General features: G+C 68.9%; 47 protein-coding genes, 1 tRNA gene and 2 pseudogenes (1 of these 50 running past the window's edge). 20 read left to right on the top strand and 30 right to left on the bottom strand.

Annotated elements, in window-relative coordinates; all coding sequences use genetic code 11:
- Positions 1-782 (bottom strand): annotated as a pseudogene (locus DFR74_RS26495) (NAD-glutamate dehydrogenase domain-containing protein) (its annotated part extends 2,560 nt beyond the left edge of the window); the annotation flags it as partial.
- 202 nt (positions 783-984) lie between these two features.
- Here DFR74_RS26495 and hutU point away from each other — a divergent pair.
- Complete coding sequence (gene hutU, locus DFR74_RS26490; RefSeq protein ID WP_067508530.1) at positions 985-2,649, top strand: urocanate hydratase; 1,665 nt, start codon at positions 985-987, stop codon at positions 2,647-2,649.
- Positions 2,637-2,939: a type II toxin-antitoxin system Phd/YefM family antitoxin gene (locus DFR74_RS26485; protein ID WP_147265940.1), complete on the top strand. Its 303-nt coding sequence runs from the start codon at positions 2,637-2,639 to the stop codon at positions 2,937-2,939. The genes hutU and DFR74_RS26485 overlap by 13 nt, the downstream gene beginning before the upstream one ends.
- A gap of 82 nt (positions 2,940-3,021) precedes the next feature.
- On the opposite strand, the gene hutH is transcribed toward DFR74_RS26485, so the two are convergent.
- Both hutH and DFR74_RS26475 read right to left on the bottom strand, forming a co-directional pair.
- Positions 3,022-4,590, bottom strand: coding sequence for a histidine ammonia-lyase (gene hutH, locus DFR74_RS26480; RefSeq protein WP_067508764.1), 1,569 nt, complete (start codon positions 4,588-4,590; stop codon positions 3,022-3,024).
- Between the two features lie 403 nt (positions 4,591-4,993).
- Positions 4,994-6,325 (bottom strand): annotated as a pseudogene (locus tag DFR74_RS26475) (amino acid permease); the annotation flags it as partial.
- 574 nt (positions 6,326-6,899) lie between these two features.
- On the opposite strand from DFR74_RS26475, the gene hutI reads away from it, so the two are divergent.
- Positions 6,900-8,075: an imidazolonepropionase gene (gene hutI, locus DFR74_RS26470; protein WP_067508528.1), complete on the top strand. Its 1,176-nt coding sequence runs from the start codon at positions 6,900-6,902 to the stop codon at positions 8,073-8,075.
- Between the two features lie 6 nt (positions 8,076-8,081).
- Positions 8,082-9,005 (top strand): formimidoylglutamase, encoded by a 924-nt coding sequence (hutG, locus tag DFR74_RS26465; RefSeq protein ID WP_067508527.1) that lies wholly within the window; start codon positions 8,082-8,084, stop codon positions 9,003-9,005.
- A gap of 337 nt (positions 9,006-9,342) precedes the next feature.
- On the opposite strand, the gene DFR74_RS26460 is transcribed toward hutG, so the two are convergent.
- Both DFR74_RS26460 and DFR74_RS26455 read right to left on the bottom strand, forming a co-directional pair.
- Positions 9,343-10,389, bottom strand: a complete 1,047-nt coding sequence (locus DFR74_RS26460) for an FAD-dependent monooxygenase (RefSeq protein WP_067508526.1) — start codon at positions 10,387-10,389, stop codon at positions 9,343-9,345.
- 250 nt (positions 10,390-10,639) lie between these two features.
- On the bottom strand, positions 10,640-11,578 hold the full coding sequence (locus tag DFR74_RS26455; protein ID WP_067508522.1) for an SDR family oxidoreductase: 939 nt from the start codon (positions 11,576-11,578) through the stop codon (positions 10,640-10,642).
- Between the two features lie 161 nt (positions 11,579-11,739).
- Here DFR74_RS26455 and DFR74_RS26450 point away from each other — a divergent pair, with 161 nt between their 5' ends.
- Positions 11,740-12,579 (top strand): helix-turn-helix transcriptional regulator, encoded by an 840-nt coding sequence (locus DFR74_RS26450; protein WP_067508521.1) that lies wholly within the window; start codon positions 11,740-11,742, stop codon positions 12,577-12,579.
- A gap of 991 nt (positions 12,580-13,570) precedes the next feature.
- Positions 13,571-13,652 (top strand) — tRNA-Leu (locus DFR74_RS26445).
- Positions 13,653-14,247: 595 nt separating this feature from the next.
- Here the strand turns inward: DFR74_RS26445 and DFR74_RS26440 are convergent.
- The gene (locus DFR74_RS26440) at positions 14,248-14,919 is read right to left on the bottom strand and encodes a TetR/AcrR family transcriptional regulator (protein ID WP_067508520.1); all 672 of its coding nucleotides are present in this window, start codon (positions 14,917-14,919) and stop codon (positions 14,248-14,250) included.
- 153 nt (positions 14,920-15,072) lie between these two features.
- On the opposite strand from DFR74_RS26440, the gene DFR74_RS26435 reads away from it, so the two are divergent.
- The 4 genes from DFR74_RS26435 to aat all read left to right on the top strand — a co-directional run bounded on the left by DFR74_RS26435 (position 15,073) and on the right by aat (position 19,665).
- Positions 15,073-16,209 (top strand): VOC family protein, encoded by a 1,137-nt coding sequence (locus DFR74_RS26435; RefSeq protein WP_067508518.1) that lies wholly within the window; start codon positions 15,073-15,075, stop codon positions 16,207-16,209.
- Complete coding sequence (locus DFR74_RS26430) at positions 16,206-17,144, top strand: fumarylacetoacetate hydrolase family protein (RefSeq protein WP_067508517.1); 939 nt, start codon at positions 16,206-16,208, stop codon at positions 17,142-17,144. Before DFR74_RS26435 ends, DFR74_RS26430 begins: the two co-directional genes overlap by 4 nt.
- Positions 17,134-18,699 (top strand): bifunctional 3-(3-hydroxy-phenyl)propionate/3-hydroxycinnamic acid hydroxylase MhpA, encoded by a 1,566-nt coding sequence (mhpA, locus tag DFR74_RS26425; protein ID WP_067508513.1) that lies wholly within the window; start codon positions 17,134-17,136, stop codon positions 18,697-18,699. The genes DFR74_RS26430 and mhpA overlap by 11 nt, the downstream gene beginning before the upstream one ends.
- A 228-nt stretch (positions 18,700-18,927) precedes the next feature.
- Positions 18,928-19,665, top strand: a complete 738-nt coding sequence (aat, locus tag DFR74_RS26420; protein ID WP_232331727.1) for a leucyl/phenylalanyl-tRNA--protein transferase — start codon at positions 18,928-18,930, stop codon at positions 19,663-19,665.
- 728 nt (positions 19,666-20,393) lie between these two features.
- Here aat and DFR74_RS26415 read toward each other — a convergent pair.
- Positions 20,394-20,693: a hypothetical protein gene (locus DFR74_RS26415; RefSeq protein WP_067508511.1), complete on the bottom strand. Its 300-nt coding sequence runs from the start codon at positions 20,691-20,693 to the stop codon at positions 20,394-20,396.
- A 225-nt stretch (positions 20,694-20,918) separates the two neighbouring features.
- Positions 20,919-21,287 carry a hypothetical protein gene (locus DFR74_RS35600; protein ID WP_147265938.1) on the bottom strand — a complete coding sequence of 123 codons (369 nt, stop codon included), beginning with the start codon at positions 21,285-21,287 and terminating at the stop codon, positions 20,919-20,921.
- Between the two features lie 255 nt (positions 21,288-21,542).
- Here DFR74_RS35600 and DFR74_RS26405 point away from each other — a divergent pair, with 255 nt between their 5' ends.
- Both DFR74_RS26405 and acpS read left to right on the top strand, forming a co-directional pair.
- Positions 21,543-30,875, top strand: coding sequence for a fatty acid synthase subunit beta domain-containing protein (locus DFR74_RS26405; RefSeq protein WP_411720116.1), 9,333 nt, complete (start codon positions 21,543-21,545; stop codon positions 30,873-30,875).
- 127 nt (positions 30,876-31,002) lie between these two features.
- A complete protein-coding gene (acpS, locus tag DFR74_RS26400; RefSeq protein ID WP_067514116.1) occupies positions 31,003-31,434 on the top strand; it encodes a holo-ACP synthase AcpS in 432 nt (143 codons plus the stop codon).
- Between the two features lie 6 nt (positions 31,435-31,440).
- On the opposite strand, the gene DFR74_RS26395 is transcribed toward acpS, so the two are convergent.
- Entirely contained in the window at positions 31,441-32,064 is a 624-nt protein-coding gene (locus tag DFR74_RS26395; protein ID WP_407675251.1) for a TetR family transcriptional regulator, read from the bottom strand.
- Positions 32,065-32,370: 306 nt separating this feature from the next.
- On the opposite strand from DFR74_RS26395, the gene DFR74_RS26390 reads away from it, so the two are divergent.
- Positions 32,371-33,627 carry a hypothetical protein gene (locus tag DFR74_RS26390; protein WP_147265937.1) on the top strand — a complete coding sequence of 419 codons (1,257 nt, stop codon included), beginning with the start codon at positions 32,371-32,373 and terminating at the stop codon, positions 33,625-33,627.
- A 204-nt stretch (positions 33,628-33,831) separates the two neighbouring features.
- On the opposite strand, the gene DFR74_RS26385 is transcribed toward DFR74_RS26390, so the two are convergent.
- Together DFR74_RS26385 and DFR74_RS26380 are read right to left on the bottom strand one after the other, a co-directional pair.
- Positions 33,832-34,620: an ABC transporter permease gene (locus DFR74_RS26385; protein WP_067514114.1), complete on the bottom strand. Its 789-nt coding sequence runs from the start codon at positions 34,618-34,620 to the stop codon at positions 33,832-33,834.
- 20 nt (positions 34,621-34,640) lie between these two features.
- Entirely contained in the window at positions 34,641-35,588 is a 948-nt protein-coding gene (locus DFR74_RS26380) for an ABC transporter ATP-binding protein (RefSeq protein WP_067514113.1), read from the bottom strand.
- Between the two features lie 121 nt (positions 35,589-35,709).
- Between DFR74_RS26380 and DFR74_RS26375 the strand changes: the two genes are divergently transcribed.
- On the top strand, positions 35,710-36,438 hold the full coding sequence (locus tag DFR74_RS26375) for a TetR/AcrR family transcriptional regulator (RefSeq protein WP_067514112.1): 729 nt from the start codon (positions 35,710-35,712) through the stop codon (positions 36,436-36,438).
- A 56-nt stretch (positions 36,439-36,494) separates the two neighbouring features.
- On the opposite strand, the gene DFR74_RS26370 is transcribed toward DFR74_RS26375, so the two are convergent.
- The 3 genes from DFR74_RS26370 to bcp form a co-directional block, all read right to left on the bottom strand.
- Positions 36,495-37,289, bottom strand: a complete 795-nt coding sequence (locus DFR74_RS26370) for a hypothetical protein (protein ID WP_067514111.1) — start codon at positions 37,287-37,289, stop codon at positions 36,495-36,497.
- Positions 37,279-37,974, bottom strand: a complete 696-nt coding sequence (locus DFR74_RS26365; RefSeq protein ID WP_067514110.1) for a helix-turn-helix domain-containing protein — start codon at positions 37,972-37,974, stop codon at positions 37,279-37,281. Before DFR74_RS26365 ends, DFR74_RS26370 begins: the two co-directional genes overlap by 11 nt.
- A gap of 74 nt (positions 37,975-38,048) precedes the next feature.
- Positions 38,049-38,519, bottom strand: coding sequence for a thioredoxin-dependent thiol peroxidase (gene bcp / locus DFR74_RS26360; protein ID WP_067514120.1), 471 nt, complete (start codon positions 38,517-38,519; stop codon positions 38,049-38,051).
- Positions 38,520-38,657: 138 nt separating this feature from the next.
- Here bcp and DFR74_RS26355 point away from each other — a divergent pair, with 138 nt between their 5' ends.
- Positions 38,658-38,879, top strand: a complete 222-nt coding sequence (locus tag DFR74_RS26355; protein WP_067514109.1) for a DUF3618 domain-containing protein — start codon at positions 38,658-38,660, stop codon at positions 38,877-38,879.
- Between the two features lie 68 nt (positions 38,880-38,947).
- Here DFR74_RS26355 and DFR74_RS26350 read toward each other — a convergent pair whose 3' ends face one another.
- Both DFR74_RS26350 and DFR74_RS26345 read right to left on the bottom strand, forming a co-directional pair.
- Positions 38,948-39,238 carry an excalibur calcium-binding domain-containing protein gene (locus DFR74_RS26350; protein WP_067514108.1) on the bottom strand — a complete coding sequence of 97 codons (291 nt, stop codon included), beginning with the start codon at positions 39,236-39,238 and terminating at the stop codon, positions 38,948-38,950.
- 137 nt (positions 39,239-39,375) lie between these two features.
- On the bottom strand, positions 39,376-40,353 hold the full coding sequence (locus DFR74_RS26345; protein ID WP_067514107.1) for a pirin family protein: 978 nt from the start codon (positions 40,351-40,353) through the stop codon (positions 39,376-39,378).
- A gap of 68 nt (positions 40,354-40,421) precedes the next feature.
- Between DFR74_RS26345 and DFR74_RS26340 the strand changes: the two genes are divergently transcribed.
- A complete protein-coding gene (locus DFR74_RS26340) occupies positions 40,422-40,889 on the top strand; it encodes a MarR family winged helix-turn-helix transcriptional regulator (protein WP_232331921.1) in 468 nt (155 codons plus the stop codon).
- Positions 40,890-41,026: 137 nt separating this feature from the next.
- Here DFR74_RS26340 and DFR74_RS26335 read toward each other — a convergent pair whose 3' ends face one another.
- Entirely contained in the window at positions 41,027-41,647 is a 621-nt protein-coding gene (locus DFR74_RS26335; protein ID WP_084538190.1) for a hypothetical protein, read from the bottom strand.
- Between the two features lie 192 nt (positions 41,648-41,839).
- On the opposite strand from DFR74_RS26335, the gene DFR74_RS26330 reads away from it, so the two are divergent.
- Positions 41,840-42,463 carry a TetR/AcrR family transcriptional regulator gene (locus tag DFR74_RS26330; RefSeq protein ID WP_067514105.1) on the top strand — a complete coding sequence of 208 codons (624 nt, stop codon included), beginning with the start codon at positions 41,840-41,842 and terminating at the stop codon, positions 42,461-42,463.
- Positions 42,464-42,507: 44 nt separating this feature from the next.
- Here DFR74_RS26330 and DFR74_RS26325 read toward each other — a convergent pair whose 3' ends face one another.
- The 3 genes from DFR74_RS26325 to DFR74_RS26315 all read right to left on the bottom strand — a co-directional run bounded on the left by DFR74_RS26325 (position 42,508) and on the right by DFR74_RS26315 (position 43,740).
- The gene (locus tag DFR74_RS26325) at positions 42,508-42,756 is read right to left on the bottom strand and encodes a hypothetical protein (RefSeq protein WP_067514104.1); all 249 of its coding nucleotides are present in this window, start codon (positions 42,754-42,756) and stop codon (positions 42,508-42,510) included.
- Entirely contained in the window at positions 42,753-43,064 is a 312-nt protein-coding gene (locus DFR74_RS26320) for a hypothetical protein (RefSeq protein WP_067514103.1), read from the bottom strand. Before DFR74_RS26320 ends, DFR74_RS26325 begins: the two co-directional genes overlap by 4 nt.
- 67 nt (positions 43,065-43,131) lie before the next feature.
- Complete coding sequence (locus DFR74_RS26315) at positions 43,132-43,740, bottom strand: transglycosylase SLT domain-containing protein (protein ID WP_067514102.1); 609 nt, start codon at positions 43,738-43,740, stop codon at positions 43,132-43,134.
- A 1,040-nt stretch (positions 43,741-44,780) separates the two neighbouring features.
- Here DFR74_RS26315 and DFR74_RS26310 point away from each other — a divergent pair.
- From DFR74_RS26310 to DFR74_RS26300, 3 genes are all read left to right on the top strand, one after another.
- Positions 44,781-45,308 (top strand): SRPBCC domain-containing protein, encoded by a 528-nt coding sequence (locus DFR74_RS26310; RefSeq protein ID WP_067514100.1) that lies wholly within the window; start codon positions 44,781-44,783, stop codon positions 45,306-45,308.
- Between the two features lie 1,265 nt (positions 45,309-46,573).
- A complete protein-coding gene (locus DFR74_RS26305; protein WP_147265936.1) occupies positions 46,574-47,473 on the top strand; it encodes a hypothetical protein in 900 nt (299 codons plus the stop codon).
- 104 nt (positions 47,474-47,577) lie between these two features.
- On the top strand, positions 47,578-48,375 hold the full coding sequence (locus tag DFR74_RS26300) for a hypothetical protein (protein ID WP_067514098.1): 798 nt from the start codon (positions 47,578-47,580) through the stop codon (positions 48,373-48,375).
- Between the two features lie 230 nt (positions 48,376-48,605).
- On the opposite strand, the gene DFR74_RS26295 is transcribed toward DFR74_RS26300, so the two are convergent.
- The 10 genes from DFR74_RS26295 to DFR74_RS36210 all read right to left on the bottom strand — a co-directional run.
- Positions 48,606-49,793 carry a hypothetical protein gene (locus DFR74_RS26295; protein ID WP_067514097.1) on the bottom strand — a complete coding sequence of 396 codons (1,188 nt, stop codon included), beginning with the start codon at positions 49,791-49,793 and terminating at the stop codon, positions 48,606-48,608.
- Positions 49,794-49,810: 17 nt separating this feature from the next.
- Positions 49,811-50,674: a glycosyltransferase family 2 protein gene (locus DFR74_RS36230; protein ID WP_067514096.1), complete on the bottom strand. Its 864-nt coding sequence runs from the start codon at positions 50,672-50,674 to the stop codon at positions 49,811-49,813.
- Complete coding sequence (locus DFR74_RS36225; RefSeq protein ID WP_067514095.1) at positions 50,671-51,264, bottom strand: dCTP deaminase; 594 nt, start codon at positions 51,262-51,264, stop codon at positions 50,671-50,673. The genes DFR74_RS36230 and DFR74_RS36225 overlap by 4 nt, the downstream gene beginning before the upstream one ends.
- Positions 51,258-51,815 (bottom strand): AAA family ATPase, encoded by a 558-nt coding sequence (locus DFR74_RS36220; RefSeq protein WP_084538188.1) that lies wholly within the window; start codon positions 51,813-51,815, stop codon positions 51,258-51,260. The genes DFR74_RS36225 and DFR74_RS36220 overlap by 7 nt, the downstream gene beginning before the upstream one ends.
- The gene (locus tag DFR74_RS36215; protein WP_067514117.1) at positions 51,812-54,262 is read right to left on the bottom strand and encodes a dCTP deaminase domain-containing protein; all 2,451 of its coding nucleotides are present in this window, start codon (positions 54,260-54,262) and stop codon (positions 51,812-51,814) included. The genes DFR74_RS36220 and DFR74_RS36215 overlap by 4 nt, the downstream gene beginning before the upstream one ends.
- The gene (locus tag DFR74_RS26280; protein WP_067514094.1) at positions 54,259-54,894 is read right to left on the bottom strand and encodes an aspartyl/asparaginyl beta-hydroxylase domain-containing protein; all 636 of its coding nucleotides are present in this window, start codon (positions 54,892-54,894) and stop codon (positions 54,259-54,261) included. Before DFR74_RS26280 ends, DFR74_RS36215 begins: the two co-directional genes overlap by 4 nt.
- A gap of 840 nt (positions 54,895-55,734) precedes the next feature.
- Positions 55,735-56,343, bottom strand: a complete 609-nt coding sequence (locus tag DFR74_RS26275) for a DUF5753 domain-containing protein (RefSeq protein ID WP_147265935.1) — start codon at positions 56,341-56,343, stop codon at positions 55,735-55,737.
- A gap of 35 nt (positions 56,344-56,378) precedes the next feature.
- Complete coding sequence (locus tag DFR74_RS26270; protein ID WP_067514092.1) at positions 56,379-56,885, bottom strand: hypothetical protein; 507 nt, start codon at positions 56,883-56,885, stop codon at positions 56,379-56,381.
- Between the two features lie 40 nt (positions 56,886-56,925).
- On the bottom strand, positions 56,926-57,204 hold the full coding sequence (locus tag DFR74_RS26265) for a hypothetical protein (RefSeq protein ID WP_067514091.1): 279 nt from the start codon (positions 57,202-57,204) through the stop codon (positions 56,926-56,928).
- A gap of 131 nt (positions 57,205-57,335) precedes the next feature.
- A partial coding sequence (locus tag DFR74_RS36210) for a hypothetical protein (protein ID WP_211334145.1) occupies positions 57,336-57,671 on the bottom strand: 336 nt, incomplete at its 5' end.

The raw sequence follows: 57,671 nt of genomic DNA, 5'->3' as shown, positions 1-57,671 counted from the left end.
CGGTAGAAGTTGGTGCGCAGGGTGGCCGCCAGGGCGTTGCGGTAGGCGCGCAGGATGCGGTCGGCGTCGAGTCCGGGGACGGCGGCGATCTCGTCGTCCAGGGTGGCGGTCAGGTCGCCGGCCGCCGCCGGGTCGACGCGCTCGGGATCGAACGACACCTCGAACAGCTCGATCAGACGGTGCACCAGGGCGCGATGTTCGCCGAGTACCGTGGCGATATGGGTCCGGCTGTACGGCAGACCGCCCTGGCGCAGGTAGTTCGCGTAGGCGCGCAGCACCGCGACCTGCCGCCAGTTCAGGCCCGCGCGGGCCACCAGCTCGTTGAAACTGTCCGCCTCGGCCCGGCCGTGCCAGATCGCGGCGCACGCGGTGGTGAAGCGCTCGGCGAAATCGCGCTCGTCCAGAGGTTCGGGCAACGATCTTGCCGGGTAGCGCAGCGTGAACTCGTAGATCCGGCAGGTGACGCCCGCGCTGTTCGCGACGGTGTAGGGGCGCTCGTCGAGGACTTCGACGCCGAGGCTCTGGAGAATCGGCAGCACTTCGCTGAGGGTGAGCGCGCGGCCGCCGACGTAGAGCGTCAGCCGCCATTCGCCCGAGGTGTCTGCCGCGCGTTCGAGTCGCAAGTCCAGCGCATCGGGTGTGAGCCCTTCGAGACGGGTGACGTCGTCGGTGGCGCGCTCGGGATCGCGATCCTGCTTATAGCCCGCGGGTATCGCGGACGTGTAGTGCAGCGCGCGGTCGCGGTCCAGGGTGCTGCCCGCGAGGAATCGCTCGTCCCAGGTGTCGCGCTCGCGGACCTGCGGGGCCGCGGCCGAATCCGTCGAAGTCGCCTTCATGTCACTACCTTCCGGCGGAGGCGCCACCGCGTCCGCCCGGCTCGCTTGACAGTTAGTTGTATATACAGGACTATACACGTATCCCCGGATTTTCGTGACCCGGACCACAGACTCGGTGTTAGCCGTAACCACATGTGAGGAGAGACTCATGAGCGACGTCCCCGGCCCCCGTCCGGTGTCCGCGAGCCGCGGCAGCGAGCTGAGCACGCTCGGCTGGCAGCAGGAGGGCGCGCTGCGGATGCTGATGAACAACCTCGATCCCGACGTGGCCGAGCGCCCCGACGACCTGGTGGTCTACGGCGGCACCGGCAAGGCCGCGCGCGACTGGGCGGCGTTCGACGCGATCGTGCGGACGCTGAAGACGCTGAAATCCGATGAGACACTGCTCGTGCAGTCCGGCAAACCGGTGGGCGTGTTCCGCACCCACGAGTGGGCGCCGCGCGTGCTGCTGGCGAACTCGAACCTGGTGGGCGACTGGGCCAATTGGGAGGAGTTCCGCAAGCTCGAACAGCTCGGCCTGATCATGTACGGCCAGATGACCGCCGGGTCGTGGATCTACATCGGCAGCCAGGGCATCCTCCAGGGCACCTACGAGACCTTCGGCGCGGTGGCGCGCAAGCGTTTCGGCGGCACCTTGGCCGGCACCATCACCTTGACCGCCGGGATGGGCGGCATGGGTGGCGCGCAGCCGCTCGCGGTGACCATGAACGAGGGCGTGGCGATCTGCGTGGACGTCGATCCCGCCCGCATCGACCGGCGCATCGCGCACGGCTACCTCGACACCAAGGCCGACTCGCTGGACGAGGCACTGCGCCGCGCCGTGGAGGCGCGCGACGCGCGGACGCCGCTGTCGATCGGCCTGGTCGGCAACGCCGCCGAGGTGTTTCCGCGGCTGCTGGCGATGGACGCGCCCATCGACATCGTCACCGACCAGACCTCTGCGCACGACCCGCTCTCCTACTTGCCTCTCGGTGTGGCACTGGAGGATTGGCACCGCAAGGCCGAGCAGGACCCGGTGTGGTTCACCGAGCAGGCGCAGGCGTCGATGGCCAAGCACGTCGAGGCGATGGTTGGGTTCCTGGACAAGGGCGCCGAGGTGTTCGACTACGGCAACTCCATTCGCGACGAGGCGCGCAAGGGCGGCTACGACCGCGCGTTCGAGTTCCCCGGCTTCGTGCCCGCCTACATCCGGCCGCTGTTCGAGGAGGGGCTCGGCCCGTTTCGCTGGGCGGCGCTCTCCGGCGACCCGAAGGACATCGCCGCCACCGACCGCGCCATCCTCGAACTCTTCCCCGAGAACGAGCACCTGAAGCGGTGGATCACCATGGCGGGGGAGAAGGTGAAGTTCGAGGGACTGCCCGCCCGCATCTGCTGGCTCGGCTACGGCGAAAGGCACCGCGCCGGACTGAAATTCAACGAGATGGTGGCCTCCGGCGAACTTTCCGCCCCCGTCGCCATCGGCCGCGACCACCTCGACTCCGGTTCGGTCGCCTCCCCGTACCGCGAAACCGAGGCCATGCGCGACGGCTCCGACGCCATCGCCGACTGGCCCCTGCTCAACGCCCTGCTCAACACCGCCTCCGGCGCCTCCTGGGTGTCGCTGCACCACGGCGGCGGCGTCGGCATGGGCCGCTCGATCCACGCCGGCCAGGTCTGCATCGCCGACGGCACGCCGCTGGCCGCCGAGAAGCTCGAGCGCGTGCTCACCAACGACCCGGGTATGGGCGTCATCCGCCACGTCGACGCGGGGTATGAGCACGCCGCGGATGTGGCGCGTGAGCGTGGGGTACGTATTCCCATGTGGGAGAGCTGAGTTCGGTAGTTCGCGACCCCGGAACCGTATGGACGGTTCCGGGGTTGTTCTGTTGTGGGTGCGCCGCGGTCGAGGCCGGCGAGAGTTTCACGATCACGCGGGACGGTCAACCGGTAGCCGAACTCAAGCCACTCTCCTGGCGGGGGTTCGTTCCGGTTTCCGAGCTCGCGCGCACCAGTGCGCGTATTCCGCGCATCGACTATGCGGAGTGGCACGCATTGCCGCTGCCTCCCCGGCATCCCGGCGACTTCAAGGGATTCGGTCCGCTGCTGAACATCGTCGCCGTCTAGCGGGTGGGCGCCGGGAGCACGCTGGATCGCAGACGTAAACGGCCGGCGGCGTTGTGCCGTCGGCCGTTTCGTGCGGTGGGGGTCAGTCGAGTGGGCCGACCACCGACTCCGCGCCCGCGACGAGGGCGCCGGAGGCGGCGAGTTCCACGGCCGCTTCGATTTCGGGTGCGAGGTAGCGGTCCGTCCCCGGCCCGGCCACGCGTTCGCGCAGCACCGCGCGGACGGCGGCGGTGGCGGGGGAGGGGGTGAGGGGAGCGCGCAGGTCGAGGGCGCGGGCGGCGGTGAGCGCTTCGATGGCGAGGACGCGCGTCAACCCGTCGAGCGCGCGGCGGAGTTTGCGGGCCGCGGACCACCCCATCGACACGTGGTCCTCCTGCATCGCCGAGGACGGAATCGAATCCGCGCTGGCGGGTGCGGCGAGGCGCTTGAGCTCCGAGACGATGGCGGCCTGGGTGTACTGGGCGATCATGTGGCCGCTGTCGACGCCCGGATCGTCGGCGAGGAACGGCGGCAGGCCGTGGTTGCGGGCCTTGTCGAGGAAACGGTCGGTGCGGCGCTCGCTGATGCTGGCGAGGTCGGCGACCACGATGGCGAGGAAGTCCAGCACGTACGCGACCGGCGCGCCGTGGAAGTTGCCGTTGGATTCGACGCGCCCGTCCAGCGTGACCACCGGATTGTCGACGGCGCTGGCCAATTCCCACGCGGCGACACGCTCGGCGTGCGCGAGGGTGTCGCGCGCGCCGCCGGCCACCTGCGGTGCGCACCGCAGCGAGTAGGCGTCCTGCACGACGGTGCAGTCCGGCGTCGCGTGACTCGCTATGATCGCCGAATCATGAAGCAGCCGAGTCATGTTCGCGGCCGCGGCGGCCTGGCCGGGATGCGGGCGCAGCGCTTGCAGATCGGCGGCGAACACCTTGTCGGTGCCCATCAGCGCCTCCACGCTCATCGACGCGGTCACATCGGCCAGGCGCAGCAGGCGGCGCAGGTCGTGACAGGCCAGCACCAGCATGCCGAGCATGCCGTCGGTGCCGTTGATCAGCGCCAGCCCCTCCTTCTCCGCCAGCTCGACGGGCTCGATCCCGGCGGCCGCCAAAGCCTGTGCGGCGGGCAGGAGTTCGCCGTCGGCGTCGCGCACCGTGCCCTCGCCGATCACCGCGAGCGCCACGTGCGCCAGCGGCGCGAGATCGCCGGAACACCCGAGGCTGCCGTATTCGTGCACCACCGGGGTGATGCCGGCGGTGAGCAGCGCGGCGTAGATCCGCGCCACCTCCGGCCGCACGCCGGTGCGCCCGGTCGCCAGCGTCGAGAGCCGCAGCAGCATCAGCGCGCGCACCACCTCGCGCTCCACCTCGGGCCCCGACCCGGCCGCGTGCGAGCGAACCAAGCTCCGCTGCAACTGCTTACGCAGCTCCAGCGGAATGTGACGGACGGCGAGCGCGCCGAATCCGGTCGAAACCCCGTACACCGGTTTGGGATCGGCGGCCAGCGCCTCGATCCGCTTGCGGCTCTCGCCGATCGCGGCCAGCGCCTCCTCGGACAGCACCACCCCGGCGCCGCCCCTGGCGACGCGCACCACGTCCTCCGGCGACACCGGACCGGTCCCGACGATGACCGGCTCGCCGGCGTCCGCGGAATGCCGGGCGTGCGGCAGGCTTTCGATGCTCACAATGTCTCTCCGTTCGAAATGCTCGGTGGTTCAGGAAAATTCAGACGCGATCGTGGATCGACGGGTCGCCATCGGTCGCCCCGTGCCGGGCGGCGGCCCTGGTGCCGCCGCGTAGCGGTGCGGAGTCCGGGGACGCCGTCGAAATGTCACTGGACGTCAGGTCGACGGCCGCGGTCTTGTTGTGCAGCGCCGCAGTGCCATTGGTGGCTGCGGCGACGACGCCCCCGGGTGAATCGCCGCTGCTCGCGGTGTCGGCCACGTCGGCGGGTGCGGTGCGCGTGCTGTCGAATGCGACGGTGCCGTCGACGGCTGCGGCCACCATGCCGTCCGGCGACCCGGCCCCGCCTCCCGACACCACCGCAGCCCCCTGCGGCCGCACCCACCGCCGATACGCCAACCACAGCAGCACCAACCACCCGCCCCCGACGAACAGCGCCACCCGGCTGTCGGCGTCGAACGCGATCACCACGATCACGAACACCAGGAACCCGATGGTGATCAGCTGCCCGTACGGCCAGAACGGCACCGGGAACTTCAGCGCGGCGGCCTCGGCGGGGCTCATCCGGCGGCGCGACCGGTAGTGCGAGAGCAGGATCATCAGCCAGACGAAGATGGTCGCGAAGGTGGCCAGCGAGGCGATCACCAGGAACACCTTGTCCGGGATCAGGGCGTTGAGCAGCACGCCGACCAGCAGCGTCGCGGTCATGATGACGACGGTCATCCACGGCACGCCACCCCGCGAGACCTGCCGCATCACCCCCGGCGCCTGCCCGCGCTGCGCCATGCCGTACATCATGCGCCCCGCGCCGAAGATGTCGCTGTTGATCGCCGAGAGTGCCGCGGTGATCACCACGATGTTCAGCACCGTCGCGGCGGGACCGATGCCGAGCGTCTGGAAGATCTGCACGAACGGGCTGCCCTCGGAGCCGATGCTCTGCCACGGGTTGAGCGCCATGATCACGGCGAGGGTGAGCACGTAGAACAGCATGATGCGCACCGGGACGGTGTTGATGGCGCGGGGGATGGTGCGCTCGGGCTTCTCGGCCTCGCCCGCGGTGATGCCGATGATCTCGGTGCCGCCGAAGGCGAACATCACGATGGCGAAGCACAGCACGAACCCGCCGATGCCGTTGGGGAAGAACCCGCCGTCGGCCCACAGATTGCTGACGCCGGTGCCGGTGTCGTGCATGCCGAAGCCGAAGATCAGGATCGCGATGCCGCCCGCGATCATCGCGAGGATCGCGACGACCTTGACCAGGCTGAACCAGAACTCCACCTCGCCGAACACCTTCACGTGCAGCATGTTGAGCGCGCCGATGAAGAAGATGATCGAGAGCACCCAGATCCAGCGGGGGACGTCGGGGAACCAGAAGCCCATGTACACGCCGAACGCGGTGACGTCGGCGAGGCAGACGATGAGCATCTCGAAGGTGTAGGTCCAGCCGGTCATGAAGCCGGCGAGCGGACCGAGGTGTTTGGTCGCGTACTCGCCGAACGAGCCGGAGACCGGATTGCTCACCGCCATCTCGCCCAGCGCCCGCAGCACGATGTAGATCGCCGCGCCGCCGATCAGGTACGCCAGCAGCACCGACGGGCCCGCCCGATTGATCGCCTCCGCCGATCCGTAGAACAGCCCGGTGCCGATGGCCGACCCGAGCGCGATGAAGCGGATATGGCGTGCGGTGAGACCGCGAGTAAGCACGGCGGCGGGCTTGTTCAAACCAATCTCCCGGAATCTTCAGGGCGGAAAAGTGCGAGCGATACGACCGCGGCGCGCTCTGTGCGCCGCATCACACGGCTACATGTATAAGCCTGTCTATACAGGATTGTCAATCCGCACGGGGCGGCGACCCATGATGCAAGATCACCCGCCCGTGGCGAATTCCGGGCAACGCTTGACAGGTTGTATATACAGGTTTATACATATCCCTCATGGCGTGATCCACCGCACGCCGCGCCTCTCCGACGTTGTCGCCGCAGAAAGCCGATGTCATGAAGAACGACGACGCCCGCAGGGCTCCTGACCCCGGAACGCCGCGCCATCGACGTGGTACAGGGCGGCGACCGGTGCGCCGCGGGTCGGTTCACGCTGCACCCCGGCGCGAGCACGGGAATCGTCGCCGGCCTGGCTTCGGTGCTGCTCTGGCCCCGGGACCCGCGATGGGCCGGTCCGGACAATCCACCCGATCCATGCCGACGGCGGCGTGTCCTCGGAGTTCGCGCCCGATCGCGCGCTCACCGGGGAGGATTCGCGGTGAGCGCGTCCCGTACCCGGCGAGAGAGGAGCAACTGAGGTGTCGACCACCGCGTTGACCGGAATCGGTGTCCTGGTGACCAACGATCCCACCGTGGGGGAGGGGCGGCTCGGGATAAGACGCGACGCCGCAGTGGTTTTCGAGGACGGCGTGGTGGCCTGGGTCGGGAACTCCGCCGACGCCCCGGCCGCCGACATCGCCCACGATCTCGACGGGCGGGCCGTGCTGCCGGGATTCGTGGAATCCCATTCGCACCTGGTATTCGCCGGTGACCGGGCCGAGGAATTCGCCGCGCGGATGTCGGGGCAGAAGTACGCGGCGGGCGGCATCCGCACCACCATCGAAGCCACCCGCGCCGCCACCGACGAGCAGTTGGCGGCGAATGTGCGCCGCCTGCTGGACGAATCGGTGCGCACGGGCAGTACCACGGTGGAATGCAAGTCCGGCTACGGCCAGACCGTCGAGCACGAGTTGCGCAGCGTGCAGGTGGCGGGACGGTTCACCGAGGAGGTGACGCTGCTGGCCGCGCACGTGCCGCCACCCGAATATGCCGGGCGCGCCGACGATTACGTGGCGATGGTGGTTGGCGAAATGATCCCGAAGTGCGCTCCTCATGCGACTTGGATCGACGTGTTCTGCGAGGAGGGCGCGTTCGATCGCGATCAGTCGCACGCGGTGCTGACGGCGGGCATGGCACACGGTCTCGTGCCGCGCGTGCACGGCAATCAGTTGCGCCAGGGGCCGGGCGTGCAGCTCGCGGTGGAACTCGGTGCGGCGTCGGTGGATCACGTCACGCACGTGAACGCCGACGACATCGAGGCTTTGGCGCACAGCGACACCGTGGCCACGTTGTTGCCCGGTGCGGATTTCAGCACCCGCTCCCGCTACCCCGACGCCCGCGCGCTGCTCGACGCCGGGGTCACCGTCGCGCTCGGCGCGGACTGCAATCCCGGCACCAGCTACACCACCAGCCTGCCCTTCTGCATCGCGATCGCGGTCCGCGACCTGCGGATGACCCCCGACGAGGCCGTGTGGGCGGCCACCGCCGGTGGGGCGAAAGCCTTGCGCCGCAGTGATATCGGCGTTCTGTCCCCGGGCGCGCGCGCCGATGCGATCGCGCTCGACGCTCCCTCGTACCTGCATCTCGCCTACCGTCCCGGCGTGCCGCTCATCAGCCGGGTGTGGCGCGGTGGCGCACTCGTCCACACGAACTGAGGTGTCATGAATTCCGGTTGGTCCGGCCGTATCGACGGCACCGCTCCCGAGCATCTGCGCTGGCATCAGATCGTCGAACCCTACGAGCCCGGCGGTGCGCCGGGTGCGTGCGCGTTCGTCGGGTTCGCCAGCGATGAAGGCGTGCGGCGCAACAAGGGCCGGCGCGGTGCGGCCGCGGGACCCGACGCGCTGCGTTCGGCCTTGTCGCCGATGGCTCTCGCCGCACCGCTCCGTGCGATCGACGCGGGGACCGTCGCGGTCGCCGGTGAGCGGCTCGAGGAGGGACAGCGCGAATTGGGTTCGCGGGTAACCGCATTGCTGGACGCGGGGCACTTCCCGGTCGTCCTCGGTGGCGGGCACGAAATCGCTTACGGCACTTACCTCGGGCTGGCCGGGTCCACGCGCCGAGCGCCGGGCACTCGCGTCGGAATCCTGAACCTCGACGCCCATTTCGACCTGCGGCCCGACCCGGTGCCGAGTTCCGGCACGCCGTTCCGGCAGATCCTCGAAGCCGACGGCGACTCGGTCCAGTACTCGGTGATCGGGATCAGTCAGCCCAGCAATACGAAGATCCTGTTCGACACGGCGGCGACCTACGGTGTGCGCTACCTCCTGGACGAAGACTGCGGACAGTCGAACGCCCTCGCGTTCGTGGACGATTTCCTCGCCGGCGTGGACCTGGTCTACCTGACCATCGACCTCGACGTGCTCCCCGCCGCCGTCGCCCCCGGCGTCAGCGCGCCCGCGGCGTTCGGGGTGCCGCTCGCGACGATCCAATCCGTGTGCGACTACGTCACCGCCAGCGGGAAGTTGGCCGTTGTCGATGTGGCGGAACTGAATCCGAGTCTGGATGTGGACAACCGGACGGCTCGGACAGCGGCGCGGTTGCTGCACCGGATCGTGACGGGGCATGTGGCGTTGGTGGGGTGAGTGTGGTGGACGGCGGGTAGTCCGGCTCGGCGCCGGCGTGGCTCACGGCTCACGACCGGCCTCGCGGTGCTGCTGTCCCGGCTGGTCGCGGGCCCGGCTGCCGGGGTGCGTACGCCGTGTGGCGGTGGTGGCGGGCCGGACGAGCCTCGGGGTGGTTCGATCTCGGTGGGGAATCCGAGGAGGACACGCCGCGATGGCCGGGTGCGCACCTTGACGCGGGTGGGTTGGGCTCGCCACCGACTCGTGGCGGGCGCGCCGCGCTTCGATGCGGACGAGGTGTCGGCGCGCCGCGCGGACGGTCGAGCACCGCTATCCGGCGGCAGGCTGCACGAAACGCCTACCGCGACACCGACGCTCGGTTGCGGAGGGCGCGTTGCCGGTCCTCGAGAATGGTGGTGCGCCGCAAGGACATTGCTTCGGCAGGGCAGGTTCCCGTGGTGAGCGCGGTGTAGACGGCGTGCGCGTCCTCCAGCGCGTCGCGCGCGCCGACACCGGCGGCGGGGGTGATGGCGTGGTCCGCGTCGCCGATGAGTAGGACCGGCAGGGTGGGCGGCGCGGCCGTGTCGAGGGGTACGTCGCGAGCGTTGCTGACGTGCACGGAATCGGTGCGGTCCAGCAGGGTTTCGACCATGTCAGTGATCGACGGCGTGGCCCGCAGGACGGTGTCGCGCCACTCCTCGGTGGGTCGCATACCGAGGTCGTCCGGCCCGTCCAGCGGGTCCCTGGCGATCCGGATGAACCAGTGCGCGGCATCACCCGGCCGCCAGATGTGCCCGAATGTACTTGCGGCGCTGCCGGTTTCGTCGAGTTCGGCGAAGAAGTGCAGGATCTGCGCGTCGGTGTCCAGCGCGAGCGGATCCTCCGTCCGTCCGTAGAGCACCACATCGCCCGCGTAGACCGGCACACGATCCGGCTCCAGACGCGCCCGGACGACGGAGTCGATACCGTCGGCGGCGATCACGGTGCCGTCGGCGGTGCCGGACGACCCGTCCCCGTGGGTGAGCCGGGTTTCGCCCCCGTCGAGGGCCACGCCCGTGACTGCTTGCCCATACCGGACGTCCGCGCCGGACGTACCGAGGAATTCGCCCAGCACCCGCATCAGCGAGCTGTGCAGCCAGAATCGGTGACCGCGGCTCATCGCCGCCCGTCGACCATCGCTGCCCGCGTACTCGAGCGCGGTCACCGGAAACGACGCCGCGTCCACCACCTCGTCGGCGACCCCGAGTTCATGCAGCACCGAATGCCCGCGCCCGTCGACGAACAGGAACGCGCCACCCTCGGCGCCCCGCCGCTGCCGCTCGTACATCGTGACCGGTTCACCCTGCCGGGCCAGCGCGCCACCGAGAACAGTTCCGGCGATACCTCCACCGATAATGGTCACCATTCGAATCTCCTACCTGGGTAAGCGGGTTCGAGCGTTGCGGAAGGTGGGGACGGCCGGGATGCCGTGGCGTCGCCTTGTCGTTCTTGCGCTGTCGACAGTAGTCGTGGGTGGTGTGCCTGGACTCGTGAATGAGCTACCCATGTGTCGGGACGGGCTCCGGTCTGGGGTGCGGCCCACGACAGCGCAGTGTCCTCCAACCTCCATGCTCGTGCGGACCTCGCGCCCGGCGTTGCCGAGTGGCATCCGAAGCTCAGGTGAGGGTGACCCCGGTGAGTTCTTCCGAGATCTCCCAGATACGGTGCGCTTCTTCGAGACTGCGTAACCGGCTGTAGATCTTCTGTTCGGCGGGCGGGCCGCCCAGGTGCCCGATTCCGCTGGGGCCGTACAGGCGTTCGCCGTGCGCGGCGGGGGAGGTGGCGGCATACAGGGCGGGGAGCTTCGCGGATTCGACGGTGCCGAAGAGGATTCCGCGCGTCGAGAACCAACGGATGAGTTTCACGCCTGTGGTGTCGTCGGTGCGTCCGAGTTCGGGGCGGGCGGAGAGGAGGTTGGTGGGAGCGACGCCGGGGTGGGAGAGGTTGCTGGTGACGCCCCAGCCGTGGGCTCTGCTGCGTCGGCCGAGCTCGAGTCCGAAGAGGCCGAAGGCGATCTTGGACTGGCTGTAGGCGCGCATGCCGTCGTAGGAACGTTCCCAGTTCAGGTCGTCCCAATTGATCCGGTTCTGGTTGGCGGCGATGCTGATCTGGGAGGTGACGCGGGCCGCGCCGGCCCGGAGCAGGGGGAGGAGGTGGCCGACCAGCGCGAAGTGCCCGAGGTGATTGGTGCCGAATTGCAGCTCGAAGCCGTCGGCGGTGACCTGGCGATCCGGTGGGGTCATCACGCCGGCGTTATTGATCAGCAGGTGGATCGGGCGGCCTTCCTCCAGCAGCGTTTCACCCAGTGCCGCGACGGAAGTCAGGGACGACAGGTCGAGTTCCCGCAGTGACACCGCGGCCGTCGGGTTCTGCTGCCGGATCGCGACCAGCGCCGCCTCGCCCTTGCGCGGATTGCGCACCGGCAGAACCACTTCCGCACCAGCGGCCGCCAGGCGCGCCGCTATTCCCACGCCCATGCCGTCGCTGGCGCCGGTCACTACGGCACGTTTGCCGGTGAGGTCGGGGATGGTGATGTCGGGATGTGTGCGTGGCATGGCTGCTGCTCCTCGTTCGGGGCTGGACGACGGCCGCGGCGTGCTTGACGTCCTGCTTTCACGGTGGTCGGATCGTGACGCGACATCCAGGGACTCTCGATCCGTGGATAACGCGGGGCTCGGCGGGTAGAAACGAGGCCAATCGCGAAAGGAGGATTCCGGTGATCGATCGTGCGGGGCTGGCGGGGTTCCTCCGGCAGCGCCGGGAGGCGTTGCAGCCCGAGGATGTCGGGCTGCCGCGCGGGCAGCGGCGCAGAGCGAACGGGCTGCGGCGGGAGGAGGTCGCCGGTTTGTGCCACATGTCGGCCGACTACTACGCGCGACTCGAACAGGAACGTGGACCCCAGCCCTCGGAACAGATGATCGCCGCGATCGCGCAGGGCCTGCACCTTTCTCTCGACGAACGCGACCACCTCTTCCATCTCGCGGGCCACCAGCCGCCCGTGCGCGGCGAGACCAGCGACCATGTGAGTCCCGGCCTGCTCCGAATCCTCGACCGCCTCCACGACACACCCGCCGAGATCGTCACCGAACTCGGGGAGACCCTGCGCCAGACGCCGCTCGGCAAAGCCCTGACCGGCGACACCACCCGGCTCACAGGCCCCGCCCGCAGCATCGGCTACCGCTGGTTCACCGACCCCGCCGAACGCGACCTGTACGCGCCCGAGGAGCACCCGTTCCTGTCCCGGCTGTTCGTCTCCGGCCTCCGCGAGGCCGCCGCCCGCCGCGGTCCCGCCTCCCGCGCCGCGCACTACGCCGACCTGCTGCTTGCCGAGAGCGACGAATTCCGGACCCTGTGGAACACCCACGAAGTCGGCGTGCGCCCCCGCGAGGTGAAGCGCTTGCGCCACCCCGAAGTCGGAACGATGGACCTCCACTGCCAGACCCTCCTCGACCCCACCCAGTCCCACCTGCTGCTGGTGTACACGGCCACGCCGGGAAGCGAGAGTTACGAGAAGTTGCAGTTGTTGTCGGTGGTGAGCACGGAGATGCTGCGGTGAGAGGGTGGAGAGCGCGGTCGCTCATGGATGACGAGGGTACCGTCGCGGGTCCCGGTAGCCCTCCACCGAGTGTTCGTTCCCGGTGCCGGACGAGACCTGGTCGGTCATTCCTGTCGCGTTCCAGGAGGACTTCCACGACTGGGGATCGCGGGATCGAACTGGGTGAAGCCGGATCGTTGTTTGAATTCGTCGACGGAGTCGCGGGGGATGTCGAGACTACGGCTGTCGAGGTGGATTCCCTGAATTCCCTGTCGCCTTCGTATCAGACGACGTCGGTGTTCTCGGGGAAGGCGATGTCCGCGCAGTCGGTGAGGCGCTGGATCTCGTCCCCTTCGTCGGAGCAGCCGCCGGCATTCGCGACCACGGCGCAGACTGGGAGAACGGGACCAGTGGCTCGAATGATGCTGTGCGTCAAAGTTTTCCGATCCACCGCTCGAGCGGGGGTGCGCCGCCGTGGACGCGGAAGCTCCGTGCCCCAACCGGCCTCCACGAGGTGCCGCATGTCGTCGGCGATGCGTCGGACCGAGCCTGGCGCCGAATGCCGAAGCCCTACGGGACCGCCGCATGCCCCTCCCGAGGCGCTGTCGGTCTCCGGCGGATGCCTTCGTTCCGAACGCTGTGGCGGCCGGCGATGTCCGCGGTGCGCCGTGACTCGGCGAACGGAACAGCGAGGACTCGTATGTGGCCGAAGCCTGCGCGGTCGGGGCGGTCGTGTGCGTCGCGCGTGCGACGGACAGTCACGACCAGCCCTTGCGTGCCACGTCGCGATCGCGGTACGCGGGTACCAGAATGCTCGGACACATGCGTCCACCCCGCCCGTGATTCCGCAGCTTCGCGCGGTTCTCGATCTTGTGAAACGTGAGTGCCCCTCATGTTGGGGACCGGTCCGGCGACAAAAGCCCAGGTCGGGTTACCGGTGAGTACGACACTCGCCACAGAGGCTTCGGATTCGCGCGTTCGGCCGGTAGAGTTTGGACGGTCGTACCATCAAGCGCGAGTGGCGGAATTGGCAGACGCGCCAGATTTAGGTTCTGGTGTCCTAGGACGTAGGGGTTCAAGTCCCCTCTCGCGCACAGATCCACGTCATACGTGCCGGATTTCCGTGCCACGTGTTAGAGGGCCCTTTGACACGCGAGGTATGACCTGTGGAAACGACCCTTGACCTGCGACGATTGTTGGCAGATCTGCCGGATTCCGGCCCGTCGGCGACGTTCGGAGGGTTTGCTGGCGGCGGTGATCGCCGGTGATCCCGCCCGTCATACCATCCGGACTCCGCTGCTGGGCCGCGCCGCCCAGCGCTCGCCGGTGCTGTCGCCAGTTCTGGTTCGGGCCGCTGATCCCGCCATCGTGTACGGGCTGTGCACGGTCGGTGAGGCGGGCCGGATCGCCGACAAGCATTGCTTCACCGCGTTGGGATGGCTCCCCGGCAGGCGCCTGTCGCCGATCTGCCTGGGCTCCGGCGCGGTGCTGGCCCAGGTATCACCGGATGGCCCGGTCGCGGTAACGGCCGGTCGCTTCTTCGGTGTGCCCGACCGCCTGCGCCGCCGGGTCGGGCTGTCTGTCGGTGACCGCGCACTGCTCGTCGGGCATCCTCGCCACGGGCTGCTGTGTCCGCAAAGCGACCGTCGAGCGCGCGGAATCCGGGTGAACTCGGGGAGCCGGAGGACATCACCCCGAGAGGTTGCGAACTTCTCGGTTCGGGTCGTCGGCCGTGGTAATGAGGTCCATCGGCATGGGGCTGCTGCACAGTTCCTGGGCGTCTTCACGCGAGAGGCCAAGTGCGACAAGGATAGTGACGGTCATCGCATCTACGGTCGCGGCGCAATCCCGGTCGGGTTGTTGGAGCAGCAGGCGGCCGAGGCCGAGTAGTGATCCGGTCACCAGCGCCATGGCCAGGGCGATGTCCTCGACGGTGAATCGTCCGGCGCGCGTCGCGGCGGTGATGTCTCGCGCGGCGCGCGGCGCGAGACCGTGCTCGGATTCGATCAGCGAGGCGCCGGAGTTGATCAGGACCCGGCTCAGATCGGGCTGTAGCCGGAACAGCCTGCCGACGATCCGGAAGGACTTGGCGAAGATCTCCGCTGGATCGGCGAGGTCGGCCGTGAGCGCGTCGAGGTAGGCGCCCAATGATTCCAGCGCGCTGTCGACCGCCGCGACGAACAGTTCTTCCTTGCTGTCGAAGTGGTTGTAGAACGAGCCCATTCCCACGTCCGCGGCCTGCGTGATCTCGAGAATCGGCGCGTTGAGCCTGCCCTCGGCGATGAAGCGTTGCCCGGCCGCGATCAAGGCCGCGCGGGTGCGAGCTTTGCGGCGTTCGAGCCTGTTCGCTGCGGGGGACATCGTCGTCGGTCAACCTTCTGGCGGTAGAGGCGCTGGACTGCCGTGATCCTAGTCCACCTTCAAATCTGACGAATCGCTCAGAACTCTTGACTGAACGAATAGTCATAGTTGACGATATCGTCAGTAATCTTCGAGCGCTGAGGAGGAGGCGAGATGTCGGTAGGCCACAGCGACACCCATCGCGACTTGCATGTCGACCAGGGCGCCTTGCCGGGCGAGCACACCGGCCGTACCAGGAGCCCGATCATCAAGGTCGCTGACCTCGCCTGGCTCGAGTTCGGCAAGCCCGACCTGCCGAAGGCTGAAGCGTTCGCGCTGGCATTCGGGTTCTCGGTCGCCTACCGCAGCTCGGAGGAGATGCACCTGCGCGGCACGCAGGCGGGCACGCCGTGCGTGATCGTCCGCAAGGCGGGGCGCTCCCACTTCGCGGGCGCGGCGTTTCAGGCCGCCGAGGGGTCCGACCTGCTCAGGCTCGCCGAGGCGACAGGTCATCGAGTGCGACGGCTACCAGAGAGCATCGGCGGCATGGGCGTCACCTTGCACGATCCGGGCGGTGGGACCGTACGGGTCGTGGCGGGCGCGCATCGGCTGCCGGAGCTGCCGGGCCAGCCCGCACGCCCACTCAACGTCGGTGCGTCTACCGCGCGGATCAACGCGGCGCAACGGCCTCCGCGTGCGCCGGCCCGCGTCGAGCGGCTCGGCCATGTCGTGCTCGCGCGCACCCGCTTCCTCGAGAACCTGAACTGGTATCTGGAACATCTCGGCCTGATCGTGAGCGATTTCCTGTATTTCGACCGACAGCGCGAACGCGGGCCGGTGATGGCCTTCATCCGCTGCGACCGCGGGACCACGCCGACCGACCATCACACCCTCGCCATGACGCTCGGCCCCTCGGATCGTTACGTGCATTCGGCGTATCAGGTGTGCGACCTCGACGCGCTCGCGGCCGGTGGCGAGTTTCTGGCCGAGCGTGGCTATCGCCGGTCCTGGGGAATCGGACGGCATATCCAGGGCAGTCAGATCTTCGACTACTGGCGCGATCCCGACGGTTTCCTCGTCGAGCACTTCAGCGACGGCGACATGTTCGACAGCTCACTGGAACCGGGCTGGGCACCGATGACGGCCTCTGGACTGGCGCAGTGGGGCCCACCGGTGACCAAGGACTTCCTCGGCATCGCACCGAGTCGCAACTCGCTGCAGGAACTCCGCTCCATCTTCTCGTCGCTACACCGAGACAACGAATTCGACGCCCAGCGCTTGCGGGGCCTTCTGAAAGTAGCCGGGTCATGAGCATTTCCGTGGTGCGCACCATCGACGCATGGTGGGTGCTGACCCCAGACGGGGCTGTCCGAATCGACAGCGAGGCCGCGACCACCGGTGAACTGCTGGCCGACCGCGCCGCGATCGAAGCGGCTCGCCACGGCAGGGGCACCACGCCGGTGGAGACCCTGGCGCTGCTCTCCCCGGTGACCGCACCGTGCCGGGTGGTCGCGCAGATGACCAATTATGTTTCGCACGTGCGGGATTCGGGGATGAACCCGGCGACCGTTCCGCTGACATTCTTCCGCAAATCGTCCGGATCCATCAGCGGTCCGGAGGACGACATCGTCAAACCGGCGCACGTGCGGTTGCTGGACTACGAGATCGAGATCGGGCTCGTCATCGGCGCGCCGCTGCCCGTCGGCACCGCACTCGACGAGTCGAACATCGAAGCCTTCATCGCCGGCCTGGTCATCACCGACGATGTCTCCGCCCGTGACGTCCAACTACCCAAAACCCAGTTCTACGAGGGCAAGTCCTATCCCACCTTCACACCGGTCGGCCCGGTGTTGCTGCTGCTCGAAGCAGGCGAGTTCGACAGATTCCACGATCTGTGCCTGACATTGCGCGTCAATGGCCGAGTACGCCAGCACAGCACGGTGGCAGACATGATCTACGGCCCACTCGAAACCCTGCGCGCCCTGACCGGATTCCAGCGCATGGACGCGGGCGACCTGCTGCTCACCGGCACCCCGGGCGGCACCGCCTTGAAGGCGCCCGCCAAACCCATCGAGATCCTCGGGTCACTGATCCCGCCCGCGCTCAAGTGGAAGATCTTCTTCGCCAAGCAGGCATCGAACCCGGACTACCTGCACGACGGCGATGTGCTGGAGCTGACGGTCTCGACACCGGACGGCGCGATCGACCTCGGCGTTCAGCGCACAAGGGTGCGGTATGAGCGGTGAGCGAGGCCGGATCGAGCACTACCCGGTCGTGATCGTCGGGGCGGGCCCGACCGGCATGACCGCCGCATTGCTGTTGGCGCGGTACGGCATCGAGTGCCTGATCCTCGATCGCCGGGACGAGGTGTACCCGCGGCCGCGGGCAGTGCACCTCGATGACGAGGTATACCGCATACTGGCCGACCTCGGGCTCGGCGACGAGTTCGCGGGGATCTCCCGACCCGGCCTCGGCCTCCGGCTGGTCGACGCCACCATCGCCACGTTCGCGGAATTCCGCCGCGACCCCGACCGGATGCGGCACGGATTCCCGCAGGCCAACATGTTCGACCAGCCCGATCTCGAGCGGTTGCTGCGGTCGAGACTGGAGGCGACGGAGGGGGCGCGGATCCGGGGCGGGTGCGAAGTGCTCGATGTGGCGAACCTGCGTGATCGCGTTCGCGTGCTGTTTCGCGATGCCGAGACAGACGAACGTCACGCTGTCACAGCGGACTTCGTTCTCGGCTGCGACGGCGCCAACAGCGTCGTGCGCGCGTCGATGGGGTCACGGATGCGCGACCTGGGTTTCGCGCAGCGGTGGCTGGTGGTCGACATCGCCACCGGTGCCGATCTCGGGCGGTGGGAGGGCGTCCACCAGGTGTGCGATCCCGAACGCGCCGCGACGTACATGCGCATCGGCGCGTCACGCTACCGCTGGGAGTTCCGTCTCCGGGACAACGAATCCGCGGATCAGTACGCCACGCTCGACACCCTCGAGCCGCTCGTGTCCCCCTGGTTGAGAGGTGTGAGAGATCCCGAGCTGACGCTGATCCGGTCCGCCGAGTACACCTTTTGCGCCCGCGTGGTCGACCGATGGCGGGACCGCAGGATCTTTCTGCTCGGTGACGCCGCGCATCTCACGCCGCCATTCATCGGGCAGGGTTTGGGCGCCGGTCTCCGTGACGCCCAGAATCTGATCTGGAAGCTGGTCGCCGTCCTGCGCGCGGAACTGCCGGACGCCGCCCTCGATACCTATCAGTCCGAACGTAAACCGCACGTGACCTCGATGATCGGTCTGGCTGTCGTCGTCGGAAGGGTGATGGCGAGCGGGGCGGCGGGGGAGATGGCCCGCACGCACCTGTGGCCGCTCCTCGGCCACGTCCCGGTCATCAGCTCCGCGGTCACTGACAGCGTCACACCGCGCCTGTCTCGGTCGATGTTCGTTGCGCGACGGGGATCTCGGCCGTTCGACCTGGCGGGATCGCTGTGTCCGAACTGCGTCGTCGACCACGGCACGCGGATCGACGAGATCGCCGCCGGGGGCTTTCTCTTTGTCGCGGTCACCCCGCTCACCCGCGAACAGCGGACCGAACTCGACCGGCGCGGCGCCGCGATCCTGGTAGTACCGGCCTCCTCCGAGCTCGGCGAATGGCTGCGCCGCGGGCGTGCGAGCGCCGCGATCGTGCGACCGGACAAGACCGTGCTGGCGGCTTCCCGATCGATCTCCTCCCTGCACACCCGTGTACCGAGCTGCCCGGCTCTGTCCAGCAAGTCCACGCACAGGAGTTCCCATGGCGGTTGACATTCCATCCTGCGGTATCGCGCGAGAATCTCGTTCAGTATCGAAGCGATTCTCGGTCCGTATCCGCACTACGCGGCATTGCGCGCGGCCGGCCCGGTGGTAGGGGTACCGGGCCAGCGCGTCTTCGCGAACTTCCGATGCGCCGGGTGCAAGGCGATCTGCGGCATGGACTGAGCCGCGGCGGATCAGCATGTGAGGTCGGGGGCTCGGGTCGGTACTCTCTGTCCGGTGACCGATGCGACCGGCCTGATGCGGATGATTCTGGTCGATCCCGACCAACCTTTCCCCGCTGTCGAGCTCGCGGATCCGACCGGACTGGTCGCGGTGGGTGGGGATCTGTCGCCGGAGCGGCTGCTGAGCGCCTACTCCGCCGGCATCTTTCCCTGGTACAACCCCGGCGAGACGATCCACTGGTACTGCCCGCATCCGCGCAGTGTGCTGGTGCCGACCGATCTGCGGGTGACTAGGTCCTATCGCCGGTCCGTCGCCCATGCCGACTACACGGTGACCATGGATCGCGCGTTCGCCGAGGTGATGGCGCAGTGCGCCGCGCCGCGCGCCGATGACGACGGGACCTGGATCGGCCCCGACATGATGGCGGCCTATCTTCGGTTGCACCACCTCGGTCATGCGCACTCGGTGGAGGTGTGGCGCGACGGTGATCTCCTCGGCGGGCTCTACGGCGTCGCCCGCGGCCGCAGCTTCGCGGGCGAGTCGATGTTCTCGCGCGCCCGTGACGCCTCCAAGATCGCGCTCTACTGGCTCTGCGCCCAGCTGGCCGCCTGGGATTTCCCCCTCATCGACTGCCAGATGACCACCGGCCACCTCACGTCCCTCGGCGCGATCGAACTCTCCAGGGCGGACTACTTGCATGTGCACAGCCGAGCAGTCGCCCGTCCGGGTCTCATCGGTGCCTGGGAGTTCGAGATCCCGGTTCCCGACTCTCCCGACCACTTACCGGAATGAACCGATGCGGCAGATCGGTCGGCGCAGTGGTGATCCGTTCGCGTCCCGGCGAGTTCGAGCAAGTCGCCGACGAGGGTCGTGACCGAATGTGAGCGACTCGAACACCCCGATATCGACGTCGTCGTCGATCCGAACGACGTCCCCGACCGACCGACCACCGAGCAAGGCGCGGCGCGCCTTGCCCTGCTCGCTCGCGCCGCCGCACACCTCGGCAACAAGCGAGTGACGCTGCGATTCCACACCGCACCCGACCGCGATTCGGGGCACCGACGCGGTAACCGCCGTTCGCACCGCGCGCACCGCTGCGCGGCACGGCCCCGCGGAGCGAGACCTGTCGGCGCACCGACGACGAGTCCGAGCCACGGTCGCAGCTTGTCGTGCGGCGCGAGGGTGCGTACCGCCGCGGCAGATCCGGTGCGCGGAGTTCGATCAGCGACCTCCGTCTCCTCGACATCGGTGGCGCCGGGCGCCCGGATGACGTCGGATGATCGCATCCGGCACGGTTCGCGGACATCGCCCGGCCCGAGCACTTCGAATTCGGCGTCGCCGATGACGGTGAGGTCGACCTCGGCGCCGACCGTGGTGTTCCCGCGCAGCCGGGCACCGCCTTCGGTGCCGAAGAGAAGGCGGCGGTGGCGCTGTCTCGCGAAGTCGGTGGGTCACCCGGGACAGTCACTCAGCGGGCCGGGACATCCGTCCATGCCGCGACCCGCGCGGAGCCACGCGGTTCAACGTTCGTCCGGGTAGCCCCACTCCAGATCGATCTTCGCCTCGGGCGCGACGCCGAGAATGGCCGCGGTGACATCACGCTCGAAGGTCTTGCTCCACTCCGCGAATCCCCGCACGATGATCGGCCCGTGCTCGCTGCACGCCTTGACCCAAGGTGGGTCGTGGAACACGCCGATGCACATCCACGAGTCGATCCCGTGGTCGTTCAACACCTTCTGCACCGCGACCTCGACGGCGTCGGCTTCGTCCGGGGAGGCGAGCTTCTCGATGTACAGCGATAGATGAATGTTCACGGACACAGGCGAAACTGTACGGGCTCCACCATTTTCGTGTGCGTCGAGACCTTCCCCTGATCCCTGACGGTCCTGTGCCCGGAGGTGCACGGCAATTCCGGGTGGGCCTTTGCGGCGCAGCGGACCAATCCCGCGAGGGCCGCGTGGTGGCCGAACGTGTTACGGGTTTCGCCGAGCCGGGAGATGACCATCTGCCGGTCGCCCCCGACGTCACGGTTGGTGGCGATGGGGCTAGTTCGCCGAATTAGGTGGGTGCGGATGGTACGTCGCCGATGGCGTTGCCGGCGGCCCAGCGGGCTCGGGCGCTGATGTTCTTCGCGGTGTCGAACTGGGTGAGCGGTGCGGGGTCGGCTCGACTCCGACGTACGGAAACGCGTCGGCGAGGGCGGGATTACCCGGATTCGGAAAGAGCTCGACGATGGCGACGGACTCTTGCGAGCCGAATGCGAGCGCCGCGGCGGAAGTCCGCAGGTCGGCCTTCACCTCGGCGATCTTCTCGTCGAACGTGGCGAGCGGTCCGGGGCCGCCCACGAAGTACTCACCGGTAACCTCACCAGCGATTATAACGATCCCATAACGCTCAATATGAGGGGCACTCATGTTTCCTACGCGTTGGTAACCAGAGGGACCTGCGGGTTCAAACATGAGGAGGGGTCATGTTTTCTCGGATTCTGGTACCTGCGTACGGGAAACTTGCGTGTGACTCGGCGTACGAGCCACCAAACGTGAGGATTTCCTCATGATTTTGTGTCATTCTCGGCCCATCAGGCCCACAGGTTGAGGAACATCCGCGCACCCCCGACGCAGCGGCGTGCCGGCACGGGCATGTCGCCAGGAGAAGGAAGTCGAAGCGTCTTGACGATCAACAAGAGCACCGAAACCGGAGCCGCCGCGAACGCGAAGGTGGCCGGCCGCGCCCCGCTGCTGGATCGTTTGCTGAACGGCACTCCGTATGCGCTGGCCTTCGGCGGGCAAGGTGCGCGGTGGTTGGGTGAGCTGGAGGAGATCGGCCGCGACAGCGCGCTGGAGCCGGAGCTCACCGCACTGGTGAACGAGGCCGCCGCGCTGCTGGAACCCGTTGCGGCACAACTGCTCGTCGTGCGTCCCGTCGGGTTCGACCCCGTCGCGTGGATGCTCGAGGACGACCTCGCCGACGCTGATCAGGGGGAGACTTCGGCCGCGCCGTCGGAGCAGATCTTGCGCGCCTCGGCGGTGTCGATGCCGGGTGTGCTGCTGACCCAGCTGGCCGCGCTGCGCGCGCTGCGCCTGCAAGGACTCGATCCGGGCGAGCACGCGCCCGTCGCTGTGATCGCGCACTCCCAGGGCCGCCTGGCCGCCGAATCGCTGAAGCACAGCGGCACGCGCGACGCGGAACTCCTCGCCATCGCCCAACTGATCGGCGCCGCGGGCAGTCTCGTCGCGCGCAGGCGCGGTCTGATGCCGGTGGGGGAGCGCTCCCCGATGGTCGCCGTGTCGAACGTGGACCCGGCCGTGCTGGCCGAGGTCGTCGCCGAAGTCGCCGCCGGCGTGGACCCGGCCGCCGCGCCGGTCGTCTCCATCCGCAACGGGCGCAGGCGCGCCGTGCTCTCGGGCACGCCCGCCCAGCTGGCGCGGGTGCGTCAGCACTGCGCGGGCATCCAGGAGGAGCAGACCCGCGCCCGCGAGGCCAAGCAGCGCGGCGGCGCGGTGTTCGCGCCGGTGTTCGAGGATCTCGCGGTGGACGTCGCGTTCCACCACCCGGCGCTGGCCGAGACCGTGGACATGGTGTCGGGCTGGGCCGGGCAGTGCGGGCTCGACGCGGAGCTGGCGGGTGCGCTGGCGCAGGACATCCTGGTCGATCCGGTGGACTGGGTGGCGGCCGTCGACGGCGCGCTCGCGGCCGGTTCGGAGTGGATCCTGGACCTCGGCCCCGGCGATCTGCTGACCCGCCTCACCGGCGGTTCGCTCAAGGGCACCGGCGTCGGTATCGTGGCGGCCGCGACCCGGCCGGGCCAGCGCAGCCTGCTCACGCCGGGCGCCGCACCGGAAGTGCCGCGCGCCTGGGCCGATCACGCGCCCCGGCCCGTGCGCCTGCCCAACGGCCGCATCGTGGTGGAGACCGCGTTCACCCGCCTCACCGGCCGTTCGCCGATTCTGCTCGCGGGCATGACCCCCACCACCGTCGACGCGAAGATCGTCGCGGCGGCCGCCAACGCGGGCCACTGGGCCGAGCTGGCCGGCGGTGGCCAGGTAACCGAGCAGATCTTCGCCGACCGCGTGGACGAGCTGAAGACGCTGCTGCACCCCGGCCGCGCGGTGCAGTTCAACTCGCTGTTCCTGGACCCCTACCTGTGGAAGTTGCAACTGGGCGGCAAGCGCCTGGTGCAGCGCGCGCGCAGCGCGGGCGCGCCGTTCGACGGCGTGGTCGTCACGGCGGGCATCCCCGAGCTGGAGGAAGCCGTCGCGCTGATCGGCGAGCTCACCGAGGTGGGCATTCCGCACGTCGCGTTCAAGCCGGGCACCGTCGCCCAGATCCGCGCGGTGCTGCGCATCGCCGACGAGGTGCCCGACTACCCGGTGATCGTGCACATCGAGGGCGGCAAGGCCGGCGGGCACCACTCCTGGGAAGACCTGGACGACCTGCTGCTCGAGACCTACGCCGAACTGCGCAACCGCGAGAACGTGGTGGTGTGCGTCGGCGGCGGCATCGGCACCCCCGAGCGAGCCACCGAATACCTGACCGGCGCCTGGTCGACGGCGCACGGCTATCCGGCCATGCCGCTGGACGGCGTGCTGGTCGGCACCGCCGCTATGGCGACGCTCGAGGCCACCACCGCGCCCGAGGTCAAGCAGCTGCTGGTGGACACCCCCGGCACCCCCGACTGGGTCGGCGCGGGTACCGCCTCGGGCGGAATGGCCTCGGGCCGTAGCCAATTGGGCGCCGACATCCACGAGATCGACAACGCCGCCTCGCGCACCGGCCGCCTGCTCGACGAGGTCGCGGGCGACGCCGACGCCGTGGCCGCCCGCCGCGCGGAGATCATCGAGGCGCTCGACGCCACCGCCAAGCCGTACTTCGGCGACGTCGCCACCATGACCTACGCGGAGTGGCTGGAGCGCTACGTCGAACTGGCCGTCGGGCTGGACCGCCGCAAGGACTTCGACTGCGGCAGCGATCTGGGCGAGGCCATCCTGGACGCCACCCGCTCGGTGTGGCTGGACATCAGCTGGCGCGACCGTTTCGCGGAGATGGTGCGCCGCACCGAATCCCGGCTCAACCCGGCCGACCGCGGCGAGATCGCCACGCTGTTCGCCGACGACGACGCGTTCGAGCGTCCCGTCGACGCGCTGTGCACGCTGCGCAAGCGCTACCCGTCCGCCGAGCGGACCCTGCTGCACCCGGCCGACGTGCCGTTCTTCGTATCGCTGTGTAAGACGCCGGGCAAGCCGGTCAACTTCGTGCCGGTCGTCGACGCCGACGTGCGGCGCTGGTGGCGCTCGGATTCGCTGTGGCAGGCTCACGATCCGCGCTACTCGGCCGACCAGGTGTGCGTCATCCCGGGCACCGTGTCCGTCGCGGGCATCACTCGCGTGGACGAGCCGGTCGGCGAACTGCTCGACCGCTTCGAACAGGACACCGCGTACTCGCTGGTGCGCGCGGGCGTCGTCCCGGCCGCCGTGGACGGGCGCCGTCGCGCGGGCGTCACCTCCGGTGTGCTCGACGTCGTGCTCGCCGCCCCCGACGTGCAGTGGGCCGGGCGCACCACGCTCAACCCGATCCACCGCCTCGGCGATCTGGGCGAGTGGACCGTGGACGAGCAGGGCGCGGTGCACCGCCCCACCGGCGCCACGCTGACGCCCACCACCGGACCCGAATCCGACCACGCCTACGTGGAATTGACGGTCCCGCTGCTGCGCCGCGACGCGGTGCGCCTGCGGATCACCGTGCCGGCCTCCAGCTACAACGGCGGCGCGCCCGTCATCACCGAGGACGACGCCGAGGCCGCCATGTCGGCGCTGCTGGCCGTCGCGGCCGGGCAGTCGCTGCCCGAGGTCAAGGGCGGCGCCGCGCACGTGAACGTGGCGTGGACCCCGGACCTGATCGCCGACCACGCGGGCGTCACCGGCTCGGGCCTGCCCGCGAACCTGAGCACCTTGGGACGCACCGTGCCCGACGTGCTGGTCGGCGCGTGCTGGCCCGCCGTGTTCGCCGTGCTGGGCGCGACCCGCACGGCCGACGCCGCGTCGGTGATCGAGGGCATGCTCGACCTGGTCCACCTGGATCACCGGATCGAGCTGCTGCGCGAATTGCCCACCACCACCAGCATTCTCGTGGTGCGCGCGGAATCGGCCTCGGTGCTCGACACCGATCTGGGCCGCGTGGTCGAGGTGCGGGTGAGTGTCGGCGAGATGCGCGACCAGGGCCTGGACGTGGTGCCGCTGGCTCAGCTCACCGAGCGTTTCGCGATCCGGGGCCGCAACGGCGCGGGCGAACTCACCGATCCGCCGCGCGCCGCGGGCACCGCGGAGTCGGCCACCGACACCCCGCGCCGCCGTCGCCGCGACGTCACGATCGTCGCGCCGCGCGCCATGGACGCGTTCGCCACGGTCTCCGGCGACCACAACCCGATCCACACCAGCGACAACGCCGCCAAGCTGGCCGGGCTGGGCAGCCCCATCGTGCACGGCATGTGGCTCTCGGCCGCCGCGCAGCACGCGGTGTCGGCCGTGGACGCCGAAAGCTCCGTTCCCGCACGGACTCTCACCGCGTGGACCACCCGCTTCCTCGGCATGGTCCGCCCCGGCGCGGAGATCGACGTGCGCGTCGAGCGGGTCGCCGTGGACGCGGGCGCCGAGATCGTGGAGGTCTCCTGCCGCACCGGCGGCGACCTGGTGATGACCGCGACCGGCCGCACCGCCGCCCCCCGCACCGTCTACGCGTTCCCGGGCCAGGGCATCCAGCGCAAGGGGATGGGCCTGGACGCCCGCACCCGGTCCAAGGCCGCCAAGGAGATCTGGGACCGCGCCGACAAGCACACCCGCGAGGCGCTGGGCTTCTCCATCCTGGCCGTGGTGCGCGACAACCCGACCTACCTCAAGGCGCGTGGCGTCGAGCACCGCCACCCCGACGGCGTGCTGCACCTGACGCAGTTCACCCAGGTCGCGATGGCGACCCTCGGCGTGGCGCAGGTCGCGGAGCTGCGCGAGGCGGGCGCCTTCGTGGAGGGCGCGATGCTGGCCGGGCACTCGGTGGGCGAGTACAACGCGCTCGCCGCCGTGGCCGGGGTGCTGCCGCTGGAGGCGGTGCTCGAGGTGGTGTTCCAGCGCGGCTCGGCCATGCACGAGCTGGTGCCCCGGGATGCCAAGGGCCGCAGCGACTACCGGATGGCCGCCATCCGCCCCTCGCAGATCGGCCTGCCCGACGACGAGGTGATCGACTTCGTCTCCGGCATCTCCGAGCGCACCGGTGAATTCCTCGAGGTCGTGAACCTGAACCTGCGCGGCTCGCAGTACGCCATCGCGGGCACGGTCGCGGGCCTGGAGGCGCTGGAGACCGAGATCGACCGCCGCCGTGCCGAATTCGGCGGCAAGCGGGCGTTCATCCTGGTGCCCGGCATCGACGTGCCGTTCCACTCGACGGTGCTGCGCAAGGGCGTGCCCGAGTTCCGGCACAAGCTCGAGCAGCTGCTGCCCGAGGATCTGCACCCGGAAGTCCTTGTCGGCCGCTACATCCCGAACCTGGTACCGCGCCCGTTCTCGCTGGAGCGCGCGTTCATCGCCGAGATCGCCGATCTGGTGCCCTCGGAGCCGCTGGCCGCGGTGCTCGCCGACTTCGAGTCGTGGGCCGCGCGCCCGACCGAGCTGTGCCGCGTGGTGCTGATCGAACTGCTGGCCTGGCAGTTCGCCAGCCCGGTGCGCTGGATCGAGACCCAGGACCTGCTGTTCACCGACACCGCGCACGGCGGCCTCGGGGTCGAGCGGTTCGTGGAGATCGGTCTCGGCGCCACGCCGACCGTGGCGAACCTGGCGAGCCAGACGCTCAAGCTGCCCGCGTTCGGCACCGCGACCGTCGAGGTGCTCAACGTCGAGCGCGAAGCCGCGATCGTGTACTCCACCGACACCGATCCCGCCCACGTGGACGAGCCGGAGGAGACCGTCGCCGAGCCGGCCGCGCAGGCCGCCGCCCCGGTGGCCGCCGCCGCGCCCGCCCCCGCGGCGAGCGCGGGCGGACCGCGCCCCGACGACATCGCGTTCACCGCCGCCGACGCCACCCGCGTGCTCATCGCGCTGTGGACCAAGCTGCGGCTGGACCAGATCGGCCCGGTGGACACCATCGAGGGCCTGTGCGACGGCGTCTCCTCGCGCCGCAACCAGCTGCTGGTCGACCTCGGCTCCGAGCTCTCGCTCGGCGCGATCGACGGCGCCGCCGACGCCGATATGGGCGCGCTCGCGGCCACCGTCGACCGGCTGGCGCGCACCTACAAGCCGTTCGGCTCGGTGCTCTCCGATGCCATCAACGACCACCTGCGCAAGGTGTTCGGTCCGTCGGGCAAGCGCCCGGCCGCCGTCGCCGAACGCGTCAAGAAGGTGTGGGAACTGGGCGACGGCTGGGCCAGCCACGTCACCGCCGAGGTCTCGCTCGGCACCCGCGAGGGCGCCAGCGTGCGCGGCGGCGATCTCGGCGGACTGGTGCCCGGCGCGCTGGGCGACGCGGCCTCGGTGGACGCGGCGATCGACGCGGCCGTGCAGGCCGTCGCGGCGCGGCGCGGCGTCGCGGTCTCGCTGCCCAGCGCGGGCGGCGGTGGTGGCGCCACCGTGGACGCAGCCGCGCTCGGCGAGTTCACCGAGCAGATCACCGGCCGCGACGGCGTGCTGGCCTCGGCCGCGCGCGTCATCCTCGAACAGCTCGGCCTGGCCGAGCAGGCGTCCGCGCCGGAGGCCACCACGGATTCGCTGGTGGATCTGGTCTCGGCCGAACTGGGTTCGGACTGGCCGCGTCTGGTCGCGCCCGCCTTCGACGCCCGCAAGGCCGTGCTGATCGACGACCGCTGGGCCACCGCCCGCGAGGACCTGGCCCGGCTGTGGCTGCTCGACGACGCCGACTCCGCCGACGCCTCGGTCGAGAGCTACCTGGGCGCGGGCGAAGCCGTTGCCGCGCAGGCCAACTGGTGGCGGGAGAAGGCCAAGCACGAGGCCCGCTCGGTGCTGGCCGGCCGCTACGCCCGCATCGCCGAGGCCGCGCTGAACACCGAGGACGCGGGCCTGTGGTCCGACGACGTCGCGGTGATCACCGGCGCGAGCAAGGGTTCCATCGCCGCGGCGGCCACCGCGAAGCTGCTCGCCGGTGGCGCGACCGTCGTGGTCACCACCTCGAGCCTCGGCGACGAGCGCCTGGCCTTCTACAAGCAGCTCTACCGCGACAATGCCCGCGACGGCGCGAAGCTGTGGGTGGTGCCCGCGAACATGGCCTCCTACCAGGACGTGGACGCCCTGATCGACTGGGTCGGCACCGAACAGGTGGAGACCGCGGGCGGTGCGAAGGTGAAGGTCAAGGACGCCCTCACCCCGACGCTGCTGCTGCCCTTCGCCGCGCCCCGCGTGGCGGGCGATCTGGCCGACGCGGGCGCGCGCGCCGAGATGGAGATGCGCGTGCTGCTGTGGTCGGTGGAACGCCTCATCGGCGGGCTGTCCAAGCTCGGCGCCGACCACGACGTGGACGCGAAACTGCATGTGGTGCTGCCGGGTTCGCCCAACCGCGGCATGTTCGGCGGCGACGGCGCCTACGGCGAGTCCAAGGCCGCGCTGGACGCGGTGGTGGCCAAGTGGCGCGCCGAGAAGTCGTGGGCGGCGCGGGTCACGCTGGTGCACGCGCTGATCGGCTGGGTGCGCGGCACCGGGCTGATGGGCCACAACGATCCGATGGTGGAGGCCGTGGAAGCGGCCGGCGTGCAGACCTGGTCGACCGCCGAGATGGCCGACGAACTGCTCAAGTGGTGCACCTCGCGGGCCCGGCAGGTCACCGCGACCGGCCCGCAGCAGATCGACCTCACCGGCGGACTGGCCCGCGCCAAGCTGGACCTGCCCGCGCTGGCCAAGCAGGCCGCCGAGCAGGCCGCCGCCGCGGACGAAGCCGACACCGATGCGGCCGTGACCATTCCGGCGCTGCCCGCGCCGCCCACCGTGAGCTCGGCGCTGCCGGTGCCCGAATGGGGCGAGGTCGCCGCCGATCTCGCCGACATGGTGGTCATCGTCGGCGCGGCCGAACTCGGCCCGTACGGCTCCTCGCGCACCCGCTTCGAGATGGAGGTCTCCGACGAACTGTCCGCGGCGGGCGTATTGGAACTGGCGTGGACCACCGGCCTGGTGGTCTGGGAGAACGAGCCCAAGCCCGGCTGGTACGACGCCGAATCCGGCGAGTACGTCCCGGAATCGGAGCTCGCCGAGCGCTACCACGACGTCGTGGTCGCCCGCTGCGGTGTGCGCCGCTACGAGGACGACGCCGCCATGGTCGACAACACCGCGCCGCTGATGACCTCGGTGTTCCTGGACAAGGATCTGACCTTCACCGTCGGCGGCGAGGCCGAGGCCCGCGCCTTCCACGCCGCCGATCCCGAGCACACGGTGATCACCCCCGTCGAGGGTTCCGGCGACTGGTCGGTCACCCGCAAGGCGGGCACCGAGATCCGGGTGCCGCGCAAGGCCAAGCTGTCGCGCGTGGTGGGCGGCCAGATCCCCACCGGCTGGGATCCCACGGTGTGGGGCATCTCCGCCGATATGGCCTCGTCGGTGGACCGGGTGGCGCTGTGGAACATCGCCTGCACGGTGGACGCGTTCGTGAGCTCCGGGTTCAGCCCCGCCGAGCTGATGAGCTGGGTGCACCCGAGCCTGGTGGCCAACACCCAGGGCACCGGCATGGGCGGCATGTCCTCGATGCGCTCGCTCTACATCGACAACCTGCTCGGCGAGCCGCGCCCGAACGACATCCTCCAGGAGGCGCTGCCCAACGTGGCGCTGGCGCACGTGGTGCAGTCCTACGTGGGCAGCTACGGCGCGATGGTGCACCCGGTGGCGGCCTGCGCCACGGCGGCGGTGTCGGTCGAGGAGGGCGTCGACAAGATCAAGCTCGGCAAGGCCGAACTGGTCGTGGCCGGCGGCTACGACGATCTGGGCATCGAGGGCATCGTCGGCTTCGGTGACATGTCGGCCACCGCCGACTCGGCGGCCATGCGCGCCAAGGGCATCAGCGACCGCTACTTCTCGCGCGCCAACGACCGCCGCCGCGGCGGGTTCGTGGAATCGCAGGGCGGCGGCACCGTGCTGCTGGCCCGCGGCGACGTGGCGCTGGAGATGGGCCTGCCGGTGCTGGGCGTGGTGGCCTACGCGCAGTCCTTCGCCGACGGCGTGCACACCTCCATCCCGGCGCCCGGCCTCGGCGCGCTGGGCGCGGGCCGCGGCGGACGCGAAAGCCGTTTCGCCGCCGAACTGCGCAAGCTCGGTGTGCGCCCCGACGAGATCGCGGTGGTGTCCAAGCACGACACCTCCACCGCCGCCAACGATCCCAACGAGTCGGAGCTGCACGAGCGGCTGGCCGCCGCGGTCGGACGCTCCGAGGGCGCGCCGCTGTTCGTGGTCTCGCAGAAGAGCCTCACCGGCCACGCCAAGGGCGGTGCCGCCGCGTTCCAGCTGATCGGCCTGTGCCAGGTGCTGGAAAACGGTGTGGTGCCGCCGAACCGGAGCCTGGACTGCGTGGACGAGAAGATGCGCGCCTACCCGCACCTGGTGTGGCCGCGGCAGCCGCTGCGGTTCGGCGACCGGTTCCCGCTCAAGGCGGGCCTGGTGACCTCGCTCGGCTTCGGGCACGTGTCGGGTCTGCTCGCGGTGGTGCATCCGGAGGCGTTCCTCCAGGCCATCGAGCCGGGGCGGCGCGACGAGTACCGGGAGGCGGCGCAGCGGCGTCAGCTGGCCGGGCGCCAGCGCATCGCCGAGGCCATGTGCGGCGGCGCCCCCCTGTACGAGCGGCCGGCCGACCGGCGTTTGGGCGCCGACGGCACCCCGTCCGACCAGGTGCGTCAGCTCGAGGCCGACGTGCTGCTCTCGCCGCGGGCGCGGCTGGGCGCGGACGGCGCGTACCGCACCGACGGGTTCGGCTGCGGGGCGAGCGCGGTGATCGTCGGGCAACTCGACGGCGAAGGCACTGCGGCGCAGTAACTCCGGCCGTTACCCTGCACTCCAGGCCGCTGTACGTCCGGCGGCGCGGCCCGGCGAACCCGCCGGGCCGGGTGACACGGAGTGCGGCCGCGCCGCGGCCGCACTCCACCGAGGGTCGAGGAGCGCAGTGACCATCTTGGGGATCGGCCTGGACTTGGTGACCATCTCCGAGTTCGCCGAACAGCTCGAACGATCGGGCACCACCATGCTCAGGGAGAGTTTCACCGCGGGCGAGCGGCGCTACTGCCAGAGCAAGGGCACCGATCCGGCGCGCAGCTACGCCGCGCGCTGGGCGGCGAAGGAGGCGGTGCTCAAGGCCTGGGCGTCGTCGCGGTTCGCGCGCCGCCCGCAGATCGGCGACAACCCATACCCGCTGATCGAAGTCGTCAACGACGCGTGGGGCAGGCCGAGCATCAAATTGCACGGGCTCGCCGCCGAATTCCTGCCGCGCGCGCGGGTGCATCTCTCGCTGACCCACGACGGCGACACCGCCGCCGCGATGGTCGTGCTCGAGGATCCCGGCGAACTCGCCGACCTCATCGAGGGCCGCGTCGGCTGAGCGCCGCTACTTCTTCTGGCTGGCGGAGCGGGATTCCTTCTCCGCCACCAGCAGATAGGCGACCATCAGGCGCTTGAGTTCGGACACGGCCTCGGCGTGCGACTGTTCGTCCTGCACCGAGAAATTCAGCATCGAGTACACGACGTGCACCAGCACCTCGGCCATCATGGTGCGCCGCGCCCGGTGCGTGCGCGGGGTGAGCGGGCGCAGCATCTGCGAGACGACTTCGGCGAACTGCTTCTCGTGCAGGGCGCCGGTCGCGCGGGTGGACGGCGTGGACTGCATGGCCAGCCACACCTCGCGCCGCGACGGGTCGGTCATCCACAGGCTGGCCAGGTGGTCGACGAACTGGTTCATGTGCCGCAACCAGTCCAGCGAGGGGATCTCGCCGTGGAAGTCGGCCAGCTCCTGCGAAACCGCGACCAGGTCTTGGCGATTCAACTCGCAGACGATCACGTACTTGTTGGCGAAGAACTGGTAGAGCGTGCCGATCGGCACCTCGGCGCGGGCCGCGACCTCCTCACAGGTGAACGATTCGAAGCCCACCTCGACCAGCAATTCGCGGGAAGCCTGCAGCAGCGCGTCGAATTTCCGCTTGCTGCGCTCCTGGGTCGGCCGCTTGCGCGGCATCAACTCCTGCGGGTCGTCCTGCAACTCCAACGCGGGGTCCAGGTGTCGCTTCACCGGCTTCGCCCTGGTCTCCGTGTCCACTTCCACAGACCCAGGCTAGCGGTACCGGCACGTGGGCAACACGCGCATGCGAGTCTGCGTGTCCGACTCTGTCACATTTCACCACCCATCCACCGCCGTGACGGCTCCGAACACCAACCGAGCGTGCGTGCATCGCGCGCTCGATTCACCCGCTTGTCAAGGGGTTGCGCCCTCCACGCACGCGAGGGCGATCCGTTCGGTGTGGTCACTGGGGAAGGCGAATCTGTGGTAGCTCGATCTGTGATAACTCTCGGCGTTTCCACCGAACGCGGCGCCGTGCACGCGGTGGCGCTCGGTGACGGCGACGGGAAGATATCCGACCGGGTGCTCGCGCACCGGGTCGAGGAAACCGGCGGCGACGGCAAAGCCGACGTGGCCGCGGCGGTGCATGCAGCGATGGACCATGTCGCCGGCGAGGTGGACGGTGAGATAGCCGGGGCGGCCGTGGCGTATCGCGACGCGGCCGAACGCCGCGCCGTCGTCACGGCGCTCGCGGCGACGCCGTGGCACACCGCCTCGCTGCTGTCGGCGAAGTCGGCGCACCTGAGCGCGTCCGGCGCGATGACCTGGCTCGACGAATTCGACAACCTGCTGCTGTGCGAGGTGGTGCCGGGCCACCAGGCGTTCACCCTGGTCGACCGCGCCCGCAGCCGGGTGCTCACGGCGGTGGCGCAGACCGGTGGCGCCACCCCGGAATCGCTCGGCGCGGCCGTCACCGCGGCGCTGGATCAGATCGAGGCGGCGGCGGTGCGGCCCGACGCGGTGGTGCTGATCGGCTCGTCGGCCGACACTCCCGCCGTGCGCGCGGCGGTCGAGCGGTTCGGCGCGCCCGTGCTGCCGTGTCCGATCGCGACCACGGCGTCGGCACTCGGGGCGGCGCTGTTCGCCATGGACGACGTCCCGGGCGCGGTCGTGCCGATGCCCGAGGCCCGCGCGCGGCGCGGCGGACGCCGGGCGGGCGCGCTGTTCGCGGTGGCGGGCGTGGTGGCGGCCGGTGCGGTGGGCGGCGCCTGGTCGCTGTTCGACGGTTCGGCGCCCACGGTGGTGGATGCGCGCACCACCGCCGACTCGCGCGTGGTGTCCGACAGCGGCTCGTCGGCGGGTCTGAGCACCGGGTCGACGGTGCGGCCCGGTGAGCTCCCCGAAGGCCTCGTGCCCGACGAACGTCACCCCGCGCAGGGTCCGGCCCCCGTGGTGAAACCACAGGCGGCGCAGAGCGTTCCGGGCGACGCGGCCTGGGCGGTGCAACAGTGGGGGAGCAGGCCCCTCGCGCTGGAGGACGCCGTCGCGCCCACGGAGGTCGCGGGCGAGGCCGACTCGGTTCCGGTGCCCGGCACCGGGATTCCGTCGTCCGGTCACAGCGACCCGGCGTTCCGCGGCGACGAGCCGCTGCCGCCCGCGTTCACCCCGGAGGCACAGCGGTGGTGGGACAACCACTTCCGCCTGATGCTGCGCTGGGGGACCGACCAGGTCGTGCACTGACGCTCTCGTCTCGGAAGGACAGGAGTCTCGGAATGCCCGGCATCACGGCGATGCCGGGCATTTCGCGTGGTGCGGCCGGTGGGAGCGTGATGTCACGTGACCCGGGCCGGCACGGGATCGGCGGTCAGGGGCGACCGTGGTGAGGCCGGAGCCCGGGTTTCCCGACGGTTTGGGAGCATTCGCGACGGCCGTGCGGCCCGACCGTCAGTTGGCGGTGCGGCGGCGGAACAGCGCGCCGGCCGCGAGGTAGCCGACGAGCCCGAGGCCCGCGCACCACAGCACCGCCAGCCACGCGCTGTTGCCGATGGGGGTGCCCATCAGCAGGCCGCGCAGCGTTTCGATGATCGGGGTGACCGGCTGGTTCTCGGCGAACGCGTGCAGCGCCGTCGGCATGGTCTCCGTCGGCACGAACGCGCTGCTGACGTAGGGCAGGAACATGAACACGAACGTGATCCCGTTCGCCGCTTCGGGATTGCGCGCCAGCAGGCCGAACGCGGCCGCCAGCCACGACATCGCGACCACGAACATCCCGATCACCGCGAACGCGGCGAGCCAGCGCAGCGGATCGCCGGTGGGGCGGAAGCCGAGCGCGACGGCCGTGGCGATCACCAGCGCCGTGGTGATCAGGTTGCGCAGCAGGCTTTCCGCGACGTGCCCGGCGAGCACGGCCGACCGCGCGATGGCCATGGTGCGGAAGCGGTCGATGATGCCCTCGGCCAGGTCGGTGGACAGTGAGACGGCGGTGGTGGCGGCGCCGAACGCCGCGCACAGCAGGATGATGCCGGGCACGACGTAGTCGATATAGGGGCCGGGTCCCACGTCCATCGCGCCGCCGAAGACGTAGACGAACATCAGCAGGATCACGATCGGCAGCGCGAACGTCACGATCATGGTGTCGGGGCTGCGCAGGGTGTGGCGCAGGCTGCGGTCGAACATGGTGCCGGAATCCTGCGCGGTGCGCAGGGCGCGGACGGCGAGGGTCGGTGCGGTCATGGTGAGGGGTCGCTTTCTCGTCACGCGGCTTTGCCGGCCGCGGTGGGGTGCCCGGTGAGGGCGAAGAACACATCGTCGAGGTCGGGGGTGTGGACGGTGAGCTGCTCGATGGTGACGTCCGCGTCGGCGAGCCGGTCGAGCAGGAGTTTCATCTCGACGGCCGCGCCGCCCGACGGCACGGTGAGGGTGAGTTCGGCGGGGTCGGCCTGGGCGTTCGCGACGGCGCGGGCGGCCGCGGCGAGGGTGGCGTGGTCGGCGAACCGCAGCTTGATGTGCCCGCCGGGGACCAGCCGCTTCAATTCCTCGGCCGTGCCGTCGGCCACGATGCGGCCGCCGTCGAGCACCGCGATGCGGTCGGCGAGCTGGTCGGCCTCCTCCAGGTACTGCGTGGTGAGGATGACGGTGGCGCCGTCGGCGGTGAGTTCCCGGATGGCCGTCCACAGATCGCGGCGGCTGCGCGGGTCCAGGCCGGTGGTGGGCTCGTCGAGGAACACCATGCGCGGGCGGCCCATCAGGCTCATCGCCAGGTCGATCCGCCGCCGCATACCGCCGGAGTAGGTGGACACGGGCCGGTCGGCGGCTTCGACGAGGTCGAAGCGCGCGAGCAGATCCGCACTGCGGCTTCGGGTCTCGGCCGCGCCGAGGTGCAGCAACTTGCCGGTGAGCCGCAGGTTCTCGGCGCCGGTGAGCACGTTGTCGACGGCCGCGTACTGGCCGGTGACGCCGATCAGGCGGCGAACGATGTCGGGTTCGCGCAGCGGGTCGTGGCCGAGCAGGCGCACCTCGCCGCGGTCGGGCTTGCTCAGGGTGGTGAGGATGCGCACGAGCGTGGTCTTGCCCGCTCCGTTGGGGCCGAGCAGGGAGTACACGGTGCCCGCGGCGACGTCCAGGTCGACGTTGGTGAGCACCGTGTGCGCGCCGAACGACTTGGCCAGGCCGCGCACGGTGAGGGCGGGGTGGGGGGACATGCGATCTCCGTTCAAAACTGTTTATGAGATAAACTCAGTTTATAGAGTAAATAGTTTTGTGGCGCAAGGGAAGCCCGCCGGGGCCCGGATAGAGTCGGAGTGTGCGAAGGAGGTCGAGGCGATGACGCCGGGCGAAGAGGTGCTGCCCAAGTCGGTGGCGTTGATGTGGGGGCTGGAGCGCGAGGGCGGTCGCGGGCCCAGACGCGGGCTCACGCTGGACCAGATCCTCGACGCGGCCATCGCCGTCGGCGCGGCGGAGGGCTACGCGGCGATGTCGATGAACCGCGTCGCGCGCGAACTCGGCTTCACCGCGATGTCGCTGTACCGGTACGTGGACAGCAAGAGCACGCTGGCGGAGATGGTGCTCGACCGCGTGGTGGGGTTGCCCCCCGAGATCGGGCCGGAACTGTCCTGGCGGGAAGGGCTTTCGCTGTGGGGGCGCACCGAATACGAGGTGCTGGGCCGCCACCAGTGGGCGCTGGACATCCCGCTCGGCACGCCGCCGCTCGGGCCCAACAACATGGCGTGGCTCGAGGCCGGGCTCGGCACGCTGTCCGGCGTGCCGGTGCCGGAATCGGTGAAACTACAGCTGGTCATGAACCTGTCGCTGTACGTGATCGGCAGGCGGCGCATGGCGCGCGACATCGCCGCCGACCTCGACGCCGAAATCGACTTCGACGAGCCGATGCGTCACTTGCTCGACCCGCAGCGATTCCCCGCGCTGCTGGCCGCGTTCGCCGAGCGCGCCTTCGACAACAAGGACATCGACTGGGCGGAAGCCGATTTCGTCTTCGGCCTGGACCGCCTACTCGACGGCTACGAGGCGTTCCTCAGTTCTTATGGACGCTGACTACACCGACAGGTCGCGGCGGAGTTCGTTGTACTGGGCGCTGCATCGCTCAACACTCACCTCTCGCCGAGTCGTCGCACGGGCGGTTGCCCGTGCGGGGCTCGAACCGTAGCGATCAGGGCATCTCGAGCCCGTTCGCGAAGTTCGGGCGGAACGGCCAACCATGATCTGTGCAATGGATCGCGCAACTGCGTGACGAGGGATTGGACCCGTCGGGAATCGCTTCCCGACATCTCGCGGGCGTACGCGCGTGGGTTGGCGATCGCGCATGCCAGCAAGGCCGCATCGTCGAGATGGCGGTCTCGGTCGCGTGGATCCTCGAGGTAGGCAGCACCTTTGAGAACCAGCGCGCCCAAAACGTTGGGCACACTCACGGTGATGGTCTGGCCGTCGGATACTTCGATGTCGCAGTTCACGGTCTTGCGGAGAGCTGACGTGCCGGCCGGGATGCGAAATACCTCGTGGCCGGCCACGGTCGGGCGACGGCTCGGCGCCAGGTGATCAGCGATCATGACATCGACTTGCTGGTGTCCCCGCAGGAATCGGTGCACGGGCGCCTTCCGGGTGTCCGGGAGGCGAAGCTCATAGCCGACTGATTCCAGTGCGTACCGTGCCTGGCCGAACGTTGTTGCACCGGTTTCGATATGCAACACCATGTCGATATCGATGGTCGCCCTGTGGATCGGCAGGTTGGCGTGTACGGCGTGGATTTGGATCATCAGGCCGCCGACCAATGTCCACAGGTCGCCGGGAAATACGGAGACGAGCTCGGTCACCTGCGGCCATGGTGGACCCCAGCCGCCCGCCGGTGCCGGAATACGCCAGCGCGCGCGGGCGGTGCTATCGGTCATGCTGACGCATCCTCTCGAGCAACTCGGTGAGCTCGTTGTGTCCCGCCCGACTCTCGCGGGTGTCCAGCGATTCGGTCAGATCGACAGCGACGGCCGCCCACGGAGTGTGGCCGCCGAGGAATGCGCTCTCGAAAGTTGTTGTGCGGAGCGCTATCTCACCTGCTGGGTCGGGGACCAGGTGGAAGTGGTCGACCAGCGGTTCCAGCTCGGATGCCGGGACGTACCCATCAACTCCTGTCGGCTCGGAGGTCAGCTCGAAGCGCTGCCAGAGGGGGTGCCGTGTTGCTGACGATCCGGTCACCGCGATGTAGTTCGGCAGGTCGTGCGTGGCTTCCGAGTCACCTCGGAAGCGATGGACGACAGCTCGGTTGGCGCTCAGGTGAGTGAGCTCCTCCGGGGCCATTCTCCGGAGCCGGTGAATGAGCCGGGTCCGCTCGGCAGAAGACGCCCATACGGGATCGGATCCGGACAGCAGGCTCAGCGCACTCCATGCCGTGCGCTGAGTCCATATCCGCCCGGGATGTCGGCGCTGCCTGACGAGTCGATGTACCGAGCCGGCATCGACCAGCAAGGTTCGTCCGACGCGTCTTGCCACGTCGATCCGACCGGAGGATGCCATGCGGGCAACCTGCCGTGGCGTGACACCCAGCAGCTCGGCCGCCTGCGAGGTCGTCATCTCGCTCATACACATATAGTCTCCCAAGAGACCATATGTGTAAATAGATAATGATCAGATCCTATCTGTGACCCTCTTTGCTACTACACCGACAGGTCGCGGCGGAGTTTGGCGACGTGGCCCGTTGCGCGGACGTTGTACTGGGCGACTTCGATGCGGCCCTGCTCGTCGACCAGGAAGGTGGAGCGGATGACGCCGGTGACGGTCTTGCCGTACATCGTCTTCTCGCCGAAGGCGCCCCAGGCCGTGAGCACCGCCTTGTCCGGATCCGACAGCAGCGGGAAGGTGAGGCCCTCCGCGTCGCGGAACTTGGCGAGTTTGGCGGGCTTGTCGGGAGAGATGCCCAGGACCTCGAGGCCGGCCTCGTTCAGTTCGGCGAGGTTGTCGCGGAAGTCGCAGGCCTGCTTGGTGCAACCGGGTGTGGACGCGGCGGGGTAGAAGTAGACGATCACCTTGCGGCCGCGGTAGTCGGCGAGCGAGACCTCCTTGCCGTCGGCGTCGGGCAGCGTGAACGCGGGGGCGGTGTCGCCGGGGGAGAGTCGTTGGTTGGTCACCCTGTGCACGGTATCGGACCGGTCCGACGCCGGACCGATACACTCGAGCGCGAGCCCCGCTGACAGGCGGACCTCGGCCGGTGCGAACACCGCGGCCGGTCCGCGCCCGGCGGCACGCCCATCGACAGGAGGACAGACGTGGCCAGGGATACCGAGCGGATCGAGCGGGAGATCGAGGAGGCCCGAGCCCGGCTCGCGACCACCCTCGACGAGATCGCCGTGCGCGCCGATCCGCAGCGGATCGCGAACGACACCAAGAGCCTGGTGGTCGCCAAGCTGAACGAGCCCAAGGTGAAGTACAGCCTGATCGGCGCGGGTGCGCTGGTGGTGGGCCTGGTGCTCGTCAAGCTGTTCCGCTGACCCGATCAACGACAGAACCCCCGGTGCGGTGCGAGCCGCGCCGGGGGTTCTCGTCTGTCGGCGGTGAATCAGACCGTCGGGCAGGCGAATCCGTCGCCGTCGGGGTCCAGGTGCGGGCCGTAGCCCGGCTCCCCGCGGAAGATCGGGGCGCGACCGGCCGCGCGGGCCTCGTCGCAGTTGCGGAACGCACCGCCCGCGGAGCCGGTCTGCGACAGGCCCGCCGACCCGGTGGCGGCCGAGCCGGTGTCGATGGCGGAAGAGCCGGTTCCCGCGGAACCGGTGTTGGCCAGGGCGGCCGGGGCCGCGAGGACAGTGAGTCCCACCGCGGCGACGCTGACGGTGAGCCGGCGAACGTTCATGTATTCCTCTGTTTGTGCTGCGGTCGGTTGTTCGGCGCCCGACGAGCGGCGCCGCACCCACTGTCGCGACGGGCCGCGCCGTTGTCAACCGAGCCATCCCCTAATCGGCGCGAATAGGGGATGGCAGCACGGAGCGGTTATGTGCCGAGGCGCTTGCCCGTCAGGTGCTCGGCGGGGATGTTGCCCATGCGGCCGGACTGGAAGTCCTCGATGGCCTGGATGATCTCTTCGCGGGTGTTCATCACGAAAGGCCCGTACTGGATGACGGGTTCGCGCAGCGGTTGCCCGCCCAGTAGCAGGACCTCCAGATCGCCGGTCTGATTGTGCTGGCGATCGTCGGCCGCGACCGTGATCGCGTCACCGGGGCCGAAAACCGCTAGTTGACCTTCGGCGACCGGCCTGCGGTCCTCGCCCACCGTGCCGCTGCCCGACAGCACGTACACCATCGCCGAGAAGTGTTGCGGCCACGGCGTTTCCAGTTGTCCACCCGGGCTCACCGACGCGTGCGCGTAGGCGATGGGCGTGTGCGTCGATCCCGGACCCTCGAATCCGCCCACTTCGCCGGCGATCAGCCGCACCAGCGCGCCGCCGTCGTGCGAGGAGACGAGCGTGAGTTCCGAGCCGCGCAGATCCTGGTAGCGCGGCGCCGCGAACTTCATGGCGCGCGGCAGGTTCACCCACAGCTGGATGCCGTGGAACAGCCCGCCCGTGACGACCAGCTCCTCCGGCGGCACCTCGTCGTGCAGGATGCCCGAGCCCGCGGTCATCCACTGGGTGTCACCCTCGCCGATGGTGCCGCCGCCACCATTGGAGTCGTGGTGCACCATCGTGCCGTCGAGCATGTAGGTGACGGTTTCGAAGCCTCGGTGCGGATGCCACGGCGCGCCCTTGGCCTCGTACGGCTCGTAGGTGACCGGGCCCATCTGGTCGAGCAGGATGAACGGGTCGGCGGTGCGCAGGTCCACACTCGGGAACGGACGGGTCACCTCGAAGCCCGCACCCTCGCGCTGCTTGTGCGCGGTGACGACCTGCTTGACGGGTCGCCGGCGCAGGGTCTCGTCCGGGCGAGGCAGGCGCGGCAGGACCAGGATGTTGTCGACGGCGATGGCGGGCATGGGGTCCTCCTGTTGCGGTTCCCTCAGTTGGTGTCCATGTCAACCATATGCGTACTAGGATCATTCCCGTGGTGCGATGGTTGAACGACGACGAGCAGCGGACCTGGCAGGCTTATATCCGGCTGCGCCAGCGCATGGACGCGGCCCTCGCCGCCGGGCTCGCCCGCGACGGCCTCTCGGCGGCCGACTACGAACTGCTGGTCTCGCTCTCAGCCGCGCCGGAGGGGCGCCTGCGCGCCAAGGATCTGGCCGCCGAGGTGTGCTGGGAGAAGAGCCGCCTCTCCAAACACCTGGCCCGCATGGCCGCGCGCGGCTTGGTCGATCGCAAACCCTCGGAAGAGGACGCCCGCGGGATTGTCGTCGAACTCACCCCGGCGGGTCGTGCAGCACTGGAGCGCGCGGCGCCCAACCATGTGGAGCTGGTGCGCCGGCTGTTCATCGATCAGCTCTCCGACGCCGAAGGGGCGGCGTTGCGGTCGTTGTCGGATCGGGTGAGCGCGACCGTCGAGGAGACGACGGACCTGGCGGACGTGTGATCCGCGATGGTCTCCGCGCCGCCTGTTCGCGGATTCGCGGGATCTCGTCGATGACAGCTCGTTCGGCGGCCGCCACGTACTTCACGGCGGCCTCCTATATGGCGCGCAGGCCCCAGCGGTGCGTTCGCTGGTGAGGGTCATCGCGCGATCGCAGCGAACGGCGCCGACGCGGTCAGCCAGTTGCTGAACTCGCACGCCAGGTGCCACTGGTGCTGGTGGATGTTCCTGGCGGGCACCGCGGCGGGGAACTGCACGCTCAGCAGTGCCTCCAGCGCGCCGTCGCGGTCGCGGAACTGGTGCCGGACTCCGCCGATGACCAGTCCGTCGTCCAGCAGAGCCGTGCCCGCGATCTGGACCGGATAGGCCGGGTCGACCGGGGCGGTGATGTCGTCGGTGAGCCGATAGTCGACGAGGAAGCGGGTCGCCGCGGGGGAGCCGCCGGTGGTCTCGACCACCTCCTGGCGTCCGTCGGGCAAACCCCGTAGCAGGTAGTGATCCGGGCACGCGGCGTTCATCGCGCTCTCGTCGTCGACAACGACGAGATTCTCGAACCAGGCGGCGAATCGTTCGGCTGACAGGCCCGGCGCTCGCAGATGGGTGACCGAGTACTTGACTCGGCCCCGGCTCGTCGCGACCGCGATCCGGGTGATCCGTTCCGACACCGCCAGTTCGCGCTCGAGTATCCACCAATTCCGTGACGAGCCCGCCGACGGGTTCTGCAGCCAGCTCGAAGTCGCGTGCCCCGCGGCGCTGCCCAAGCTCTATATCGCCGAGCATCGATGCCTTCGCGACCCTCGCCGACGAGGTGGCCGCCGCGCTGTACATGAGTCCGGCATCTGGCGTGCGAATTCGGCAACTGGATCTCGCCTGCCTGCGCTGAGAGCACGCGTGGCCGCGCGTCCCGGCCCGCGGAGTGGGCACGCGCGTACCGGTCGAGTAGAACTTGGACCATGGAGCAGGGCCGCGAAGCCGACGACCAGATCCCCTCGGCCCCGGTCCCGCGCAAGCGGACCGGGGGCCGTTCGGCGCGGGTGCGCCGGACGGTGCTGACCGCGACCCTGGACCAGGTCATCGAACACGGCATCGAGGGATTGACCGTCAGCGACATCGCCGCCCGGGCCGGGGTCGCCGAGACCACGATCTACCGCCGCTGGGGCACCCGTACGGCGCTGATCGCCGCGGCGCTCGCCGAACTGGCCGCCGCGGCGAACCCACTGCCCGACACCGGCGCGCTGCGCACGGATCTGCGGGTGCTCGCCGAACAGGTGTCGCACCTGATCGAACAGCCGGGGATCGGCCGACTGGTGGGGACCACGATCGCGCTCTCGGCCGATCCCGAGGTCGACGCGGCCCGGCGCCGGTTCTGGAGCGACCGGTTCGAGCTCAGCTCGCCGGTGGTCACCAGGGCGATCGAGCGCGGTGAACTCCCGCCGGACACCGAACCGGCGCCGGTCCTGGAAACCCTTGCCGCACCACTGTATTTCCGCGTTCTGGTCGGCGGGAGACCCATCGACGACGCCTTCCTCACCCGCTGCATCGAGGACACCCTCACGCTGTACGGTCATCGGGACTGAGCGCCGATCCTCGTGATCGCGGTGGTGGCAGCCATCTCGGGCGTTCAGGCCGCGGGGTCGATGAGGACTTTTCCTTCGACCCGACCGGTGGCGAGGCGATCCAGACAGGCGCCGAGGTGCGCCAGTCCGACCGGTGGCTCGGCGAACTCCCTGCCCAGAACGAGGTTCTCGGTCAAGATCTGCAGGGCGGCGGGCGGGTCGCAGACGTGCGCCAAGGTCGTTTCGAGGGTGACGATGACACGGAACGACAGGACCTGGCACACGGGTCCGTGGAGATCCGAATGCCGGTTCACCAAGGCGTGATCGGGGGCTTCACCCAGAGCAGTTTCTCGTCGGCGTGGGCGCGCCGGGCGGCGGGGTGGGCGGGGTGGCGGTCGGCCCAGGCGTTCTTCTCGTCGAGGAGGCCGGCCACGGCGTGCCAGGTCTCGTCGGTGCTGGGGGGGTTGGTGTCGGCGGCGCGGGCCAGTTTGCGGCGGGTCGCGGCGGGCATGTCGCGGAGTTCGGCGCCGCTGATGTCGCGGTCCCACAGGTAGACGGCCAAGCGGCGGGCCTTCTCGGCCCGGCGGCTGACCGACGCGTCGGTGTGCGCGTAATCGGCCACGGGGGCATCCTACGACGAACGCCCCGCCGTCGGCCGGGGCCGGGGCGGGGCGTTCGAGGGGCGTGGATCAGTACGCGCCGTTGACGTTGTCCATGCTGCCGTAGCGGTGCGCGGCGTAGTTGCACGCGGCGACGATATTGGCGACCGGATCCCACACGTCGAACGGGGTGCCGGGCACGTGGTAGGCGGCGAAGGTCGGGTCGATCACCTGGAGCAGGCCCTTGGACGGGATGCCCTTGGCGGCGTTGGAGTCCCACAGGTTGATGGCCTGCGGGTTGCCCGAGGACTCGCGCAGGATGTTGCGGTGGATGCCCTCGTAGCTGCCGGGGATGCCGTTGGCGCGCATGATGTCGAGCGCCTGGCGGATCCAGCCGTCCAGGTTGTTCTCGTACACCGGCGGGGCGGGCTCGGGCATCGGCGCGGGCTGGGCGATCAGCTCGTCGATCTGGGGGACCTCCGCGACCGGCTCGGCCACCGGGGCGGCCTCGGCGACCAGTTCGGCCGGCTCGGCCTGCTCCTGCTCGGCGATCATCGCGACGCGGGGCGCGGTGCTGTCGTCGGCCACCGACACCGCCGAGGAGGCGGTGACGGCCACGATTCCGGCCGCGGCGACGGCGAAGGTCAGTCCCTCGCGCAGGGTCGTGCGGCGGAGGGTGGAAAGGCGACTGTCAGGCATCTGGATCGTTCCTTGTTCGGGGACAGGGTCGGGTCCGGGCCGCGCGAGGCAGCACGAATCCGGCGGCGGGCGCGCGGAGCGCTCGTCGGGCAGAGATCGATGTGCTGTTGTGTGGATTTGGTTGTGGGGGACACCGGGTCCCCGGAACGCGCCCCTGGCTCGGGGTAGTCGCGGCGGGCGCATGGGCCCCGCCCCGCGACGTCGCGCGGAACTCCACTACGGTGGAGCGAAGTCGGAAGGTGCCGTTCTCGGGGCGCTGTGCCCTCCCGGCCGATTCCGACTGATGTTCAGTTCTCGTTCGGTCGAACCGACTTCAGGTCTCTTCTTCGACCCGCATTGCAGAATGGTCACGGAAGGTGAACGGCGGGTGAACGAGAGTTGAACGGATGGGGTCACCGATCTTGAAAAGCCCAGGAAGCCGTTATCGAAACGCGATCTATGCAGGGAGTTTGCGGGTAAACATCCTGTGCCCGAGGTCACAGAAGAAGTCGTGTAACAGGCGCCACGGATAGGGCAATCCGGACTCCGGGGGGCCGATTCGACCCTCTGGAGCCACCTTCTATAACGCCCGGATCACGCACCCCGGCCATTGGGCACCCTCGTCCTGCTGCGCGCGATCGCCGGCATGATCCCATCCGCCCGGTCCACGCTGAACCCGGACGCCAACGCCGTCCAATCACTCGTCGCGCAGCGGGCCGCCCGGAGAATGACGCGTGGTGCTGTTCCGCAACACCCCGGGCCCAGCACTACCGCCGCTCCGACCTGGCTGCCCGGCACTGCCGACCTCACCGAAATCCTCCCCACCGTCGAACGGCCCTGACTCGCACCCCGAACTGATCCGCGGCCGCTTGTTCTTCCTGAGTCGGCCAGGCCGTGCCGCCGACCGTCCGTGGCTGGACTCGGGTCCGGCCGTCCTCAGGGCGACAGTAGGCGAATTCATCTATGGAGGTGGCGATTTCGTCGCGAGGGAAGGATCGCGGCACCGTCCGTGTTCCTTACCGACGAGCCATTGCCCCCTGGGCTGGCGCGGAGGAGGCGACATGTCAGCCCAGAATGTTCATACGGAGGCCGTCTCGCCGCCGCATCCCGCGCTGGACGTCCGGCACCATAGCTTCACCCTCACCCGCCACTTCGACGCCCCAACGGCATCGGTGTTCGCCGCATTCGCGGACGAGCCGATCCGCCGACGCTGGTTCCGCCTGCCCGGATCGGACGCGACCTACCGCCACGAGTTCCGTGTCGGCGGCGGCGAAGAAGCGCACAGCACTTTCGCCGTGCTGGATTCGCCACCGGAACGCCTCACCTACCGGTCGCACTACTTGGATATCGTCGCGGACCGGCGAATCGTCTTCGCCTACGAATCGACCGTCGACGACATCCCGCGCTGGGCGTCGTTGGCCACCATTCTCTTCGCCGACGACACCCCCGGCACGAGTCTCCTGACGTGGACCGAGCAGGTCACCTTCCTCGCCCGCACCGGCGACGGCAGCGCCGACTTCCCCCACCTGCGCGGCGGCACCACCCTGCGCCTCAACGGTCTCGCCGCGGCCCTCGGGCCCCGTCGCTGACCGGGTGGCCGATCCGGCGGCAGCGCGACGCTTCATTCCTGTTGTGGGGCAGGCAAACTCGCCACAGCTTCAGCGACTGGTGACGCACCGACCACCCCGGTGCACGAGCGACGCGCCACCCGTTCGCGAACACGGGACCGCTTACTCATGGACGAGATCCGCCGTGCGTCGCCCGGCGGACCAGAGAGAGGTGCGCAACCCCCCGAAGTCCACCCACCAAAACGTGACATTCCCCACGAACGCGACCAGTCACGATGGCGTTCAGGCGTACACCCAAGAACAATCCGCGACACACCCGCCCAACGCACCCAGCCACAATAGGGGGTCCGGGGGGCGAAGCCCCTCCGGGCGGGGCGCGGGGGCTGCGCCCCCGCAAAACACGACGAAACGAGAAAAGCCCACGCCCTCCGTGGGCATGGGCCTGCTATCGAGTGGAGTGCGCCATCAGGGACTCGAACCCCGAACCCGCTGTTGTTGGTTCGGGGTTCGATCTATGTTCACAGCCTGTCACGGGGGATCACGTTGGGCGATCTACCTGCGATGACGCCGATTCCGAACGCGCGCCCGCGCACGGATGATCACGGGCATTCATGCTGAATTCTTGGTGTAAGTTTGGCGCGGGTTGAATTCGTTGCCGTTCACCGTGGCGGCGTGGCCCACCAACGCGGGTGGGAGGCCGGGGCGCAATCGATGCACAGATGGCCCGCTACATCTGTTCTGGGACAGGATGAATCGCGCGTCATCTCGCCACGCGCGAATGGTGACCGCGACGATCTGCGGAGCCTGCTCACCGCGGCGAGTCGCTGACCCCGCGCACCGCCTCCCACACCGCGCTGCTACGCGCCCGTCGATCTCGGCATCGCTCACCGCCACGCACGTGGGCTTCCACCATGGAGTCGGAAGACGGTGTCAGCGGGCTACTGCCCGACACGCGTCGCAGGTTCGACTCCTCGGCGGGGCACATCGAAGATGGGAACGCGGGCGACCTGGGGATTTGCTCCGGCCAACTGGTGATAGAAACGGATTTCGCGCTTGGTTGAGCCAGATTCGGGTGTTCGGGTGATGTGTCGGTCTCGGTGATCGCGGCAGTTCGCCCAGGAGCTAGGCGGCCACCAGCGATGCCTAGCCCCCGAACGCGAACAAGAAGGTCACGGCGACTTGACCGGTGCAGTTGGGCGTGGGCTGGCAGGGGTTCGGCGATGAGCGCTTCGACTGGGACGTGGCGAAAGATCTACTTGTCGGTGGGAAGGTCTACGGTGCCCGCCATGACACTGGACCACCTTGCTGAAATCGCAGCAGAGTTGGACGTAGCCACCCCAGACGTACTCGGTGAGTCGGTCGCCGAGCTAGAACGCGCGGCGCTGAGCCACGGGCTAGCTGTCATCACCCCCGCCACCGTCGAAGCGAGCGGAGTTACTCTCGGCTCGACAATGAGCGCCTCCGACGTTGTCGAGATCGCGGTCAGGCTCGGTGCATCAGCGCTGTATCTTGATCGCGAACTCATCGAGACCGACTCCATCGTGGAATGCATCCAGCAACTCGAGATCGAGCCGGAAGACCGCGCAGCCCGCGATTCGAGTCTGCGGGCGCTGCGCAGGATCAACGGGTACACCCACCGAATCGACGTGGGTTTCATTCACCTCGGGGTTCCGCACTCCTGGAGCCAGGACACCGCGTTCGCCGATGACCTGGAAGAAATCGACAACACTGTCACCGCCCTTCTCGCCGAAACCTCGAACGGTCCTGATAGCCCTGTGGACGTCACTGGGCTGGTCGAAGCGTTGGCGAGTGATCCCGCGTTCCGGCGCGCCCGGACCCGCTTCGAACACGAGACAGCGGCTCGTGCCCTACCCGCTCTCGCGCCAATCCTCGAGCGCGGGGACCGATGGAAACTCATCGAAATCATCCAGGGCGCTCAAGGTCTGCTCAACCAACAGCGCATCGACTTGGTTGACGAGCTCGAGGAACGGCTGCCGGAGCTGGCGACATCACTGGCAGCGACAGACCAGTTCCGATCCGCCAGCAGCGCTGAAGGACGCCGCAAGGTCGCCCTGAAGTGGGTCATGGCGCTTCACACCAACGAGCTGGGCCTTCCACGGGACTTCATCACCGAACTAGCTGCCGCCGCTCACAAGGCGACCAGCGGGCAACTCGGCCTGCTCTGAGGTCGGTCGACCGGGCACATTAGTGCTCGCAGTCGGTGCGGATCGGGGGTGTGACGGACGGTGATCGACCGCGTCACGTCACACCCTCCGCATAGGCTTCGTGCATGAGGAGCGCATTCGCCAAGCTGTCAAGGGCAACAGAGCATTTCGACATCTTCGCGTCGAGCTTGCAGGAGTACCGCGACAGCGAGGCAATCCGCTTCGTCGTCAGGACCCGAAACGATCCACTCAACTCTCAGCAAGTGATCATCGAGACGGTTGCGAGGGTGAACCCGGCGCCTCCGTCGGAGAGATGGGGGCTCATGGTTGGAGACGTGCTGACCAACCTGAGAGGAGCCCTCGACCATGCCCTCTTCGGCCACATCCTCGCGCGGCATCCAGGGCTGACCGAGGCTCAGCAGAAGAAGATCCAGTTTCCTGTCATCGATGATCAGAGTAAGTGGTCGGCTCAGGCCGCTACGTACGTGAACCCCGCGGACCCATGGGCGGATCAAGCCGTCTGGGCGGAGATCGACGCGGTCCAGCCGTTCCATTCTCCCGTTCCGCATGACCACCAGCTGTTTCTGCTGCACAAGCTGGTCAACCTGGACAAGCACCGGGGTATCCACGTTGTCGCTCACCGTGCTGCCGCGACACTGGATCGCAGCTACATGACGCTCACCGAGCTCCCCAACGGAGGTCAGCCCCTGGTAGATGGGGCTGTGCTCGCGAAGAAGACTGTGCCCCGGCCATTGCCGGGAATGGGCACCGTCACGGCAGAGGGGCAAGGCGGGACCGCCTACCACGAAGTGCTCGTCGTGCCCGGTTACACGCACATCCAACTGGATGCCCTGGAGACGATGCGAGCGCTGGTGGCGGCGACCGGAGGGTTTCTCGACACCTTGAAAGTGGCCGGTTGTTGAGACGGTGGACCGGCTTCGAAGCGGTCGCGCTTCAGGGAGGCGATACGTGAGTCGATCCGACAGTTCGCGGCCCTGCCGGGTGTCGAAACCGTTAGTGGGTTCCTGCACATGCGCTCACCCCAGTGAACATGTAACTGGCGTTGGCGAGGAGTGGGCGGGTCCTCGCCCTGCTCGCCTGTGTGAGTGTGGGGCTGGAGTCGGTGCACCACCCGGCAATCTGATGGCTGGGATCAGGTGCGCTCTGTCGCTCTCGGTGGGCCCGGAAAGGTCAGTCTGCGGAGGAATGTGTATTTGGACAGGTAGCTCGGTTTCGCGGGGATCGTGTGGTCTGCGAGGTGTTGGCTGGTCCAGTGTCGGATGGAGCCGAGTTCATCGATCATCTCCCTTCGTGAGTCGCGTTCGCTGCCTCGGGATCGGAGGTATTCGATCTCGAGCTGTTGCAGCACGGTGCCCGGGTGTTCGGGGAATTCGCAGCGGTCGGCCATGATCGAGTAGATGTGGCCGGTGTTGACGCTTTCGACGTTGTTGTCGAATCTGGTTCGGATGAACTCTCCGAGGTAGATGGCCTCCAGGCCGAGGTGTTGGTGCAGGTAGGACAGCATCTGCGCCGTGTCGGTGAGTTCTTCGGTGACAGTGGTTTTGGTCTCGTAGCGGGCGAACCCATCGTGGGCGAACCGTTTGCGTTTGATGACGTGACCGCCCGCACGGCGGGGGATGAAGGACGCGTACCCGCAGTCGGCCGAGGTCGGCCCGGTGACCTCGAACATGTAGTTGTGGAACTGCCACATCTCGAAGGCGTTGGCGAACTCCGGTCGCAGGTAGGCCGGTTCCCCGCGCCCGATCTCGGCCGCGATGCCTCGGGTGAGCGTGTAGATGTCGGTGTCGGGGTCGAGGGTGAACTTGTGCTCGTACTCCACCCCGGCGTCGATGGTGTGGTACCAGCACTCGTGGCTGCCCACTCTGGCCGAGAACTCCGGCAGTCGGTCCACCACCTCGGCCAGGACCTCTGCCGAGGGCTCTGTCGTTGTGGCGCTATCGATCTCGGCGAAGGTGAACGCGTGGGTGATCTCGGTGACGCGGTGAAACAGGCCCGCCTCGGTGGTGAGGCGGGAAGGCGCGTACACCACCCAGCTTCGCTGCCGGAGGTCGGCGGCGACTACGGCCAGCGGCATCACGTCGTGCTGGACCGATCCCTCGACACCGGTGGTGTCGAAGCGCTCGAGCGTCCGGAGGCCGGCATGCCTATAGATGGTGTGCTGGCGGCTCGTGTCGTCCCAGTTGACAAGCGCGGTGGCGTAGCCCGGTCTCGCTGTCACCGGCAGCACGCGGAACATGGTGTCGCCGGGGAGGTTGTGCCCCGGTTGGCGGTAGCGGGCGTGCCAGGTGCCGGTGAGTAGCCAGCAGGATGCGTAGGCCATGGTCGACTCCGAGTCAATCAGTCGCGGCCGGTCAGACGGCGGGCGGTATTGAGCGCGACGAGCGCCGCGAGCCGGATTCCGAGGAAGGCGACGGCGGCGGGGATGAGGATGCGTCGCCAGCCGGTGCGGGTGCGGGCGTAGAACAGGGCGGCGCTGCGGTGGTGGTGCCACAGGGATCGGTTGCGTCGGAACTTGCTGGATTGTCCGCCGTGGTGGGTGACCCAGGCAGGACCGGACAGGACGGTGGTGTAGCCGTGTTCGCGCAGGCGCCAGGCGAGGTCGGCGTCTTCGAGATACATCCAGTAGCGCGGGTCGAAGCCGCGCATCTGTTCCCAGAGTGGGCGTTTCATCATCAGGCAGCAGCCCGATACCCAGTCGACCTCCTGGTCGGCGTCGGGGTTGCCGATGGCGGGGCCGAAGTATTCGGCGCTGGCGGCGTTGCTGCCGGGCCGCAGCACGCTCATGATCGCGTGGCGGGCGGCGAGGGCGGTGGAGGGGAAGCGTCGGCCGTTAGGGTAGGGCTCGCCGTCCGGAGTCTGGATGCGTGCGCCGACGACCCCGATCTGCGGGTCGGAGAGGGTGGCGACCATGGCCTCGAGGGCTTTGGGGTCGCCGAGTTCGGCGTCGGGGTTGAGCAGGGTGAGGTAGTCGGCGTGGGTGGTGGCGGCGGCTTGGTTGATCGCGGAACCGAAGCCGATGTTGTGCGGGTTGGCGATCGGGGTGAGCCCGAGATCGCGGGCGACCTGGAGGGTGTTGTCGGTGGAGGCGTTGTCGATGACGGTGATCGTGACGTCGGCGGCGGTTTGGGCGCGTACGGAGGCGACGGCGGCGGGCAGGTGTTGTGCGCTGTTGTAGGTGAGGATGATGACGTCGATGCTCACAGTGGGGCGGCCTCTCGCTGGTCGGTGGTCGGATACGCCGGGGTTGATCCGGCGGACGGTATCACTGGGGAAGTTGGTGGGCAGGCGGCGATGAGCGAGCGCACCGGCCCGCGCGAATCGCGGTAGCGGCCGAGGTAGTGGGCGGGGGTGCCCTGCATGGGCCAGAACGCGAGTTTGCCGATCGTCATCCCCGCGTAGACGCGCACCGGCAGCGTCGCGCGCAGTTCGAGGGTCCAGGGGATGACCGCGCCGCAATGCCCCAACGGTGCGGACAATTGGATTCGCAGCCCGAGGCAGGATACCGACCGGCAGGCGTGAAGGGTGGCGGCGTAGCGCAGCCCGCCCATGGTCTCGGCGGTCGATCCCAGATACAGCTTGCCGGGGGTGAGCACGACACCATCGGGCGGGATGGTCGTCTGATCGGCTTCGGGATTGCGGTGCGGGTCGAGTTCGATGCCGGTCGGGTAGGACAGGAGTTCGGCACCGAGGCGGAACGCGATCGAGTTCGCACAGACCAGGTGCTGGTCGAACGGTTCGATCACAAGCTCGCCGCGGTGCCGCGCGTTCCGGATCTCGGCTCCGGTCAGCATGAGAACACCTGGTCCAGCGCCGCGCGCGCACGCACGGCGAGGTCTTGCCGGGTGGTGTCGTTGGTGATCTCGATGTCGACGTGTACGTCCTCGACACCGGTGGTGGACGCGTCGGACAGTGTGAGGTAGCCCCGGTCGGCGAGCCGTTGCTTACGGGTCTCGGCGGGTGCGCTGACTCGTATGACGGTCCAGCCCGAGTCGCGCAGTCGGGGCAGGTCGTGGTTGTAGGAGCGGACATCGTCGTTGATCACGATGTCGGCGAAGCTCGTTTCAGCGCGGGCGAGGAAGTCCCGGACGAGGAAGTCGCGGTCGCGGTCGCGTAGACACAGGGCGAGCGTTTCCATGAGCTGCTGGTCCTGCTGGCCGGGTGGGAGAGTACGGCCCAGGCGGGTGTAGAAGGCGTGTTGTAGGTCGTAGAGCGGCGCGGCGACCTTGACCACCTCGCAACGGAGGCCACGGGAATCGGCGGCGTGGGTGATGAGTTGGGCGGTGGTGGATTTACCGGCGCCTGAGTGGCCGATGAGGGCGAGCCGGGTTCTGGATCGGGTCATCGGGAATCTCCGTGGGTGAGGACGGTGCCGTTGTCGAGGGTGAGCACGTCGCCATCGACGGCTTCGTGGATGAGGGCGGGAATACCGTGCTCGCGCACGACGATCCCGAGGTGACACAGCTGCGAAGCCAGGTCGAAGACGAACCCGTCGACCAGACCGACCAGCGCCGCCAGCACCGCGTAGGGTCGCCGGGCCGACAGGATCACCCGTCCTCCGTTGGATCGAATGACCTCGATGCGGGTGATGATCTCCGCGACTGCGCGGTGTTGGTGGACGTCGATCTGCGCGCCGGACACGCTGACCGCCGCGCCCGTCGAAAGCTGTTCCAGCACGGCGTCGTTGACCACCCGCACGACGTGTCCGGTGGCGCGGCCTGCGGCGATCATGCGCGGTTGCGTGTGGCTGTGTGTCGGACCGGTGAGGACGGTGTGGTCGATGTAGAACAGCTCGCCGCGGGTGCCGATGACCCACTCGATGACCGTGGGGCCTTGCATCACGGCCAGGTCCCTTGCCAGCCGGGCGATCAAGGCAAGGTTCGTCTCGCCGCCGGTGACCGCGAGCGCCGCCTCGCTCGGTGAGTCCGGCATGAGGGCCAGGCTTGTGGTGGAGGCGAAGCCACGGTTCATCGCCAGCAGACCCTCGTCGGAGGATTCGGCGGCGATCTCGCCGGTGGCAGGGTCGGCGGGGTGGGTGATGAGACCACGCTGGCCCTTCACGTAGTCACGAACCAGCACGGTGAACGGCTCACCGGCGGGCGCGGCGGCGTGCAACCATTGCAGCTCGCCCACGAGATCGTCGGTGTTGCAGACGATCTGGCGCTGCTGTTCGCTGACATCGACGATCACCTCCGGTGCCGTCATCGCCTCGCGCAGCAGCGGGGCGAGATCCTCCGCCCAGGTATGGTCGGGGTCGGCTGGCAGGTAGACGACGACAGCGGAGCCGATCGCGATTCCGAGTTCGTGCGCGCGCCGCATCGCGGGGCCGCGTTTGCTGGTGAAGTGGCCGACAGGGCCGGTCATCGGCCCGAGTGGAATATCGGCGGGTAGGGGTTCGAGGTAGAGGGGAACGACCGCGATCTCGCTCCGATAGGAGCCATGGCGGCGGCGCGCGGTGTTCGGGCGCGCCTGCACCAGCGAGACAACACCACCAGCCTCCACCCATTCGATATCCACGTCACCGACGCCGAGCACCTCGCGCGCGGCCTCGACCAACCTGGTGACCTCCGCGACGGTTGACGGGGGTAGGACCCCGTCGTGATCGGGCACAGCGGCACCGGCGGCCAAGGTGTCGGCCCGACCGCGCACGGCCTCTATCCGAACCTGGTCGGGGACGGCCGGGTCCAGGCCGGTCATGGCGATCCCGGCCTGCTCGGGCTCGACCATGACCTGCACGATCACCGCCATCCGAGGCGTCGGGTCCAGGTCACCGGCGCGCAGCCGCGCGCTCACGGCGGTGAGCGAGTAGTAGGAACGCCACACCGCAGCGACCGCCTCGGGCACGTCCTCGTCGGCGACGTCGAGCACCGACTCGTAGGCGCCCGCGTACGCGGTGTCGGTCGAGTCCTCACACAAGGCCGAGGACCGGACAGCGAACCGAGTCCCCGCCGCGAACACCTCCTCGAGCCGGACCGCCAGCAACTCCTGCGCAGGGCTGCCGAGCTGGATATCGGCGATCAGGTCGGTCAACCGGGCCACCTGCGCCGGGACTTCGGCACCGACAGTTGCCCGCAAGTCCGCGAACACCGCCTCCACACCCGCGAGGACATCGTCCTCGATCACCGCGGCGAACTCGCCGGCCGGGACCGCGATCAGCGGGGGAACCGGTACTCGCGCGGACAACTCACCGAGACGAGCGCACTTCGCCCCGACAAGCTGCTCGTTGAGTTGCGCGTCGCCGAGTCCGGGAAAGCGTTCCCGGGCCAGGTCGCTGGTGAGCCCGACCCAGGATCGGCTGGTCTGCGGCCCGCGCGAGCCCTGATACTTGCCGGTGTAGCAGTTGATTTCACCGACTGGTGTCCACCACATCATCTGCCCGATCTCCATGCCCGGGTAGACCCGCACCGGCTCGGTCGCGACGAGTTGCAGAGTCCATTGGCCGATGTAGCCGATATCGCCCAGCCCGGAGGACAGGTGAATCGACAGCCCGAGCCGGGCAATGCTCGACCGGGCGGCGAAAGTCGGCGCGAACCCGGTACCGCCCAGGACTTCGGCGGTGGCGGCGAGGTAGAGCTGGCCGGGGCGTAGGACGAATCCGTCTGCGGTGATGGAGATCTCGATACTCGGATTCTCGACACGGGCATCGAGAACCGGTGCGGTGTAGGCGCGCAGCCGGTCACCGAGAGAGAAGTTGTAGGAATTCGGGTTCAGACGCGCCGGATCGAACGGCTCGATGGTGATCGCCCCGGCCGCACGCTGACGTTGGATCTCGACTCCGGTCAGGATCGTCATCGCGGCCACCCGCAGGTGAGAAGAACTGAATGGTGCAGGCGTTCGGTGTCAGCGATCGACATCAGCAGGTGTACTCGGTCGGTGGTGCCCGCGTTGAACACGGTGTGTTGGGCGCGGGTGTCGAACACTCGCAGCCTGCCGTCGGCGGGGATGTGGTGGCCGTGGCCGTCCGGCCCGACCAGATAGGCGTTCGGGTCGGTGTGTATGGCCAGGTGCGCGCGTTTGGTGGCGTCGGCGTGCATCCGGTGGACTGTGCCCGGTGCCAGGATCATCAGCCGCATCCGACCGATCGGCATGAGCGCGGAGACCGCTTGATGTACGACAGCGAAGTAGGTGTCGCTGAACATCGGGTTGAAACAGGAGAACTCGCGCTCGTGATAACGCATGGTCCCGTTCGGGGTGAACTGGCTGACCAGTCCGTCGGCGAGCAGATCCTCGGCACCGGGACGGTGAGTCAGGGATATACAGCGCAACGGCTCGCCGTTTCGCTCGGTGGTCATCGGTTCGATGAGGCCGAGGACGTGGTCGTACGCCTGCCGCAGCAGAGCTAAGTCGAATACCGCGTCTGTGGGGCCGTTATAGAACTGCTCTGCGTCGGTTTCGTCGGGGCGGTGGGTGCTGCGCGAGGTCATCAATTTGCTTCTCCTGGCACGGATGGTGGTACGGGGGAGGACTGCGAGGCCGGTGTCGAGACCGTTTGAGGTTGTTGAACACGCCGTCACCGTCCCGATGTCGGGTTCTGGTCAGCACTCTCGACGGCGGTGAGTAGGTGGTGGCCTCGGGGGTCGCCGATGAGGATTCGTAGTTGGCACCAGGCTCGCCGGATCTGTTGTCCGTCCGCCGCGACGGGGGCCGGGGCTCCGTGGTTGCGTAGTTGGGTAGCTGTCTGTATCCGGGCGTTCTCGTCGCAGAATTTCAGTGCGTTCAGGTACTGCTGGAGCGGGGTGGTGGGCTCGCGCCAAGGCCCCCCATTCCGCGGAGTCGTAGTCGGCCCAGTAGCGGTGGAATCCGACCCGGTCGAGGTCGTCCATACGCTGCTGCCATTGCGGGTCTCCGATCAACCGCAGGTACTCGATACAGGCCCTTCTGATTTGGTAGCCGTCCTCGGGAAACGCGGCCGGGATCGGTGCGCTCAACAACTTGTGGGCGTGGTCGGGCGACAGTGTCTCCCATTCGAGCAAGCGTTGTCGGAGTCGCTGGATGGGTGTCGGATCATCCCAGCCTTCTTCATCAGCCAAACCCAATAGTGGTCCTCTCGGTTCGTGCGAATCAGAGGGTTCGCACCGGATTGGGGTGCCGCGTTGTGAGGGTGGTGTTCCCGGACAGCGCTGCGGCAGCGGGCAGTCTCCCGCAGCAATGCCGCTGTCCCGGAAGCCTTTCCCTCACCCCGCCCAGCGCGTGCCGGTGCCGAGGGAGGGAGGGGTCGGCATCCTCCACGGCAGGGTCGGCAAGCCTTTGGTGGCCGGTGGTGGTTACTGGTGGGTGGTGAGGGCTTCGTGGATGAGGGCTTCGGCGTCGGTGCCGAACACCGCGTGACCGCCGAGAGTGTCGAACACGCTCAGGTAGTCACCGATATTGGTGGGGTCGGTGAACACGAGCTTGCCGGTGACGGTCTCGACCACGACGTGGGTGTCGTCGTAGGCGATGAAATTCGTTGCGGACGAGGAGGATTGCGTGGTCCGGGGAAGAATGCCGAGGGTGACGGTGGGTGGCAGTGGGCGCAGCAGCATCTCGAGTTGGGCGCGGGTGGTATCGGTGTCGCCGACACGGGTGTGGAGAGCTTGCTCGGCGACCAGGAAATGCGTCACCGTGTCCGAGGCCCGCCACCGCCGCTGACGGGCCAGCCGCTCCTCGAGCGCGGGGGGCACGTCGCCGTCATTGTCGACCGCTGCCAGGAGCGGGTTCAGGATGGCGCGAGCGTAGTCGCGGGTCTGGAGCAGACCCGGCACCAGGGCCGGGTCGAACCAGCGCAACACGGTCGCGTCGGACTCGAGTTGCCCCATGCGCTGCTGCAACTCGCTGGACAGATTACCCCGCCAGGCGACGAACTCCGGGCTCGGCGAGACAACGTTCACAGACATAGTTGTTCTCCAATCATGTTGTGGTTGAAAGTGATTCAGGCGGCTTCGATGGTGGTGATGAGGGTGTGGTCGTGCTCGGTGCGGGTGGTGATGTGCTGGTTGAGCGTGCGCAGGTCGTCGGCGACGGTGATCGAGACCGCCCACCGCTGACCACCCGGTTGTTCGGCGGGCGTGGCGGCGGGGGTGATGTGTACGCAGTAGGCGTGCGTCGCTGGGGTGTGGTCGATGCCGCGTTGGATCGTCTCGGCTGCGGGGAGGTCCGCGTCGGGGGTGGTGAACGCGCGGGCGGCGGTCCCGGATCGTTGGGTGTAGTAGGCGTGGTGGAAGCCGAGGATGGCTGCGGGCCCATCCGCTGTGCTGCCGGGCCCGTTGCCGGTGACCGTGCGGTCGGTGGTGGTGTTCGGGCAGGCGGCGGGGTTGTGGATCGGGGGCTGGTCACGACCGCTGGGGACCGGCGCGGCGAGTACCGGTGCGGGCCACAACACGCAGATGAGCAGCCCGAGCGCGCCTGCCACCAGGTGGAGCTTCGTGCGGCTGGTCAAGGGGACTCCTTTTCGAGAAATCGGCAGAGAGACAGGGGGTTCAGGGCGGTGTGGTGGGCGGACGCAGGCGCTGCCCGGCACGGACGCCGGTGACGGTCTCGTGCGCGAGGGCGGTGTGTTTGTCCACGGCGGCCCACGCGGTGGTGGTGTCGGGGTGGTCGCGGCCGAGGGCGACCGCGCGCAGGTGCGCCCACGCGAGGTTGTCGATGGCGCGGGTCACTGCCAACAGTGCGTCGATCCCGTGGCGGCGCGGCTCGTCCCCGGCATCGTGGAGGTGGTGCTGGTAGCGGGTGAGGAACTCGTGGACTCCCGCGAACAACGGTGCGGCGGGCTCGTCCGCGCTGGTGAGCGTGTCGAGGAAGCTGGTCGCGTCCCACGGCTCGACGCCGCCGGGTTCGGTGGCCGCCGGTGCGCGGGTGGAGGTTCGCGTGGCGCGGGCTCAACTGCGGGTCATCGGACGATGCCCTCCTTCTCAGGATCTCGGGCGGTTGGCGGTGGGGTGTGCGCGGTGGCGATGCGTACGCTGCGAGGCCCGCCCGCCGCCGGTAGGCCTGGGTGGTGGGTGTCGTCGGGGACGAGGACGGTCCAGATCTCGGGTTGGCGGCGCACGCGCCGCGCGAGTGCGGCCTGCGTCTGCGATGGCTGATCGCCGGGCTGGGTGCGGTCGAGGTAGAGCCCGCCCCACCGGTACCCGAGCGCTTCGGCCCGGCGGCGCATCGCCACACCGAGCGCCTCGACAGCGGCGGGGTCGAGGAGGGGCTGGCGGAGGTAGCCGACCGCGACCGG

This window comes from Nocardia puris (genome assembly GCF_003315035.1).
Taxonomy (GTDB): domain Bacteria; phylum Actinomycetota; class Actinomycetes; order Mycobacteriales; family Mycobacteriaceae; genus Nocardia; species Nocardia puris.
The sequence above is the reverse complement of the archived record's forward strand: the minus strand, read 5'-3'. Positions and strand labels throughout refer to the sequence as shown.

Excerpts from the sequence above, each read along its gene's own strand:
- hutU (WP_067508530.1), top strand. The coding sequence starts at position 985 with ATGAGCGACGTCCCCGGCCCCCGTCCGGTGTCCGCGAGCCGCGGCAGC.
- hutG (WP_067508527.1), top strand. The coding sequence starts at position 8,082 with ATGAATTCCGGTTGGTCCGGCCGTATCGACGGCACCGCTCCCGAGCAT.
- DFR74_RS26460 (WP_067508526.1), bottom strand. The coding sequence starts at position 10,389 with ATGGTGACCATTATCGGTGGAGGTATCGCCGGAACTGTTCTCGGTGGC.
- DFR74_RS26455 (WP_067508522.1), bottom strand. The coding sequence starts at position 11,578 with ATGCCACGCACACATCCCGACATCACCATCCCCGACCTCACCGGCAAA.
- DFR74_RS26440 (WP_067508520.1), bottom strand. The coding sequence starts at position 14,919 with ATGTCCCCCGCAGCGAACAGGCTCGAACGCCGCAAAGCTCGCACCCGC.
- DFR74_RS26435 (WP_067508518.1), top strand. The coding sequence starts at position 15,073 with ATGTCGGTAGGCCACAGCGACACCCATCGCGACTTGCATGTCGACCAG.
- DFR74_RS26430 (WP_067508517.1), top strand. The coding sequence starts at position 16,206 with ATGAGCATTTCCGTGGTGCGCACCATCGACGCATGGTGGGTGCTGACC.
- mhpA (WP_067508513.1), top strand. The coding sequence starts at position 17,134 with ATGAGCGGTGAGCGAGGCCGGATCGAGCACTACCCGGTCGTGATCGTC.
- DFR74_RS35600 (WP_147265938.1), bottom strand. The coding sequence starts at position 21,287 with ATGAGTGCCCCTCATATTGAGCGTTATGGGATCGTTATAATCGCTGGT.
- DFR74_RS26395 (WP_407675251.1), bottom strand. The coding sequence starts at position 32,064 with ATGCCGCGCAAGCGGCCGACCCAGGAGCGCAGCAAGCGGAAATTCGAC.
- DFR74_RS26385 (WP_067514114.1), bottom strand. The coding sequence starts at position 34,620 with ATGACCGCACCGACCCTCGCCGTCCGCGCCCTGCGCACCGCGCAGGAT.
- DFR74_RS26380 (WP_067514113.1), bottom strand. The coding sequence starts at position 35,588 with ATGTCCCCCCACCCCGCCCTCACCGTGCGCGGCCTGGCCAAGTCGTTC.
- DFR74_RS26375 (WP_067514112.1), top strand. The coding sequence starts at position 35,710 with ATGACGCCGGGCGAAGAGGTGCTGCCCAAGTCGGTGGCGTTGATGTGG.
- DFR74_RS26370 (WP_067514111.1), bottom strand. The coding sequence starts at position 37,289 with ATGACCGATAGCACCGCCCGCGCGCGCTGGCGTATTCCGGCACCGGCG.
- DFR74_RS26365 (WP_067514110.1), bottom strand. The coding sequence starts at position 37,974 with ATGAGCGAGATGACGACCTCGCAGGCGGCCGAGCTGCTGGGTGTCACG.
- DFR74_RS26350 (WP_067514108.1), bottom strand. The coding sequence starts at position 39,238 with ATGAACGTTCGCCGGCTCACCGTCAGCGTCGCCGCGGTGGGACTCACT.
- DFR74_RS26345 (WP_067514107.1), bottom strand. The coding sequence starts at position 40,353 with ATGCCCGCCATCGCCGTCGACAACATCCTGGTCCTGCCGCGCCTGCCT.
- DFR74_RS26330 (WP_067514105.1), top strand. The coding sequence starts at position 41,840 with ATGGAGCAGGGCCGCGAAGCCGACGACCAGATCCCCTCGGCCCCGGTC.
- DFR74_RS26315 (WP_067514102.1), bottom strand. The coding sequence starts at position 43,740 with ATGCCTGACAGTCGCCTTTCCACCCTCCGCCGCACGACCCTGCGCGAG.
- DFR74_RS26310 (WP_067514100.1), top strand. The coding sequence starts at position 44,781 with ATGTCAGCCCAGAATGTTCATACGGAGGCCGTCTCGCCGCCGCATCCC.
- DFR74_RS26305 (WP_147265936.1), top strand. The coding sequence starts at position 46,574 with ATGACACTGGACCACCTTGCTGAAATCGCAGCAGAGTTGGACGTAGCC.
- DFR74_RS26300 (WP_067514098.1), top strand. The coding sequence starts at position 47,578 with ATGAGGAGCGCATTCGCCAAGCTGTCAAGGGCAACAGAGCATTTCGAC.
- DFR74_RS26295 (WP_067514097.1), bottom strand. The coding sequence starts at position 49,793 with ATGGCCTACGCATCCTGCTGGCTACTCACCGGCACCTGGCACGCCCGC.
- DFR74_RS36225 (WP_067514095.1), bottom strand. The coding sequence starts at position 51,264 with ATGCTGACCGGAGCCGAGATCCGGAACGCGCGGCACCGCGGCGAGCTT.
- DFR74_RS36220 (WP_084538188.1), bottom strand. The coding sequence starts at position 51,815 with ATGACCCGATCCAGAACCCGGCTCGCCCTCATCGGCCACTCAGGCGCC.
- DFR74_RS36215 (WP_067514117.1), bottom strand. The coding sequence starts at position 54,262 with ATGACGATCCTGACCGGAGTCGAGATCCAACGTCAGCGTGCGGCCGGG.
- DFR74_RS26280 (WP_067514094.1), bottom strand. The coding sequence starts at position 54,894 with ATGACCTCGCGCAGCACCCACCGCCCCGACGAAACCGACGCAGAGCAG.
- DFR74_RS26275 (WP_147265935.1), bottom strand. The coding sequence starts at position 56,343 with ATGTCTGTGAACGTTGTCTCGCCGAGCCCGGAGTTCGTCGCCTGGCGG.